The sequence below is a fragment of the Streptomyces sp. NPDC003379 genome (genome assembly GCF_053589195.1).
Genome location: NZ_JBSFRK010000030.1, coordinates 1 through 56365, shown reverse-complemented (window position 1 = coordinate 56365; position 56365 = coordinate 1). Strand labels below are relative to the sequence as shown.

The window sequence follows — 56365 nt, the reverse complement described above, 5'->3', positions numbered from 1 at the left end:
GGATCTGCGCAGGGTTCGTGGACGTAATGGGGACACCGCTGACTCCTCTGGGGGAGGTGGGGGATTGACGCGTCGATCAGCAACTGGCGTACCTGGGGCGGCACTTGCATGGCCGTCCGCTGCGCCATGTGATGCGTAACGTAGTAATGTGAAATTGCACTGACAACCCCTCAGGAGCGAGGAACCTCTGCGGCTTCCCCGGCCTCAGGGGCGGGCACGGCTCCCGCCCCTGGCTCACCCGGCGCACCCGGCTCACGCAAGGTGCGCAGAAGGAGCCAGCCGAGGGCGGGCAGCGCGATCAGCGGCGCGAGGGCGGTCCGCAGGGAGGCGGCGTCGGCGAGGGCGCCGATGAGAGGGCTCACGAGGCCGCCGACGCTCACCGTCAGGCCCAGCGTGACCCCGCTCGCGGTGCCCATGCGACGGGGCAGATAGTCCTGGCCGAGGGTGATGTGCAGGGAGAACGGCACGTACAGGCCGGCCGAGGTGAGAGCGACGAAGGCGAGGAGCGTCGGCGCGGGAGCGAGGACGACGCCCGCCACCGCGAGGACCGTCAGGGCGTACGACCACCGCACCACCGGGAGGCGCCCATGGCGGGCGGCGAGCCTCCCGCCCGCCAACGTGCCGACGGCGCCGCCGAGGTAGAGCACGAACAGGGCGATGGTCCCCGCGGCTTCTCCGCCGCCGGTGCGCTGACGCACGTACAACGCGATGAACGTGCTCAGTCCGGTGAAGACGATCGAGCGGCAGACGACAGCGCCGGACAGTTTCAGGAAGGAGGGCCAGTCGTCCTCGCCGGCGACGGGGCTCGGCGCCACGCTCCCGGACGCGGCTTCGGCGGCCTCGGAGGCTCTGATGCCCCGCAGCGCGGCCACGCACAGCGCCGCCCCGGCGAGGGCGGGAACCACGAGGAGCGGGGAGGCCCGCAGACCGCCCGTGGCGACGATGGCGGCGATCAGGAGGGGTGCGGTCGCGAAGCCGAGGTTGCCGCCGAGGGAGAACCAGCTCATGGCGGTGTGGCTGCCGCGGCTCGCCCGCCGTGCCACGCGCGCGGCCTCCGGATGGTACGCGGCGACGCCGATGCCGGACACGGCGACGACGAGAAGAGTCAGTACGTAGTTGCCGCTGACCCCGGCGAGGGCGACCCCCGCCCCGCCCACCAACGTGCTCACCGGCAGCAGCCACGGCATCGCCCACTTGTCGGTGAGCACCCCGAACAGCGGCTGCACCACGGAGGAGAGCAGGGACGCGGCGAGCACGATGCCGGACGCGGCGGCGTAGGTATAGGCACGCTCGGAGACGAAGAAGGGGACGAGCGCGGCGACGGCTCCCTGATAGACGTCGACGCAGGCGTGGCCGAGGGTCAGGAGAGTGAGGGGGCGATGACGGTAGCGGGGGGCGGGTTTTGACACCGCCCCATCGTCGCCACGCCCCCCGTTGGCGCGCTTCCGATAAAGTGCCAACCTATGCCGGACATCCGCCACACGCCCGAGGCGCCCACCCGCACCCAGGCCCTGGCTCCCGGCGAGCGCATCGACGCACACCGCCACGACGACCACCAGATCATCTACGCCGGTTCCGGCGTCGTGGCCGTCACCACCGAAGCCGGCACGTGGTTCGCCCCCGGCACCCGCGCCATCTGGGTCCCCGCCGGTTGCGTCCACGCCCACCGCGCCCACGGCCACTTGGCCCTGCACCTGCTCGGCCTGCCCGCCTGCACGAACCCGCTCGGACTCGACGCCCCGACCGTCCTCGCCGTAAGCCCGCTGCTGCGCGAACTGATCCTCGCCTGCACGCGGGCGCCGCACGAGGAGACACCTGAGCGGCGGCGCCTGCGCGCGGTGCTCCTCGACCAACTGCGCGCGTCACCGCAGCAGCCCGTCCAGTTGCCCACCCCCTCGGACCCCCGCCTCACCGCGGTCTGCGCCCTGCTGCACGGCGACCCGGCGGACCCTCGCGGCCTGGCCGAGCTCGCCGCCGTGGCCGGGGCGGGCGAGCGCACCCTCAGCCGCCTCTTCCGCCGCGAACTCGGCATGACCTTCCCCCAGTGGCGCACTCAGCTCCGCCTCTACCACGCCCTGCGCATGCTGGCCGACGGCACGCCGGTCACCACGGTCGCGCACCGCTGCGGATGGTCGTCCACCAGCGCCTTCATCGACGTGTTCCGCCGCGCCTTCGGCTACACCCCCGGCACGCACAACCGCCGCGACTGACCTTCCCTCTCCGTGAACAACTCCCGGCGTCCCGCGGCCCCTTGGCAGCACAAGTACCATGTGAAATATTACTGCCGTGCTCACGGGACACCCTTCCGGGCGACCGGAATTCTCGGATCTCATCGTCGTGGGAGCGGGAGTGGTCGGCGCGGCCTGCGCCTATTACGCCTCCCTCTCCGGCCTCCACGTCACCGTCATCGACCGCGGCCCCGTCGCGGGCGGCACCACAGGAGCGGGTGAGGGCAACCTCCTCGTCTCCGACAAGGAACCAGGGCCGGAGCTCGAACTCGCCCTCCTGTCCGCTGGGTTGTGGGCTGACCTGGCCGCCGAGCTTCCCTCGCGCATCGAGTACGAGAGGAAAGGCGGCCTGGTCGTCGCCTCCACGGAGTCCGGAATGACCGCCCTGCGTGGCTTCGCGGCGGGGCAGGGGCGCGCGGGCGTCGAGGCGATCGAAGTCCCGGCCGACCGCCTCACCGACCACGAACCCCACTTGGCCCCCGGCCTCGCGGGCGGCTTCTACTATCCGCAGGACGCGCAGGTGCAACCGGCGTTGGCGGCAGCGCATTTGCTGCGGGCTGCGGCGGGGACCGGCGGTGCCGGGGCTGGGGCTAGGGCTGGGGCTGGGGCTGGGGCTGGGGAGGGTGCCGGCGCTGGGGCTGGCTCCGGCGCCCATGGCGGGCGCCCCGGATGCCCCGGACGCCCCGGACGCCCCGGACGCCCCGGACGCCTGACGCTGCGGCTCGGCGAGGAAGTCACCGCGGTACTCACCGGCGCGAGGGGCGAGGTGAGTGGCGTGCGGACGCCCATGGGTGAGGTGCGCGCGCCGTACGTGGTCAACGCCGCCGGTACCTGGGGCGGCCGACTCGCCCGCCTCGCGGGCGTGGAGCTGCCGGTGCTCCCCCGGCGCGGCTTCGTCCTCGTCACCGAACCCCTGCCGCGCGTCGTGCGGCACAAGGTGTACTCCGCCGACTACGTCGCCGACGTCGCGAGCGGCTCCGCCGCCTTGCAGACCTCCGCCGTGGTGGAGGGCACCCCGGCGGGCCCGGTGCTCATCGGGGCGAGCCGGGAGCGCGTGGGCTTCGACCGCACCCTGTCCGTGGAGGTCCTGCGACGCCTCGCGGCCCAGGCCACCCACCTCTTCCCCGCCCTCGCCGACGTACGGGTGATCCGCGCCTACGCGGGCTTCCGCCCCTACCTCCCCGACCACCTCCCGGCGATCGGCCCCGACCCGCGCGTCCCCGGCCTGCTGCACGCGTGCGGCCACGAAGGCGCGGGCATCGGACTGGCCCCGGCGACGGGCCTGCTCATCGCCACGATGCTGACGGGACGTGAACCTCCGTTACCGCCGGGCCCGTTCGCTCCGGAACGCTTCACACGAGAGGCGCCCACGGTGTGAGGTCGCGTGCCGCAACGCCCCTACCCAAGAAGGCCCGTCACTCACCTAGGAGCCGGTTCCATGACGCATGATGACCGGACACCCCAGACACCCCGGACGCCCCGGACGCCCGCAGCCCTCGTAGGCGCCGCACCCGACACCGGCTTCACGATCACCCTCGACGGACGTGAACTGACCGCTCTGCCCGGCCAGTCCATCGCCGCCGCGCTCTGGTCCGCCGGGGTTCTCGCCTGGCGCAGCACCCGGGTCGGCGGACGGCCGCGCGGGGCGTTCTGCGGGATCGGCCAGTGCTACGACTGCCTCGCGACGGTCAACGGCCGCCCCAACCGGCGCGCCTGCCTGGTCACCGCCCGGCCCGGCGACGCGGTGACCACGCAGGAAGGAGACGGCCATGCCGGGCTCGGCGTCTGAGACGTACGACCTCGCGGTACTCGGAGCGGGCCCGGCAGGACTGGCCGGTGCGGTCACGGCGGGCGAACTCGGCCTCTCAGTGGTCCTATTGGATGCTGCGGGACAGCCTGGAGGCCAGTTCTACCGCCACCCCGCGCCGGCCACGGGCGCCACCCGCCCCGAAGCCCTGCACCACGACTGGCCCACCTTCGTCGGCCTGCGCGACCGTCTGGCGGCGACCGACGTCACCCAGCTCTTCGGCCACCACGTCTGGACGGTGACGCGCGAGGCAGCCGGGGAGTGGGTCATCCACGCCCTGACCGGCGAGGACGGCGCGGACCCTACGGACCCGCCCGTGCCACAGCAACCCGTGACCATCCACGCCCGTGCCCTCCTCCTCGCGACCGGCTCGTACGAACGTCACCTCCCGTTCCCGGGCTGGACCCTGCCCGGCGTCGTGGGCGCGGGCGGCGCCCAGGCCGTGCTCAAGTCGGGCCTCGCCCTGCCCGGCAGGCGCATCGTCGTGGCAGGGAGTGGCCCACTCCTCCTCGCCGTAGCCGCCTCGCTCGCCACGGCGGGGGCCCGGGTCCCGGAGGTGATCGAGGCGTCGGGCTACCTCGGTTACGCCCGCCACCCGAGCGCCCTCGCCACCAACCCGCACAAGCTCGCGGAGGCCGCGCTCCACGGCCGGGCTCTGCTGCGTCACCGGGTACGCCTGCGCACCCGCAGCGCGGTGACCGAGGCACACGGCACGGAGCGGGTGGAGGCGGTGACGGTCACCCGCCTGGACCGCGACTGGCGGCCGGTACCGGGCACGGCCCGCCGCATCGCCTGCGACGCGCTGGCGGTGGGCCACGGCCTGATCCCGCAGATCGACCTGGCGACCGCACTCGGCTGCGCCACCCGCCGCACCGCGGACGGCACGCACGCCCTCGACCTGAGCCCCCTCCAGGAGACCTCGCTCCCAGGCATGTGGGCGGCAGGCGAGACATCGGGCGTCGGCGGCGCGCAGCTGTCGCTGAAGGAAGGCGAGTTGGCGGCACTGGCGGTCGCCGCCAGGCTGACCGGCAGGCTGACCGGCAGGCTGACCGGCAGGCAGCCCTCACCGACCCCACGGCTGCGCGCCCTGCGCCGCCGCCGCGACCGTATGCGCGCCTTCGCCGAGGCCATGGCCGCCACGCACGCGCCAGGTCTCGGCTGGACGCGGTGGCTCTCCGACGACACGGACCTGTGCCGCTGCGAGGAGGTGACGGCAGGCCGCGTCCGCGAGGCCGTGGCCGACTACGGCGCCCATGACGCTCGTACCGTCAAGCTCCTCACCCGGGCGGGCATGGGCTGGTGCCAGGGCCGCATGTGCGGAACGGCCGTGACCTGCCTCACCGCGCCGTCCACCACCGCCCCCGCACCCCCGGACCGTCGCCCACTGGCCACGCCAGTCCCTCTAGGCACACTCGCCCAGCTGCCGACCACCGCCCCCGCCGTTGTTGCCGGCCCCGCCACTCCCACCGGCCCCAGCGCTCCGGGGACTCCCAGCACACGCGGCGCTCCTGCCGCCCCCGCCGAAGTCACCGCTCCAGGAGCTCCCGGCACACACGACGCTCCTACCTCCCCCGCTGCTCCGGCTGCTCCCGCCGACCCCAGCGCTCCGGCAACTTTCAGTACACGCGGCGCATCCGGAGCGCCCAGAGCATTCGCCGCACCCACCGAAGTCCCCGAAACCCACGAAGCCACCACACCAACTGAAGCCACCGAAGCCACGGCACCCGCCGAAGCCCCACCCCAGGCAGCCCCCACAGAAGACCCCGCAGAAGGGCACCCATCATGACCACCCCCACCTCCTCCACTGCCCCCTCCTCCACCGCCACCGCGCCCGCCGCCGCCACCGCCACCACGCCCACCCCAACCTGCACCTGGACGCCGGACCGCCCCTGGCGCGGCATCATGGTCGCCACCGCGCTCCCCCTGCGCGAAGACCTCTCCGTCGACTACGACTCCTACGCCGAGCACGTCCGCCACCTCATCGCGAACGGCTGCGACGGCGTGGTGCCCAACGGCTCCCTGGGCGAGTACCAGACGCTCACCGACGACGAACGCGCCCGCGTCGTACGCACCGCCGTCGACGCGGCGGGCGACGCGGCCCGCGTGATGCCCGGCGTCTCCGCCTACGGCAGCGCCGAGTCCCGCCGCTGGGCCGAGCAGGCGGCGCAGGCGGGCTGCGGCTCCGTGCTCCTCCTGCCGCCGAACACCTACCGCGCCGACGAGCGGTCCGTGCGCGCCCACTACGCCGAGGTCGCCAAAGCGGGCATCCCAGTGATCGCGTACAACAATCCCCTGGACACGAGGGTCGACCTGACGCCCGGCCTGCTCGCCCAACTCCACGCGGACGGCACCATCATGGCGGTGAAGGAGTTCAGTGGCGATGTGCGCAGGGCGTACGAGATCGCCGAACTCGCCCCGCACCTCGACCTGCTGATCGGCGCGGACGACGTCCTGGTGGAGCTGGCCCTCGCGGGTGCGGTCGGCTGGATCGCCGGATATCCGAACGCCTTCCCCGCCGCCTGCGCGGAGCTCTACCACGCCGCCTGTGCCCGGGACCTGGACACGGCGCTCCCCCTCTACAAGTCGCTGCACCCGCTCCTGCGCCAGGACTCGAAGACCGAGTTCGTGCAGTCCATCAAGCTGTCGATGGACCTCGTGGGCCGCCGCGGCGGTCCGGCCCGTCCGCCGCGCACCGCACTGTCCGGCGCCACGGAAGCACTGGTGCGGGCGGCCACGGAAAGGGCGCTGGCAGCCGGCCACCACTAACTCACCCCCCTTGCCCCGCCCCACCCGCTACCCCGTCCCGACGAGAGGAGCCCCATGCGCACCCGTCACGTGTTCCACGCGGTGGATTCGCACACCGAGGGCATGCCCACGCGCGTGATCACCGGCGGCGTGGGGGTGATCCCCGGCGCCACCATGGCCGAACGCAGACTTCACTTCATCGAGCACCTCGACCATCTCCGCACCCTCCTGATGTACGAACCGCGCGGCCACTCCGCGATGAGCGGCGCGATACTCCAGCCCCCGACCCACCCCGACGCCGACTACGGAGTCCTCTACATCGAGGTGTCCGGGCTGCTGCCGATGTGCGGCCACGGCACCATCGGCGTGGCCACCGTCCTGGTCGAGACGGGCATGGTGCAGGTCACCGAGCCGGTCACGACGGTCCGCCTGGACACCCCGGCGGGCCTGGTCTCCGTCGACGTACACGTGACCGACGGCGCGGCGACATCGGTCACACTCACCAACGTCCCCGCCTTCTGCGTCGCCCTGGACCGCGAGGCCGAGGTGCCGGGCCACGGCACGGTCACGTACGACCTGGCCTTCGGCGGGAACTTCTACGCGCTCGTCCAACTAGACGCTCTGGGACTACCGTTCGACCGCGCGCACAAGAACGACCTCCTCGCGGCGGGCCTCGCCATCATGGACGCGATCAACGCATCACCGGCCCGCCCCACGCACCCCGAGCAACCGGAGATCTCCGGGGTCAAGCACGTCTACCTGGCCGCGCCGGACTCGGACGCGCACCGCTCCCGGCACGCGATGGCGATCCACCCCGGCTGGTTCGACCGCTCCCCGTGCGGGACGGGCACGTCCGCACGGATGGCACAACTGCACGCCCGCGGCGAACTCCCCCTGAACCGCGACTTCGTCAACGAATCCTTCATCGGCACGGAGTTCACCGGCCGCCTCATCGCCCGCACGGAGGTGGCGGGCCTTCCAGCGGTCGTCCCCCGGATCACCGGGCGGGCCTGGATCACCGGCACGGCCCAGTACTTCCTGGACCCCGACGACCCTTTCCCGGCAGGCTTCACCCTCTGACCCCCGCCTCCGCTCCCGCTCCCCCCAACTGACAACGTGACATTGTACGTTGGTGATCCGCGCGGGCGCGGAACCCACCGGAGGGGAGCACCATGGGGCACCTGAAACAGAAGAACCTCATCACCACCAGGGAACGGCTGCGCGACCAGGTCGCCCACGCCTTGCGGGCCGCTCTGATCTCCGGCGAGCTGCGCCCCGGCGAGATCTACTCCGCACCCGGCCTCGCCGAGGACTTCGGCATCTCGGCGACGCCCGTACGCGAGGCGATGCTCGATCTGGCCCGCGAGGGCCTGGTGGAGCCCGTCCGCAACAAGGGCTTCCGCGTCACGGAGGTCAATGAACGCGACCTCGACCAGTACACGGAGATCCGCGCCCTCATCGAGGTCCCCATGATCGGCCGGATCACCCGCACCGCGGCCCGCGAGGACCTGGAGGCGCTGCGCCCGACCGCCGAGGAGATCGTGCGCGCCGCCCGCGGCCACGACCTCATCGCCTACCTGGAGGCCGACCGCCGCTTCCACCTCTCACTCCTCGCCCTCTCCGGCAACGACCGCCTGGTCGAAACGGTCGGCGACCTCCGCAAGCGCTCCCGCCTCTACGGCCTCACGGCCCTGGACGAACGCGACCAGCTGACCCCGTCCGCCGAGGAGCACATCGAACTCCTCGACCTGATGCTCGCCGGCGACCCCAAGGCCGCCGAGCGGTGCATGGCGCGGCACCTGGGGCATGTGCGATCACTGTGGGCGACATCCTGAAACGCAGAAGACCCCAACGCGGAAGACCCCAGCTCGATGAACTGGGGCCTTGCTGGTGCTGCTGGCCTACTGGTTACTGGTGTCCGAGGGGGGACTTGAACCCCCACGCCCGATAAAGGGCACTAGCACCTCAAGCTAGCGCGTCTGCCATTCCGCCACCCGGACTAGGTGTCTGCCGCCGTGCGGTGTGTTCCCCGCGGCGACATGGACAACAATACCAAGGTTTCGGAGTGCCTTTCACCTGCGTATCCGCCCACCGACCACCGGATGCACGGTGAGCCGCACCGCTCTCTCCACGTCATCACCAAGGGTAACGAGCCGCTTGCTTTCCGTGGCGCGGACCGGCAAGGCATCGGCCGAACCCGGCCGGTCCGGGACCTGCCCCGACTGGCCCGACTCGGCCCGACCTGCGCCGACACAAGTCCCGACCTGCACCGACCTGTGCCACGAGGCCGAGGCCATGAGGCGCACCATGAGGCCAGGACCTAGGCCATGAGGTGCTAACCAGGGAAGTTCCCCGGCGCCCGTTCCCCCGACGAGCCCTGCGTGACGGCGCGCACCAGCAGCTCTCCGCCGACGAACGCACCGCGCCATGACGCGCCGAAGCCGCGAAGAGCTCCTCGCGGTCACCGCGCGAGCGCGGCGTGCCCCGGCCGGCCTTGAAGGCGCGGATCTGGGGCGCGAGGCGTTCGTACGTCGCCGGGTCGTCGGTGGACAGCGTGGCGACGAGCGCGCCGTTCGACGCGTTCATGGCGGCGAGCAGCTCCGCCTCCCTGTCGACCACGACGATGGTGTCGACCGGACCGAACAGCTCCGCGTGGTGCAGTGGGGAGGATGACGGCGGGTTGAGCAGCGTGACCGGGTAGAGACAGGCGTCCGTTTCCTGGCCGGGCAGGAAGCGGCCCGGCGCTGCGGCGCCGCGGTACAGCGGGACGGCGCCCCGGCCGACGGCCTCAGTGACCTGGTCGGCCAGCTCCTTGGCCTTGGCCGCGTTGATCAGCGGCCCGAGGTCGAGCTCGGGAAAGGGATCCCCCGGGTGCCCGACTGCGAGCGGATGGCCCACGCGTACCGTGCTGACGGCCGGCAGGTATGCGGCGAGGAACTCGTCGAACAGGGCACGCTGCACGACGAAGCGAGGGTAGGCGGTGCAGCGCTGCTTGCCGTAGTCGAAGAGCTGGGGGACGACCGCGCTGAGCGCGTCCCAGTCGCGTAGTTCCAGATGCCCCAGGTGTTCAGTCCCTTCTGTTCGAGAATGTGCCGTTTGCCGAGGCCGGCGACTGCCGTGGCCACCGCGGCGCCCGTGTCGCGGCCGCCGACGAACGAGACGCAGCCGATCTCGGGCGCGCGCACGAGCGCTTCGGACAGCTCGCCTCCACTGCCGCTGACGAGGGTGACGGAAAGTCCCTCGCGGGCGGCGAGTGCGCAGGCGAGGGTGAGGGTGAGGGTGAGGCAGGCGACGCCGCCGTCGGTCGGGGTCTTGGCGATGACCGCGTTCCCTGCCAGTGCCTGTACCAGCATTGCGTGAACGAGCACGCTCATCGGGTAGTTCCAGCTCGCGATGTTGGAACGGGCCCGTTCAGCGGCGCCGCGGGGTCCTGCCCTCGACCATCACCTCGATGCCGTCGGCGTACCAGCGCACGCCGTCGATGGCCCGGTCCACGTCCGCCCGCGCGATCTGCCATGGCTTGCCGATCTCCCAGACGAGGAGCAGCGCGAGCAGCTCCCGGTGCTGGGTGAGGGCGAGGGCGTCGAGCGTGGCGGCGACGCGGGCGCGCCGCTCGGCGAGGGACGTGTGGCGCCAGGCGCGGTGCTGGTCGAGTGCGGCACGCACGGCGCGTCGGGCCGTGGTGGCGTCGACTCGCGGCGGGCCGACGATGGGCGTGCCGTTGACGGGGCTGGTGGCGGGGAGGGTGCGGCCGTCTGCGTGCCAGGTGCCGTTCCAGAGAGTCAGGACGCGGTCGTCGCGGAAGGCCTCGGGTGCAACGGCGAGGCAGCGTTGTTGCCAGGCGTCGGACCAGGCCGTGCCGGCTTTGAGGACGAGGACGACGGCGCTTGCGGGGGCGGGTGTGGGTTCGCCGCGGGATGGGTTTCGGGTTGCCATTCGGTCGTCTCCGCTCACGGTGCACGGGCGGGGTGGGGCGGGATGGGATGGGGCCGGGCTGGGCTGGCGCCGGTTCCCTCCCCGGGCGGGCGGGGCTGGAGCCCGGTATCTCGTCCGGCGGGCGGGGCGGCGGTACAGGCCGTCACCTCCCCAAGCGATCGAGCACGAGCCGCGCCGTCTCGGTCGGGGTGTCGCCCGCACGTACGCCGACGGCCTCCAGCGCCGCCTCCTTGGCCTCCGCGGTGCCCGACGAGCCGGAGACGATCGCGCCCGGTGGCCCATCGTCTTGCCCTCGGGGGCGGTGAAGCCGGCGATGTACGCCACGACGGGCTTGGTGACGGACTCCTCGATGTACGCCGCCGCGCGTTCCTCGGCGTCGCCACCGATCTCGCCGATGAGGACGAGAGGTCGGTGTCGGCGTCGTCCTCGAAGGCGGCCAGGCAGTCGATGTGGGTGGTGCCTCGCCGTCGAACTTCACGAAGTTGAACCCCTTGGCGGCGGCTTCCACCTCCAAACCACCCTGGCCGTACGCCGTCTGTTCGCCGCCCCACCGCTCCTGGCGGAAGCGGGCGTGTCGTCGAGCGTGACCTTGCCGTCCAGGGCGAGGGTCGCCCCTCGGGCGGTGCGCATGAGTGGGTGACCTCCACCAGGAGGGCGTCCTCACGGACCAGAACGCGCCAGAGTGCGACCAGCGTGTCGATGGTTTCGGCGGGGAGCCCCGCGGCGGCCGCGATCTCGGTGGCCTTGGCCTGTGTCACCCCTTCCGCCGGGTCGATCGCCAGCCGTGCCACCGCTTCGAGCCGGGTACGCCGACCTCATCGTCATCGTGGGGACGCACTTCGACTTCCGTATGGGCTACGGAAAGCGCCTTTCCCCGGACGCCACCGTCGTCCAGATCGACCTCGACTACCGCACCGTGGCAGAACAGGGACATCGACCTGGGCATCGTCGGAGATACCGGGCTCATCGACGAATTTCCGCTGGGTGCTGGTGTCCGTCGGTCTCTTCCTCGCGGCGATGGTCGCCGTGGCGGGCCACTTCTTCAAGGATCCGCCGAAGAGCTGGTGGCCGGCCGATGTGGACCCACTGCGTCCGCCGGACGAGCCACGCGCGCGGCGCGCACTGCGGACGAATCCGCCCGCCGTACGGCAGTACACCCCCAAGGAGGCATGGCAGGCCGGCCGGGTCACGCTGATGTGGTTCTGTCTGCTGTGCACCTCGGGCGTGAACATCGTCGGAATCGCGTTCCAGGTGGACATCGGGGAGGAGGCCGGGTTCGCCGACGGAATCGTCGCCACGGCCATGTCCTTGAAGGCCATCGTCAACGGCACCGGGCGGGGCGGATTCGGCGGCGGCGCCATCTTCCCCATGTTCGCCGCCATGACGGCGGACTACTTCGGCGAGAACAACAACGCCCCAACTACGGCCTGGTCTACAGCTCCAAGCTGGTCTCCGGACTTCTCGGCTCCGGCGTGGGAGCCGTGGTGGTGAGCAATTGGGGGCACGCGGGCGCGTTCACCCTGGCCGGGTCGATCTCGCTGTTCGCCGGATTCATCGCGCTGTTCCTGTCCCAGCCCAGCAGGCCCAAGCTCAAAAACATCGACCCGAATCCGCAACCCCTCGGTGAGGAGATGGCTTGACATGACGGCGGAGCCCAGCGCAGTCCACCCGGGCGCGCGCGTGAGGCTCTGGTCTGGCGTCCGGACACGGCACGGAGGGGCCCTCCTGATGGCGGAAGGGCCCCTCCGTGCCGCGTGCGGGGTCAGTCCCCGCAGCGGCCCGAGCGCAGGGAGTGCAGGTGCTCGCTGGACTTGCGGGCGAAGGCGTAGGACTCGACCGGGTTGTCGTGCTCGGTCTGCCAGTGGTGGTAGCGCCGGCCGTGGCGGGTGCGCGCGGTCACCTTCGACAGGAACTTCCTGTAGTCGATGTCGCCGTCCCCGACATCCGCCATGCGGTAGCCGTCCCGGGTCGTCTCGTCACGCACCCCGTCCTTGACGTGGAACAGCGGATAGCGGTGGGGCTGCCTGAGTACGTAGTCGACCGGCTCGAAGGGGGCGGGCCTGCCGTCGGGCCGCTTGCTGAACCGGAACTGGGCGCAGTAGGCCCAGTAGATGTCCATCTCCAGATACACGCAGTCGGGGTCGGTCTCGGCGAGCAGCACGTCGTAGAGGCGGACGTTCGGCTTGTCCGTGGCGAAGGAGAACTCCTCGGCGTGGTTGTGCTGGTAGAACTTCATGCCGCGCTTTCGGGCCGCCTCGCCGTACGTGTTGAAGTCCTCGGCCGCACGCTTCCAGGCGTCGACGGTCGAACCGTAGCGGAAGGGGCCCGACGCGGTCCCGATGTGCTTGAGGCCGAGGGCCTGGGCGTCGTCGAGGACCTTGGTGAGGTTCTGCGCGAACGTATACGCGTTCGGGTTGTTGTTGTCGTAATAGCCGACGTGGGACCCGATGGGATGCAGGCCGTGGTCGCGGGCCAGCGCTTTGAGTTGGGCGAGGGTGATCGCACCCGCCGAGCCCTGGCTGTATCCGGCGAACTCGATCTCGTCGTAGCCGTACTTCGCCAACTCGGCGAACACGGCGGCGAATCCGAGGGTGGAGACCTTGTCGCGGAGGCTGTAGAGCTGGATGCCGAGGCGGCCGGGTGGCAGCACGGGGCGGCCGCGGCCCTTGTCCGCCGCGACGGCAGGGGTGGTGGCGCCGACGAGGGCCGCGGCGGTGGCGCCCGCGGCGACGCCGAGCATGCCGCGTCGGCTGAGTCTGTGGGCGAGTGCGGGGTCGGCGGGTGTCGGCTTGCGGCTCATGCGGTTCTCCTCGGCTGGTTCAAGGGTCGGGTGAGGGACGGCTCGGGGATGAGTCAGGGATGGGTTCGAAATCCGTTTCAGGGATCACTGGGGGTCGGACCCTGATGGCAGGGTCCGAGCTGTCTGGTTCAGTGGAGATCAAGCAGATTCAGCGACGCGGGTAGGCAGAAATCATTGCAGGCCCGCGAGGTGGAGCAGGAGTGATTTCACATCGGTGGCCGCGATGCGGCCGCCGACGGCGCGGGGGGTGGAGCACAGGATGAGCGGACTTTCGTCCTCGCTGGTGGGCAGGCGGCCATGGCTGCCTCGAATAGGTGAGGGGTCCAGGGGCACGACCGCCATGCGGTAGCGCATGCCGAGCTTCTTGCGGGCCAGCGCGCCCGCGGCCTTGACGCGGACGTAGGGGTCCTCGGGGTCCATGAAGAGCTCGACGGGGTCGTAACCGGGTTTGCGGTGGATCTCGACGAGCTGCGCGAAGTCGGGCGCGCGGGCGTCGTCGAGCCAGTAGTAGTACGTGAACCAGGCGTCCGGCTCGGCGACGGCGACCAGCTCGCCCGAGCGCGGATGGTCCAGGTGGTGTGCCTTCTTGCCCTCGTCGTCCAGGAGTTGCTCGATACCGGGGACGTCCTGGAGGGCGGCGCGGGTGGCGTCGAGGTCTTCCGGGCGGCGCACGTAGACGTGGGCGATCTGGTGGTCGGCGACGGCGAAGGCGCGCGAGGCCATCGGGTCGAGGTACTCCATGCCGTCTTGCGTGTGCACCTCCAGCAGGCCCGCACGGCGCAGGACGCGGTTGATGTCGACCGGCCGATTGACGCGGGTGATGCCGTACTCGGAGAGCGCGACGACGGTGCGGCCTTCGGTTCGGGCGTCGTCGAGTAGCGGGGTGAGGGTCGCGTCCAGGTCGGCCGCCGCACGGTGGGAGCGGGGGTCGTCGGGGCCGAAGCGCTGCAGGTCGTAGTCGAGGTGAGGGAGGTAGCACAGGGCCAGGTCGGGGTGGCGGGTGTCGATGATGTGCCGGGTGGCGTCGACGATCCAGCGGCTGGAGACGATGTCGGCGCCGGGACCCCAGAAGTGGAAGAGGGGGAACGTGCCGAGCTTGTCGGTGAGTTCGTCGTGCAGGGCCGGCGGCCGGGTGTAGCAGTCGGGTTCCTTGCGGCCGTCGGCGTAGTAGACGGGGCGGGGGGTGACGGTGAAGTCGGTGTCGGCGCCCATGGCGTACCACCAGCAGATGTTGGCAACGGTGTAGCCGGGGTGCGCGCGACGGGCGGCGTCCCACAGCTTGTCGCCGGCGACGAGGCCGTTGTGCTGGCGCCACAGGAGTACGTCGCCGAGCTCACGGAAGTACCAGCCGTTGCCGACGATGCCGTGTTCGGCGGGGGTGGTGCCGGTGAGGAAGGTGGACTGGGCGGCGCAGGTCACGGCGGGCAGGACGGTGCCGAGCGGCGCCCTGGACCCGGACTGGCCGAGCGTCTTGAGGCGCGGCATGTGGTCGAGGAGGCGAGGGGTGAGGCCGACGACGTCGATGACGAGAAGAGGTGTGGGGCCGCTGTGCGGGGCGCTCGGGGGCTGGGTCATGGGAGTTCCTTCAGGCCGAGGTCCGTGAGGAGGTCGCGGGCGAGGGCGAGTTCGGCGGCGATGCCCTCGGCGAGTTGGTGTCGGCCGCGTGGGCGGAGTTCAGAGGGGAGGGCCTGCCAGGTGTAGGTCTCGACCTCAAGGTGGCGGGTGAGGGGAGCGGGTCCGCCGACGAGTCGGGCCAGGGCGTCCTGGAGCACGGGGAGCGTGGAGGTGAGGGGCGCGGCGGGGGCCGCGTGGAGTGGGACGTGGAAGTGGGCCCGCCAGGGGGCCGTGTCGGGCAGTGCGTTGCCGGTGAGGGCCTCGCCGAGGTCGTCGGTACCGCGCAGTCCGATGCCGGTCAGGGTGCGTGTCTGGTGGAGGAAGCGGGGCTCGTCGAAGGCGGCGAGGGCCTCGCGCACATCGGGGAGGTGGGGATGTTCGGCGTGCAGGGCGGCGGAGAGCTGGGTTTTGACGACGGGGATCCCGGCGACGGTGAGGGCGTCGAGGGCGGTCCTCGGGTCCTCGAAGGAGGTGGCGAGGTGGCAGGTGTCGACGCAGACACCGATGCGGTCGTGGCCGACTGCGGTGAGCGGGGCGATCGCGTCGGCGGTCGTCTCGATGGTGCAGCCCGGTTCTGGTTCGAGGCCGATGCGGATGGAGCGGCCGGTCAGCTCGTCCAGGGCGTCCAGCCGCTGGGCGAGCGCGGTGAGGGCGGTGCGGGCGGACTCGGCGCGCAGGGAGCCGAAGGGGGTGCGCCAGGCGAGGGGCAGGGTGGAGATGGTGCCTTCGGTGACGTCGTCGGGGAGCAGGGCTGCGAGGAGCCGGGCCAGGTCGGTGGTGTGGGCGAGGCGTTCCGGGTCCGTCCAGTCCGGCTTGTACACGCTGTACTTGACCTGTTCGGCGCCGAAGCCCTCGTAGGGGAAGCCGTTGAGGGTGACGACTTCGAGGCCGCGCCGGTCGAGTTCGGTGCGCAGGCCGCGCAGGGCCGCCGGGTCGGTGACGAGGGCGTGGGCGGCGTCCTTGGCGAGCCACAGGCCGATGCCGATGCGGTCCCTGCCGAGTCTCTTGCGCACGGGTTCGCAGTGGTCGCGGAGTTGGGCGAGGACGCCTTCAAGGGTCTCTGCGGGGTGGACGTTCGTACAGTAGGCCAGGTGGACGGTGGAGCCGTCGGGGTGCCTGAAGCGCATGGCTCACGCCCCGCCGCGCAGGATGGAGTTGCCTTCGTGGGTGGCGTCCGTGCCGACGACGTCCAGGGCGAGGCGGCCGCTGAGGCCATAGAAGGCGACGGGGTTGCGCCACAGCACCAGGTCGACGTCGTCCTCGTCGTATCCGGCCGCGAGCATGGCGTCGGCCACCTTGCGGGTCTTCAGGGGATCGCTCTTTCCCCAGTCCGCGGCGGAGTTGACCAGGACCCGCTCGGGCCCGAACTCCCGCAGAATCGCGATCATCCTCCCCTCGTCCATCTTGGTGTCGGGGTAGACGGAGAAGCCGAGCCAGCAGCCGCTGCCCTTGGCCTCCTTGACGGTGGTCTCGTTGAGGTGGTCGATCAGTACGCGGTCCAGGGGCATCGCCGACTCGCGGACGACATCGATCGTGCGGCGCAGGCCGGCGAGCTTGTCGCGGTGCGGGGTGTGCACGAGAGCGGGCAGTTCGTGGTCGGCGGCGAGCTGGAGCTGGGTGGCGAGCGCGGTGTCCTCCGCGGGCGTCATGGAGTCGTAGCCGATCTCTCCTACGGCGACGACGTTGTCCTTGACGAGATAGCGGGGCAGTTCGTCGAGGACGGGCGTGCAGCGGGGGTCGTTCGCCTCCTTGGGGTTGAGGGCGATCGTGCAGTGGTGGGCGATGCCGTACTGGGCGGCGCGGAAGGGTTCCCAGCCGAGGAGGGAGTCGAAGTAGTCGAAGAAGGAGGCGGGCGAGGTGCGGGGTTGGCCGAGCCAGAACGCCGGCTCCACGACAGCGCGGACACCCGCCGCGTACATCGCCTGGTAGTCGTCGGTGGTGCGGGAGGTCATGTGGATGTGGGGATCGAAGATGCGCATCGGGACTCCTACTCCTCGCCGGTCGAAGGGGCCGCGGGGCCCGGGGGAGCCTTGGGGGGCGAGATGGCCCCCGGGCCGGTCAGGGCCAGGACGCGATGCAGGTCGCCGGGGACGGCACGGCCCGCCGCGGTGCGTTCGCCGGCGTAGTCGCCGAGCATGCGGGCGAGTTCGCCGTCGCCTCGGGCGCGCCTCGGCAGATCGGCGACGGCGTCCATGGGAACGCCGGTGAACAGGCACTTGAGGACGGCGTGACGCCAGTCGTGCGGCGTGAGGTGCGCGGCGGCGTACGGGCCGACGGCCGCGGCGACGAGGCGGGTGTCGTTGGTGCGCAGGGCGTCTTCGACCAGCGTCAGCGCCTCCGGGCCCGGCACCAGGTGCGGCAAGGCGCGCAGGACCGCGCGGCGCTCGGGGGCGGTCCCGTGTGCGTAGACACGGCTGAGGGTGGCCGGGTCCGCGGCTGCCGCATGCAGGAGCAGGACGCGGGCGGCGTCGGCGTGATCGGGGCCGCAGCGGCGCCCCGCCTCCGCGATCCTCAACTCCCACATAGGGAGCGGCCCTTGCGTCCGCTGCTGCTCCCGTCGCTCGGCGTGGGCCGCGGCCTCGGCTGTGGCCTGGTCGAGCCAGGCGCGGGCGGCTCCGCCGAGCTCGGCTTCAAGACGGGCACGGAGGGCGGCGATTCCGGGGGTGTCGGTCACGGTGTTCCTCCTTCGGCGGCGGGGACGGGAGTGGGTCCCGTCGGGGTAAGGACCGCCTCGCCGGCTGCGGTGGATGCGGCGCACCCGGCGGCTACCGCGGCCTTGCGGAGGAAGTTGATCGATTGTGCGGCGAGTTGGGGGCCCGCGTGGGAGTGGCGGGGCAGTTCGACGACGGTCAGCCCTTGGTAGCCGGTGGCGGCCAGGGCTTCGAGGACGGGCGGGAAGTCGATCTCCCCGTCCCCGAAGGGCAGATGCTCGTGGACGCCGCGCCGCATGTCTTCGATCTGGACATGCCGCAGCCAGGGAGCGGCGACGCGCACGCAGTCGGCGGGAGGGAGCGGTTCGAGACACTGGCAGTGGCCGATGTCGAGGGTGAGGCCGAGGAGTGCGGGGGCGGGGTCGCCCAGCTCCCGGCGCAGACGGTGGAAGTCGGCGAGTGAGGAGAGGAGGTGGCCGGGTTCGGGTTCGACGGCGAGCGGAACGCCAGCACCTGACGCGGCGTCGAGGACGGGGCCAAGGGCATCGGCAAGCCGCTTCCAGGCGATGTCGCCGGAGGTGCCCGCCGGGAGGACACCGCTGAAGCAGTGCACAGCGTGGGCGCCGAGGTCGGCGGCGACGTCGACGGCGCGGACCAGCAGGCGGGAGCGGTCGGCCCGCCGGTGCGGATCGGGATCGAGGAGGGAGGGGCCGTGCTTACGGCGCGGGTCGAGGACATAGCGGGCGCCGGTCTCGACGGTGGCCGTCAGGCCGAGGCGGTCCAGCCTTCGGGCGACATGGCGGGTACGGGCGGCGAGATCGGGGGCGAGGGGGTCGAGGTGCATGTGATCGAGGGTCAGGCCGACACCGGAGTAGCCGAGGTCGGCGAGGAGACCGAGGGCGTCGTCGAGACGGAGGTCGGTGAGGCCGTTGGTGCCGTAGCCAAAGCAGAGGGTGTCGATCGGGTTTCCGGTGAGGTGTCCAGCCGGGTCTCCGGTGAGCCGTCCGGTCGGGTCTCCGGTGAGGTGCCCAGCCGGGCGTGGGGCCTCAGGGGTGGTGCCGCTCATGTGACGCTCACCTTCCGTGCGAACTTACGGGCGGCAGGGGCGAGGGCGACGGTCAACAGAGCGGTTCCCGCCGCGCCCGCCCGGGCGGCGAGCGCTGCCTGCAGCGGGATCATGGCGCGGATACCGCCGCCGACGGCGCGTTGGGTGAGAGGAGGTGAGGGATTGAGAGCGGCGTGGAGAAGGGGCTTGGCGGCGGTCCCGACGTAGGCGAGAGCGAGGGCGCCGCGCAGGGCCTGGCGGGCGGTAGCGGCGGAGGGCAGGACCCGGGTCCCGGACCCCGTCGCGCCCGATCGCCATCCGGACCTGGCCACCGCAGCAGGTTCACCGCCGCCCCCACCATCGGTCCCACTACCCGCACCGGCGCCCCCACTACTCACATCAACCCCGCTACCCCCAGGCACCCCACCCACCCCAGCAGCCGCACCATCCGCAATACCTGCACCACCCGGACCACCCGCACCACCTGCACCACCTGCACTACCCTGACCATTCGCACCACGGGCGCCCGCTCCCCCGCCCAAATACCTTGCCAGCAGCGTCACCCCCGCGAGCGCCGCCAAGGGGGTCGCCGAGGAGCCGCCCTGCGCTTCGTGGCGGGAGACTGCGGTGACGGCCAGGGTGTGGGCGGCGAGGGTGGTGGCGGAGGGCAGGGCGTGTTTGGCGAGAGGGGTGGCGCCCGGGCCCGCCGTGGCGGTCGCGCCGAGGAGCAGATCGAGGCCTCGTGCCGCGGCCATGGCCGCGGGGCCCGCGGGGGTGTGCTTCAGGCCCAGGTCGTAGGCCCACACCGTGCCTGCCAGGGTGGCTGCCACCGCCAGGGCGGGACGGCCGGCGCGGGAGGCGAGGGTCAGGCCCGTCGCGGTGAGGGCGGCCGCTGCCGCGAGGGCCGCGGGTGGGGTGATGCGGCCCGAGGGCAGCGGGCGCTCGGGGCGTTCGACGGCGTCCTCGGCTCGGTCGGCCCAGTCGTTGAGGGCCATGCCCGCTTCGTACAGGCAGAGGGAGGAGGTGATCGCGAGGAGGGTGCGACGGTTGGGGCGCAGGCCGGTCGAGGCCGCCCCGGCGAGCGCGTCGCCGGGGACGGTGAACAGGGCGGGGACGCGAAGGAGTTCGGCCCAGTCGCGTGCCGCGCTCACCGCGGGTCCCGCAGCCGGTCGGCGAGGCCGAGCAGGGCTCGGTACTGGTCCCCCAGTGCGGCGGCGGCGCCGTCGTCCGGGTCTTTGAAGTAGAAGGCGAGTTCCGGCAGGGGGCCGGAGAGGCCGCGTGCGTGGGCTCGGGAGGTGAGGCGTGCCAGGTCGAGGATCAACGGGGCAGCGAGGGAGGAGTCGCAGCCCTGCCAGGTGGTCTGCAGGACCATGCGGGTGCCGAGGAAGCCGTCGAAGGCGATGTGGTCCCAGGCCGTCTTCCAGTCGCCGAGGCAGGGGACGTCGTCGATGTGGACCTCGCCCTCGGGGGCGGCGCCGAGGGTGTCGGCGAGGACGCGTTCCTTGCCGGCGTTCTTGGCCGCCGCGGCGGCGGGGTCGGCGAGGGCCGCGCCATCGCCGCCGCCCAGGAGGTTCGTGCCGGACCAGGCCCGTACGGCGAGCGCCCGCTGGGCGAACATCGGGCCGAGCACCGAGCGCAGGAGGGTCTGGCCGGTCTTGCCGTCCCGGCCCGCGTAGGGGAGCCCGGAGGTGAGCGCCGCCTCGGCGAGGTGGGGGTGGTGCAGGCCCGTCGAGGGAGTGAAGTTCACGTAGGGGCACCCGGCCCGCAGCGCCGCCGCGGCGTAGAGGGAACTGGCGGGCATCCGAGCGGGGTCCCCCGAAGCGACGCCGCCCCGCGCCACAACGGGCGGCCCCGCCGAAGCCACACCAGGCCCCGCCCAGCCCCCCGAAGCAGCCCCCACCGAAGCAGCCCCCACGGACGCCGCCCCCACCGACGCCGCCCGCTCACCAGCCGAAGCCCTGTCGCCACCCGGGGCGTCCCAGTCCGCCACCCCACCACTCCCCCGAACCGGCTCCGTCGAGGCAACGTTCACCACTACCGCGCCGGTGAGGCCCCGGCGGCGTACGAAGTCGCGTAGGTCGGCGGTGAAGGCGTCGATGAGTTGGTCGTCGGTGCGGGTGTCGCCCGGTAGGGGGCCGCCCGGGCGGATCTCGGCGTCCGCCGCGGCGAGTTCGGCGTGGACCGCCGAGGGGAGGCCGTGGGGGAGGACGCCCCCGGCGGCGAGTTCCTCGGCCCGTTTGGGCAGGGGGCAGTTCGCGGTGTCGTGGCCGCCGAAGACCAGCGACGACAACGTTGGCAGGCCGCAGTCGGTGAAGGGGGGCGTCTCGGTGACCATGCCGGTGGGCGGTCGCAGTCCGGCCGCCACGGCCGCGCACCCCGCGACGGCGGTGGTCGCGACGGAACCTCGCGCGCCGATCAGCCAGACCCCGACGGAGGAATTGGAGAGCTCGGATGTGGAAAGCGGCGATGTGGAATGCGCGGATGTGGACACGGCTGCCTCCTGCGTGACTCAAGAAATCAAGGCTCAAGAAGTCAAAGCCCAAGAAGTCAAGGCCCAAGAAGACAGGGCCCAAGAAGTCAAGGCTCAAGAAACGTGAGTCGGTGCGAGACGGCGGGCGGAGGTCCGGCGTCCTCCGCCCGCCGCCGTCTAACGGCCCCCGCCCGGACGAGATGTCACGGACGAGGCAGAGCCCCCTCCGGGCAAGTCACCCACCCCAGGCAGATCCCTCACCCGGATGTCCCGGAAGGAGACCTCATCGGCGTCGCCGTGGTTCTGGATGCCGATGTGCCCTTGGCGCAGGCTCCGCGCCGGGTCGGTGTTGGTGAAATCGTTGATCTTCACGCCGTTGAGGTAGACGCGAAGGCGTTCGCCCTCGACGCGGATCTCGTACGTGTTCCACTCCCCCGGCGGGTTCAGCGCCTTGTCGCGCTTCTTCAGGTCGGCGGACTTGAAGCCGTAGACGGAGCCCGTGGTCTTCTCGGGGACGTCCGAGGCGTCGATCTGGATCTCGTAACCCTTGTTCACGGCCGACCAGGGGTCGTCGGAGGCCGGGAAGCCCACGAAGATGCCGGAGTTGTCGTCGCCGCGCATCCGCCAGTCGAGCTTGAGTGAGTATGAGCGCAGTTCGCGCCGCTCGTACCAGAGCATGCCCATCCCGCCGACGGTCGTGAGCGTCCCGTCGTCCTCCTTGAGGGAGAAGGAGCCCGGACCTGCCTGTTTCCAGTCCGCGAGCGAGGCCGCCTTGCCGTCGAAGACCGACGTGTAACCCTTCTCGGGGCGGCAGTCGGCCTGGACCGCGCCGACGGCCCAGCGGATACCGCCCAGCAGATGGTGCCGGAAGGCCGGTTCGGCGTACGACTCCTCGGTGTGGCCGCCGCCGGTGTAGAAGGACCGGCCGCCCTGGTAGTCGCTCTGGCACCAGGCGATGGGGTGGTCGCCCGACATCGTGCCGCCCGTGTACGACGACTCGTCGAGCGAGGCCAGGACACGCGCCCGCTCGCGCGGGTTGGAGCGGTAGTTGTACCACTCGTCGGAGCGCTCCCAGGCCCCGGCGCCCAGGTGGGACGTCGCCGGGTGCGCGTGGTCCTCCACATGGACCCGCGCCCGCTGGATCGCGGGGTGCGACTGGAAGTACGCGCCCGCGAGCCCGCCGTAGAAGGGCCAGTCGTACTCGGTGTCGGCGGCGGCGTGGACGCCGACATAGGCGCCGCCGCCCCGGATGTAGTCCTCGAAGGCCCGCTGCTGAACGGCGTTCAGGACGTCGCCGGTGGTCGAGAGCCAGACGACGGCGTCGTACCGGCGCAGGCTCTTGGCCGTGAAGGCCCCCGCGTCCTCGGTCGCGTCGACGGTGAAGCCGGCGTCGGCTCCGAGTTCCTTGACGGTCGCCACCCCGGTGGGGATCGAGTCGTGCCGGAAGCCCGCCGTCTTGGAGAAGACCAGGACGCGCCCGGCATCCTCGCGCGGCACCGGCACCGGCACCGGCACCCGCTCCGGGCCAGGCTCCGAGGCCGCCGGACCCGACACGCATCCGATGAGCAGAGCGGCCGCCGCCGTGGCGGTCAGGAGCCGCGCTCGACTGCGCATTGCGGTCACATCCCCTCCCTCACCGGTGTGAGGCCGACGTCGTGAACGTGAAGTCGTCCACGTCGTAGAGCGCTCCCGCGCCCTTGCCCTTGAAGACCAGATACAGCGTCGTGGTCTTCGACGGCGCCCGCGTGATGGCCGTGCTGACGTCCTTGTACGTCTCCCACGAACCGGTCGGTTCCACCTTCGCCGTGCCGAGCAGCCTGCCGCCGGCCGATCCGCTGCGGACCTCCAGGGTGCCGCCGGATCCGGCGGAGGCGACCCGCGCGGTCAGCTTGGTGGCGTTGGCGAGGATGTACGGCTTGAAGGAGATCCAGTCGCCGTTGTGGATGTCGCCGACGGTCTTGCCGCCGTGCGCCGGGGTGTGGTTGATCACGGACACGCCCTTGGAGTCGCCGTAGTGCTCGCCCTGGCGGTGCTTGGGCTGGACGACGTTCTGGTCGTGGGTGGTCAGCGCGGGCTGGCCGTTCGCGCCCTTGTCGGTGTACTCGGCGTCGAAGACCCCGAAGATGTTGGCGTTCGGGTCGTGCTCGCCGTCCGCCGACGTCTGGATGGTGCCGGAGCAGCCGTTGGCCGAGGTGACCGGGTGGCCGTGGCTGTCGTGGCCGAGGATGTGGGTGACCTTGACCTTGGTGCAGTCGATCGGACCGGTGGCGCCGTCTTCCGGGTCGGTCACCGTCACCTTGAAGGGCACCTTGTCGCCGAAGGTGAACAGCTGCCCGTCACCGGGGAGCTCCAGGGTGACCTTGGGCGCGGTGTTGCCGACGGTGATGTGCGCGCTGGCGGAACCGGTGCGGCCGGTGGAGTCCTTGACGGTCACGGTCGCCGTGTAGACGCCGTTCTTCTTGTACGTGTAGGTGGGGTTCTGCTGAGTGGACTTGCCGCCGTCGCCGAAGTCCCAGGCGTAGGTGAGCGTTCCGCCGTCGGCGTCCGTGGCCTTCGCGGTGAACCTGGTGCGCAGCGGGGCCTGGCCGCTGGTCACCGACGCGCTCGCCTCGGCGACCGGGGAGTGCCCTGTCGTGGCGTTCTCGATGCGGAAGAGGCCGGAGTTCTCGTCGCCGCCGAACCATGCGGTGCCGTAGTCCAGGACGTAGAGCGCGCCGTCGGGGCCGAACTCCATGTCCATCACCTGGGTGCCCGTCCAGGGAAAGGGGTTGATGGACTGCACGGCGCCGTCCGCGCCGTGCTCGATGCGCTTGATCCAGCGTCGGCCGAACTCGCCCGCGAAGAAGTCACCGTCGTACGCCTCGGGGAACTTCACCGGGGAGGTGTTCGCCGCGTCGTAGCGGTAGACGGGCCCCGCCATCGGGGACTCGGAGCCGGAGCCGAACTCGGGGACGGAGCCGCCGTCGTACGGAATCCACGCCTCCTGAGCGGGCGGCAGGTCGGTCAGTCCGGTGTTGTACGGCGAGTCGTTCTTCGGCGCCGCGCAGTCGAAGGCCGCGCCCGAGGCGCCGGTGGCGAAGTCGTAGTCGATGTAGGCGTCGTTCTTGCCGGTGCAGTAGGGCCAGCCGAAGTTGCCCGGCTTGGTCACGCGGGCGAACTCGACCTGTCCCGCGGGGCCGCGCTTGGGGTCGGCGGCGCCCGCGTCGGGTCCGTAGTCACCGACGTAGACGGTGCCGGTCGGTTTGTCGACGCTCATCCGGAAGGGGTTGCGGAAGCCCATCGCGTAGATCTCGGGGCGGGTCTTCTCGGTGCCCTTGGCGAAGAGGTTGCCGTCCGGGACGGTGTACGAGCCGTCGTCGGCGACCTTGACGCGCAGGATCTTGCCGCGCAGGTCGTTGGTGTTGCCCGCGCCGCGCCGGGCGTCGTAGGCGGGGTTGCGGCCCGCGCGCTCGTCGATGGGCGTGAAGCCGTCGGAGGCAAAGGGGTTGGAGTCGTCGCCCGTCGAGAGGTAGAGGTTGCCGTCCTTGTCGAAGTCGATGTCGCCGCCGACGTGGCAGCAGATGCCGCGGCTCGCGGGGACGTCGAGGACCTTCTTCTCGCTCGCGGTGTCCAGGGTGCCGTCGGCCTTGAGGACGAAGCGGGAGAGCCGGTTGACGCCGTCGAACTTCTTGATGTCCTCGGCCGTGCCGTTCTCCGGGGCGTCGCCCGCGGGGGTGTCGAGCGGAGGCGCGTAGTAGAGGAAGATCGCGCGGTTCTCGCTGAACTTGGGGTCGATGGCGACGCCTTGGAGGCCCTCTTCGTCGTGCGTGTAGACGGGGATCTTGCCCACGATCCTGGTGTTGCCCGCGGAGTCCGTCAGCCGCAGCGTGCCGTCGCGGGAGGTGTGCAGGACCGAGCGGTCGGGGAGCACGGAGAGCGTCATGGGCTCGCCCACCTCCGGCTCGCCCTTGGCGAGGGTGACCTGCTGGAAGTCCTCGGCGGCGGGGGCGGCCGTCGAGGGCGGGTCGGCGGGAGCGGCCCCGGCCTGCGGTATGGCGAGGGCGAGCGAGGCACCGGTGAGCAGCGTGCCGGTGAGCAGGGCGAGGGCTTTGTTTCGCAGTCTGGGGCGTTTCCTGTGCACGGGGTTCCTCCGGAGGGGACGGTCGTACGCGGGTGTGTGCGCCGTGCGCCGGGGTGCGCCGTCACCCCGGACCTTCATGTCCTGTACACATCAGGGACGGTAGCCACGTTTGTCCCGGGCGGATAGCCCTTACGCGGCACCGAAGTTCAGCTTTCTCCCGTCACTGGACAAACATGGTGGGCGCGGCTAATCCGAGCCACCGAACGCGGCGTCGAACGAGGCGGTCGGCGCCTCGAAGTCGTACGCCTTCAAACGCGCGAGGGCCTCCGGGGCGCCCTGGAGCCGGTCCATGCCGGCGTCCTCCCACTCCACCGAGATCGGACCCTCGTACGCGATGGAGCCGAGCATGCGGAAGACGTCCTCCCAGGGGACGTCCCCGTGGCCCGCCGAGACGAAGTCCCAGCCGCGCCGCGGGTCGCCCCACGGCAGGTGCGAGCCGAGCCGGCCGTTGCGGCCGTCCAGGCGGCGCCGGGCCTCCTTGCAGTCGACGTGGTAGACGCGGTCCCGGAAGTCGTAGAGGAAACCGACCGGATCGAGGTCCTGCCACACGAAGTGCGAGGGGTCGAAGTTCAGGCCGAAGGCGGGGCGGTGGCCGACGGCTTCGAGCGCCTTGTGCGTGGTCCAGTAGTCGTACGCGATCTCGGACGGATGCACCTCGTGGGCGAAGCGCACGCCCTGCTCGTCGAAGACGTCGAGGATCGGGTTCCAGCGCTCGGCGAAGTCCTCGTAGCCGCGCTCGATCATGGATGCGGGGACCGGTGGGAACATCGCGACCAGGTGCCAGATCGCCGAGCCGGTGAAGCCGACGACGGTGTCGACGCCGAAGGCGGCGGCGGCCCGCGCGGTGTCCTTGATCTCGGCGGCGGCCCGCTGCCGCACGCCCTCCGCCTCGCCGTCGCCCCAGATGCGGGCGGGCAGGATCGCCCGGTGCCGCTCGTCGATGATCGCGTCGCAGACGGCCTGGCCGACGAGGTGGTTGGAGATCGCCCAGCATGTGAGGCCGTACTTGTCGAGCAGGGCGCGCCGCCCGTCCAGGTAGGCGGGGTCGGCGAGCGCCTTGTCGACCTCGAAGTGGTCGCCCCAGCAAGCGAGTTCGAGGCCGTCGTAGCCGAAGTCGCGGGCGAGCCGGCAGACCTCTTCGAGTGGCAGGTCGGCCCACTGGCCGGTGAAGAGCGTGAACCTACGGGGCATGAAGGGCCTCCTCAGGCAGGGACCGGCGTGTAGACGGAGTTCTTCGCGGCGCTCTCCTCCACGGCGGCGAGCACCCGCTGGACGCTGAGGCCGTCGTTGAAGGACGGCTCGGGGGGCGTCCCGGTGGCGATGGCGTGCAGCAGGTCGCGGGCCTGGTGTACGAACGTGTGCTCGTAGCCGAGGCCGTGGCCCGGCGGCCACCAGGCGTCCAGGTACGGGTGCTCGGGTTCGGTCACCAGGATGCGGCGGAAGCCGGACGACGCGGCGGGCTCGGTGTGGTCGTGGAAGGAGAGTTCGTTCAGACGCTCCAGGTCGAAGGCCAACGAGCCTTCCGAGCCGTTGAGTTCGACCCGCAGAGCGTTCTTGCGGCCCGCGGCGAAGCGGGTCGCCTCGAAGGAGGCCAGCGCGCCGGAGGGGAAGCGGCCGGTGAAGACGGCCGCGTCGTCCACCGTGACCGTGCCGCGCCGCGCGCCGCCCGCCGCGGTGAGCCCGCTGGAGGCGCCCTCCAGAAGCGGCCGTTCGCGGACGAAGGTCTCGGTGAGCGCCGACACCCCGGCCACCTGTTCCCCCGTCAGGTAGTGCGCGAGGTCGACGATGTGCGCGCCGAGGTCACCGAGCGCACCGGAGCCCGCGCGCTCCTTGAGGAGGCGCCAGGTCAGCGGGAAGTCGGCGCTCACCAGCCAATCCTGAAGGTACGTCAGACGCACGTGCCGCAGCGCTCCGAGCCGTCCCTCGGCGACCATCCGCCGGGCCAGGGCGAGGGCGGGCACCCGCCGGTAGTTGAAGCCGACCATGGCCACCTGGCCCCGGGCGCGGGCCTGTTCGGCGGCCTCGGCCATGGCCTCGGCCTCCTCGACGGTGTTGGCGAGGGGTTTCTCGCACAGGACGTGCTTGCCCGCCTCCAGGGCGGCGAGGGCGATCTCCGCGTGGCTGTCGCCGGGGGTGCAGATGTCGACGAGGTCGACGTCGTCCCGGGCGATCAGGGCGCGCCAGTCGGTCTCGGCGGCGGCCCAGCCGAGCCGGTCGGCGGCGGCGCGCACGGCACCGCCGTCGCGGCCGCAGACGGCCGAGAGCACCGGCCGCACGGGCAGGTCGAAGACCCGCCCCACGGTGCGCCAGCCCTGGGAGTGGGCGGCGCCCATGAAGGCGTAGCCGACCATGCCCACCCCCAGCGGCCGCTTCCCGGCCGCTCCGGAGTCGGACGGTTCCGTCTCACGCATGCGGTGCTCCTCGTCGTCGACGCTCGGTGGGGGGTGCGGACGCGCGCATCACTTGAAGCCGGTGGACATGTACTGGCCGACGTTGTCCTTGTCGACCACGGCCGAGTAGCAGGTGACGAAGGACGGGATCTCGAACTCCGCCATGCCGCTGACGCCCTTGCCCTGTCCGAGGGCGCGCGCCAGGTCGATCGCGGACGCGGCCATGGTGGGCGGGTAGAGGACGGTGGCCTTCAGGACGCTGTCGTCCGCGTCGATGGCCTGGAAGGCGGAGAGCGCGCCCGCGCCGCCGACCATCAGGAAGTCGTCGCGGCCCGCCTGCTTGATGGCGCGCAGGGCGCCCACGCCCTGGTCGTCGTCGTGGTTCCACAGGGCGTCGAAGTTCTTCTGCGCCTGGAGGAGCTGGGACATCTTCGACTGCCCCGACTCGACGGTGAACTCGGCGGCCTGGCGGGCGACCTTCTTGATGTCCGGGTAGTTCTTGAGGGCGTCGTCGAAGCCCTTCGAGCGCTGCTTGGTGAGTTCAAGGTTGTCGAGCCCGGCCAGTTCGACCACGCGCGCGTTCTTCTTGTCCTTGAGCTTCTCGCCGATGTAGTGGCCGGCGCTCAGGCCCATGCCGTAGTTGTCGCCGCCGATCCAGCAGCGGTAGGCCTGCGGGGAGGCGAAGACGCGGTCGAGATTGACGACGGGGATGCCCGCCTTCATCGCCTTCAGGCCGACCTGGGTGAGCGCCTTGCCGTCGGCCGGCAGGATCACCAGGACGTCGACCTTCTTGTTGATGAGCGTCTCGACCTGGCCGATCTGGGCGGCGGTGTCGTTGGAGCCCTCGGTGGACTCCAAGGTGACGTCGGAGTACTTCTCCGCCCGCTTCTTGGCGTTGTCGTTGATGGCGTTGAGCCAGCCGTGGTCGGCCTGGGGGCCCGCGAAGCCTATGGTGACCTTCTTGCCCGGCTTGTCGTCGGCGACCTGCTGCTCCTTCCCCTCGGCCCCCTCTTCCTCGGGCTCGTTGCTGGTGCAGCCCGTGAGCAGCGCTCCGGACGACAGGGCGGCGGCTCCGAAGAGGAGTCCTCTGCGACTCGTGTTGGTTGGCATGGTGAACCCCTCGACTCAGGATGTGTGGGCCGTACGTCGTTGGACGAGCACCGCGGCGACGATGATCGCGCCCTTGGCGATCTGCTGGGTCGCGGTCTCCAGGTTGTTGAGCGCGAAGATGTTCTGGATCGTGGTGAAGATCAGCACGCCGAGCACCGAGCCGATGATGGTGCCCCGGCCGCCGCTGAGCAGCGTGCCGCCGATGATCGCCGCGGCGATGGCGTCGAGTTCGTACAGATTGCCGTTGGTGTTCTGTCCCGAACCGGCGAGGACGATCAGCAGGAACGCCGCGATGCCGCAGCACAGCCCGGAGAGCAGATACAGGTACAGCCGCTGCCTTCGTACGTCGATGCCCGCGAGGCGCGCCGCTTCCGCGTTGCCGCCGACCGCGACGGAGCGGCGGCCGAAGGTGGTGCGGTTCAGCAGCAGCCAGCCGACGACGGTGACGGCGGCGAAGACCAGGACGAGCGGCGGGATGCCGAATACGTAGGAGTCTCGCAAGCCGAGTTCCAGCACTCCGTCGACGGTGACCATTTGGGTCTTGCCGTCGGTGATCTGGAGGGCGAGGCCGCGGCCCGACGCCAGCATGGCGAGGGTGGCGATGAACGGCACTATCCCGCCGTACGCGATGAGCAGCCCGTTGACCAGGCCGCACCCCATGCCGACGATCACGGCGGTGAAGAGGATGCCCGCGAAGCCGTACTCCTGGGTGGCGACCGTCGTCGCCCACACCGAGGCGAGCGCGACGATCGCTCCGACGGACAGGTCGATGCCGCCGGAGATGATCACGAACGTCATACCGACGGTGACGACGCCGATGACGGAGGCCTGGGTGAGGATCAGCTGGACGTTGTCGGTGTCCAGGAACGAGTCGGGCTGGGTGATGCCGCCGATGACGACCAGCGCGGCCAGCACGCCGAGCAGCGAGAGCGTGCGCACGTCGGCGCGCGCCAGCTTGGTGCGCCACGGGCTGCCGTCGTCGGCCGGGCCGGTCTTGCGGGTGGCGGCCTCGGCCGCCGGGGCGGGCTGGGTCATGACGCCGGGCTCCCTTCGAGGACGAGGTCGAGTACGCGGTGTTCGTCGAGGTCACGGGCGGGGGCGGTGTGCACGACGCGGCCCTCGCGGAGCACCAGGACGCGGTCGGCGAGTCCGAGCACCTCGGGCACCTCGCTGGAGACGAGGAGTACGGCGAGGCCTTCGTCGGCGAGGCGGCGGATCACCGCGTACAGCTCGGCGCGGGCGCCGACGTCGACGCCGCGGGTCGGCTCGTCGAGCAGCAGGACGCGGCAGCCGCGCAGGAGCCAGCGGGCCAGGACGGCCTTCTGCTGGTTGCCTCCGGAGAGGGTGCGGACGGGGGCGGAGGGCTCGTCGGGGCGCAGCGACAGTTCGCGGGTGGCGGCTCGCGCGGCCGCCCGCTCGGCGCCCCGGTCGAGCCATCCGCCGCGCGAGAAGCGGGACATGGAGGAGACCGACACATTGCGGGTGACGGACTCCAGCATGAGCAGTGCCTGCGCCTTGCGTTCCTCGGGCGCGAGGCCGAGGCCCGCGCGGACGGCGGCGCGGACACTTCCGGGACGCAACGCCCGTCCGCCGATGCTCACTTCGCCGGCGCTCGGCTTACGGGCACCGTAGATCGTCTCCAGGATCTCGGAGCGCCCCGATCCGACGAGTCCGGCGAGGCCGACGATCTCACCGGGGCGCACGTCGAGGTCGAGGGGTTCGAACTCGCCGTGCCGGGTGAGACCCCTGACAGTCAGCACCGGTTGCGCCGGAGCCTGTTCGGCGGGCCGCTCCGGAAAGACGTACTCGACGTTGCGGCCGGTCATCAGGGCCACCACGTCCTTGGTCGGCGTCGACTTGGCGGGCAGTCCGCCCGCGACGGCGCGCCCGTCCTTGAGGACGGTGACGCGGTCGCCGATGCGGCGGATCTCTTCGAGGCGGTGCGAGATGTAGACGACGGCGACGCCGTCCGCGGTGAGGTCGCCGACGATGCGGAAGAGGTTGTCGACCTCGTCCGGGTCGAGGGCCGCGGACGGTTCGTCCATGACGATGAGGCGCACCTCGTGGGAGAGCGCGCGGGCCATCGAAACGATCTGCTGCTGGGCGGCGGAGAGGTCACCGACGAGCCGTCCGGGATCGATCTCTCCGTGCCCAAGCCGTTTGAGCAGAGCTGCCGCTGTAGCCCTCGCGTCCCGTCCGCGTACGACGAATCCGGCGGTGGTCGGCTCGTGCCCGAGGTGGACGTTCTCGGCGACGGAGAGGTGCTCCACCAGGTCGAGCTCCTGGTAGATGGTGGCGATGCCGAGCCGCATGGCCGCGATGGGCGAGCGGAGCGTGGTGCGCTCTCCGCGCCAGACGATCTCGCCGTCGTCGGGCTGGTGGGCCCCCGCGAGGACCTTGATGAGCGTGGACTTCCCGGCGCCGTTCTGGCCGAGGAGGCAGTGCACTTCCCCGGCCTGGACCTGGAGGTCGACGCCGTCGAGGGCACGGACGCCGGGGAACGACTTGGTGATGCCGGACATGGTGAGCAGCGGTGGTTCTGGTGCCATGACGGTTCCCCTAGGGGGGTGCGTACGTGCCGGTCTCGGGGCAGGGCAGGGCAGGGCAGAGCAGTGCGCTGTGCAAGTGTGGTGATCGGGGAGCGGTGTTACGCCGGTGAGAACAGGTGGTCGCTTATGAGCCGGGCGCCGCCTATGACTCCGGCGGTGGGGCCCAGTTCGCCGAGCACTATGGGGAGGTTGCCGGTGGCCAGCGGCAGGGACTGGCGGTAGACCTGGGTGCGGATCGCGGCGAGCAGGGTGTGGCCGAGTCCGGTCACACCGCCGCCTATCACCACCAGGCCGGGGTTGAAGAAGCTGACGAGGGCCGCGATGACCTGGCCGGTGCGGTTGCCGCCCTCGCGGATGAGGTCGAGCGCGGTGGCGTCGCCCGCCGCGGCGGCCGCCGCGACGTCGACGGCGCTGAGCCGCCCCGCCTCGTCGAGCCGCGTGGCGAGCTCCGCCGATCGCCCCTGGGTGGCCGCCTCCTCGGCGTCGCGGGCGAGCGCCGCGCCGCTGAAGTAGGCCTCCAGGCAGCCCCGGTTGCCGCAGGCGCAGGGTCGCCCGTCCGGTTCCGCCTGGATGTGGCCGATGTCGCCGGCGCTGCCCGTCGTACCGCGGTAGACCTCGCCGCCGACGACGATGCCGCACCCTATGCCGGTGCCGATCTTGACGCAGAGGAAGTCGCCCACGGAGCGTGCGACGCCCGCGTGCTGCTCCCCCATCGCCATGAGGTTCACGTCGTTGTCGACCATGACGGGGCAGCCAAGCTCCTGGCTGAGGGCCTCCCTGACGGGGAAGCCGTCCCATCCCGGCATGATCGGCGGGGCGACCGGCACGCCCTCGGGGAAGCGGACGGGCCCGGGGACGCCTATACCGGCGCCGTCGAACCCTTCCGCGAGCCCGGACGCACGCAACTTGGCCGCCATGGCGAGGACTTGCTCGAAGACCGCGACCGGGCCCTCACGCACGTCCATGGGCTGGTTGATGTGGCCGAGGACCTCCAGTTCGGCGTTGGTCACCGCGACGTCGACCGAGGTCGCGCCGATGTCCACGCCGAGGAAGCGCAGCGCCGGGGCGAGCCGGATGTTGTGGGAGCGGCGGCCGCCGCGCGAGGCGGCGAGTCCGTCGGCGACCACGAGTCCGGTCTCCAGGAGCCGGTCGACCTCGACGGCCAGCTTGGACCGCGAGAGGTCGACCTGGTCGCCCAGCTGCGCACGGGAGTTGGGCCCGCCGTCACGCAACAGCCGTAGCAGCCGCGCCTGGTGTGCGTTGGCGGGTCGAGCCGTCATACGTCTCACGCGCCCCTCCCGCCTCATCGGGCTGTCCATTGCCGCGTTGCCCTCGGCGCCGACGTACGTGCCTCTGGGCTTCCTTCAGGCTTTCGAGGGGAACGTAGCAGCGCGTGCCGGGAGTGGGAAGAAGTTGCGCGGGAATTACCCATGACTTTCTCCAGTCACAGGACAAAGACCTGGAGGGCGCTGAAAGGTCACCACCGCCGTCGGCTTACCTGTGAGGTAATCGACGCCTCCAGGGGCCGTGCCGCACGATGGTGGTCCGCCACGGCCCCCCAGTGGAAGGTCACCCCATGTCGGACACCCTGCCCGAGAACGATCTGCGCGCCCAACTGCTCGCCGCCGTGCCCTTCGCCGGGCATCTCGGCATCGCCTTCGAAGAGACGGGACCCGACCGGGTGGAGGGCACCCTGCCGTGGTCGCCGGAGCTGTGCACGGCGGGCGGCGTGCTGCACGGCGGAGCGGTGATGGCCCTCGCGGACACGGTCGGCGCGGTCTGCGCGTACCTCAACCTGCCGGACGGCGCGGCCACGTCGACGATCGAGTCCAAGACCAACTTCCTGCGGGCCGTGCGCTCAGGAACGGCCCGCGCCGTGGCCCGCCCGCTGCACATCGGCGGCTCCTTCATCGTCGTACAGACCGAGGTGTACGACGATCAGGGGCGGCTGACGGGACAGACCACGCAGACGCAGGCGGTGCTCGGCGCGAGGAGCGAGCGGTGATCAGGCCCGCTCGCGCCGGTGGTACGTCTGCCGCGTGTGCTCGGTGTGGGCCCGCATGATCTCCGTGGCGCGCCGCTCGTCGCGCCCGGCGATGGCGGCGATCAGCTCGCGGTGCTCCAGCCAGGACTGACTGCCGCGCTGACGGGCCACCGGTGTGTAGTACCAGCGGACCCTGCGGTCCACCTGCCCGGCCAGCTCGGCGAGGACCACATTGCCCGCGAGCTCCATCACCTTGGCGTGGAAGGCGGCGTTGAGCGCGACCACCTGGTCGATGTCGCCGTCCTCAACGGCCTGTTCGCCCCGGGTGCAGAGCTCGTCGAGGGCGGTGATGCCGGCGGTGCCGGTGTTCGCGGCGGCGAGGCGGGCGGCCTCGGCCTCCAACAGGGTGCGGACCGTGAGCAGTTGGTCCGCCTCCTCCTCGGTCGGCTCGTGCACGAACGCGCCCTGGGCCGGCCGCAGGTCGACCCAGCCCTCGGTGTTGAGCCGCTGCAGCGCCTCGCGCACCGGCTGCCGCGAGACCCCGAGGTGTCCGGCCAGTTCACTCTCGACCAGGTGCTGGCCGGGCCGCAGCGAACGGGTCGTGATGAGTTCGAGCAGCGCCTCGTAGACCCGCTCTCTGAGCGGCCCGGGGCGTTCGAGCCTGGGCACCGCCCCCTGCGGCAGTCCTGTGGACAACATCGCGATCCCCTCCTCGACGATTGCCTTTTGTCTACAGTCTACGAGCTGCCGAGGCGGGCAACAGGGCGAGTTGAGCCGATCACACTGCGACGCGAGGCCCGTTCACGGGTTCACGGGCAGCGCACGACCTGCCCCGCGTACGACAGGTTCCCGCCGAAGCCGAACAGCAGGACCGGGTCGCCGGAGCACAGCTCTCCGCGCTCCACCAGCTTGGACAGGGCCATCGGGATGCTCCCCGCCGAGGTGTTCCCCGAGTCGACGACATCGCGCGCGACGACGGCGTTCACCGCGCCGATGCGCTCCGCGAGCGGCTCGATGATGCGGAGGTTGGCCTGGTGCAGGACGAGCCCGGCGAGGTCGGCCGGGGTGAGCCCGGCGCGCTCGCAGGCCGCGCGGGCCAGCGGCGGCAGCTGGGTGGTCGCCCAGCGGTAGACGCTCTGCCCCTCCTGGGCGAAGCGCGGCGGGGTGCCCTCGATACGGACGGCGTTGCCCATCTCGGGCACCGAGCCCCACAGCACCGGGCCGATGCCGGGCTCCTCGCCGGGTGCGCACGCCTCGACGACGGCGGCGCCCGCGCCGTCGCCGGTCAGCACGCAGGTGGTGCGGTCCGTCCAGTCGGTGACCTCGGACATCTTGTCGGCGCCGATGACCAGGGCGCGGGTGGCGGCCCCGGCCCGTACGGTGTGGTCGGCGGTGGCGAGCGCGTGCGTGAAGCCCGCGCACACGACGTTGATGTCCATCGCGGACGGCGAGGGGATGCCGAGCCGGGCCGCCACCCGGGCGGCCATGTTCGGCGACCGGTCGATGGCCGTGGAGGTGGCGACCAGGACCAGGTCGATCGCGTCGGGGGTCAGGCCCGCCGCCGCCAGAGCCTTGCCGCCGGCGTGCGCGGCCAGCTCGTCGACCGGCTCCTCGGGCCCCGCGATGTGCCGGGTGCGGATGCCCGCTCGGGACCGGATCCACTCGTCGCTGGTGTCGACCATCTCCGCCAGAGCCTCATTGGTGAGGATCTTGGCGGGCTGATAGTGACCGACAGCGGCGATGCGCGAGCCGTGCATGTACGGGTCCCCCTTGTTGCGGAAGATGCGGGACCCTCCAGTCTGGTCAGCGACTCACCGGTAACAGGACACGTAAAGCGACAGGAAAGGCGCGTCTGCTTTGGATGCTTCTCATGATCCGGTCACCCTCTGAAGAGCTGTGTGACCTTGTGTACGAGTTCATACACTCCGTAACCGAGTGGTAGCCCCACCCAGAGCCAGGCGAACACGGTGAGTGCGCGTCGGTGACCCGGCACGCGGCGGTCACTTGGCGGTGTGCTCGGCGGGCTGGTCATCGCCGGCCTCCCTCGGGACGGGGATGTGGTGGCGGGGGTGGACCGGGCGCACCAGCTCGTTGGCGACGAAGCCGAGGAGCAGCAACCCGATCATGATCGCGAAGGAGAGGCCGTAGAGCCCTGATCCGTGCCTGCCCGCCTCCTCCTGGTGGTCGGCCACCCGGTTCACGATGAGCGGGCCGAGGACGCCCGCCGTGGACCAGGCGGTGAGCAGCCTGCCGTGGATGGCGCCGACCTGGTAGGTGCCGAAGAGGTCCTTGAGATAGGCGGGGACGGTCGCGAAGCCGCCTCCGTAGAAGGAGAGGATCACCAGGGCGCAGACGATGAACAGCGGCTTCGAGGTGTCCCCGAAGCGGGCGATGAGCAGATACATGAGCGCGCCCGCGCCGAGATAGACGCGGTAGACGTTCTTGCGGCCGATCAGGTCGGAGGCCGAGGACCAGCCGATGCGCCCGGCCATGTTGGCGGCCGAGAGCAGGGCGACGAAACCGGCCGCGGCGGAGACCGAGACGGGTGTCGCGGTGTCGGCGAAGAAGTCCGTGATCATCGGGGCGGCCTTCTCCAGGATGCCGATGCCCGCGGTCACGTTCATGCACAGGACGACCCACAGGCACCAGAACTGCGGGGTGCGGACGGCCTGCCGCGCCGACACCTGCGGCCCGTCGAGCGTGCCGGGCGCGCCGGGCCTGTGGGCGCCCTCCGTACGGGGTACGCGGATCAGAAGCACGCCGAGCGTCATGAAGACCGCGTACGTGAGGCCGTGCACGAGGAAGGCGAGCGCGATGCCGTCCGAGTCCGCGCCGAAGGAGTCCAGCATCCGCGCGGACCACGGCGAGGCGATGAGCGCGCCGCCGCCGAAGCCCATGATCGCGATGCCGGTGGCCATGCCCGGACGGTCGGGGAACCATTTGATGAGGGTGGAGACGGGCGAGATGTAGCCGATGCCGAGGCCGATCCCGCCGACGAAGCCGTAGCCGAACACGATCAGCCAGTACTGGCGGGTCGCGGCGCCGAGCGCGGCGAGCAGGAAGCCCGAGGAGAAGCAGGCCAGGGCCACGGTCATCGCCCAGCGCGGGCCGTTGCGCTCGACGAGCGTGCCGCCGAAGGCGGCGGACAGGCCGAGCATGACGATGCCGAGCTGGAAGGGGAGCGCGCTCTGGGTGCCGCTGAGGTGCAGGGCGGATTCGAGGGGCGGCTTGAAGACGCTCCAGGCGTACGCCTGGCCGATGGACAGGTGCACCGACAGGGCTGCGGGCGGCACGAGCCAGCGGCTCCAGCCGGGGGGCGCGACGGGGGGCCTCATGATCCGGAACGCTAGGAAGCGGGCGGCGACTTGGGAAGGGGGCGCACGGTGCCGGCCGATGTCTGGTTCTCGTCCGCACGCACCCTTGCCCGTCGTGGCCCGTGGACCGCATCTGGCGGCCATGAGGCAGCACGGCGTACGTGTGCTGAGTCCGCGCGGCGACTTCACCGCCCGGGCGCACGCCACCGACGACCCGGCCGAGATCGGCCCGGTCGCCTTCGTCTTCCTCGGCCTGAAGGCCAACTCGTACGCGGCGTGCGGGCCGTCGATCGAACCGTTGCTGCACGGGAGTACCGCGGTGGTCGCCGCGCAGAACGGCATCCCCTGGTGGTACTTCCACCGGCACGGCGGCCCGCACGACGGCCACCGCCTGGAGAGCGTGGACCCGGGCGGCGCGGTCAGCGCGGTGCTCGCGCCCAAGCGGGCCGTCGGCTGCGTGGTCTACGTGGCCACCGAGCTCGAAGGGCCCGGCGTCGTACGCCACTTGGAGGGCGCCCGCTTCTCCATCGGCGAGCCGGACCGGTCCCGCTCGGCGCGCTGCGCCGCGTTCAGCGAGGCCATGGTGGCGGGCGGCCTGAAGTGCCCGGTCGAACGGGAGCTGCGCGGTGACATCTGGATCAAGCTGCTCGGCAACATCTCCTTCAACCCGATCAGCGCGCCGGTCCGGGCCACGATGCGCGACATGCGCCGGCACGGCGGCACCCGGCGCGTCATCGGGATCATGATGAAGGAGACGCTCGCCGTGGCCGCCGCCCTCGGCTGCGAGCCGGACATCTCCGTGGAGCGGCGTCTCGCGGGCGCCGAGCGGGTGGGTGACCACCGCACCTCCACCCTCCAGGATCTGGAGCGCGGCAGACCGCTGGAGCTGGACGTCCTGCTCGCGGCCGTCGAGTTGGCGGACATCACCGATGTCCCCGTGCCCACGCTCCGTACCGTCCACGCCATCTCGGACCTGCTCGCATTGAGGACCGCCGCATGAGCCGACGCGACCGAGTCCCCAAGACCTACACCCGCCTCACGCGCCCCATGGTCCGGGACTCCCGGGACGAGCCGTTCCGTCCGGCCACCTGGGACGAGGCGCTGGCCCGCACCGCGGATGGCGCAGAAGTTCCCGCGTGTCGTGATGGGCACGAACAACGTCGACTCCTGCAACCGCACCTGCCACGCGCCGAGCGTCGCGGGCCTGTCGGCCGCGTTCGGTTCGGGCGCGCGGCGGGACATCGGCGTACGAACGAATGACCGCCATCCCTCTCCAATTCCCGCGTCGGCTCGTGGAGTTCACCCTGGACGGGAGGGCGACACGCTCACCCCGAAGAACGCCTGCCGGGTGTGCCTGGTGGAGGTGGAGGGCGCCCGCACGGACACCGAGCGCACCCGCCACAGCCGAAGGCTCGTCCTCGAACTCCTCGCCTCAAGTATCGACTTGTCGACGACCCCGAAGGTCGCGGACTGGCTCAAGGAGTACGAGGCCTAGCCCGACCGCCTAGGCCCCGACGTGGCCCGGCTGAACGAGGAGCCCCGGGTCGACAACGACCTGTACGTGCGCGACAGCCGTCGCCGGGCGCGGTTTCGACGCCCGTATCGCCGTGGAGCACGACGCCCCGCTGACCGACTCGGCGTGCGTGTACTGCGGCGTCGGCTGCGACCTCACGCTGCACGTGCAGGACAATGAGATCGTGAAGGTCACCTCGCCGCACGACAACCGGGTGACCCACCGCAACCTCTGCATCAAGGGCCGCTTCGGCTACCAGCACGTACAGAACCGGGACTGATCAAGACATGGGACGAGTCACGGAGCGACGCAAGGTCATCCGGATCCGGGACGGGCACGTCTCCGAGCGGCCGGACACGTTGGTCGCCGAGGAACCCCTGGAGATCCGGCTGAACGGCAGGCCGCTCGCCATCACCATGCGCACGCCGGGCGACGACTTCGCGCTCGCGGCGGGTTTCCTGGTGAGCGAGGGGGTCTTCGGGAGCGCTGACGAGCTGTTGAACATCGTGTACTGCGCGGGGGCCACCGAGGACGGCTCGAACACATACAACGTGGTGGACGTGCGGACGGCGCCCGACGTCGTCCTGCCCGACATCACGCTGGAGCGGAACGTCTACACCACGTCGTCGTGCGGCCTGTGCGGCAAGGCGAGCCTCGACGCCGTGCGCACCACCGCGCGGTGGCCGATCGCCGACACTCCCCCGGTCCGCGTCGGGACCGAGCTGCTCGCGAGCCTCCCCGACCGGCTGCGCGAGTCGCAGCGCGTCTTCGACCGGACCGGAGGGCTGCACGCGGCGGCCCTGTTCGACGAGGAGGGCCGACTGCTCGACATACGGGAGGACGTGGGGCGGCACAACGCCGTCGACAAGCTCATCGGCCGGGCCCTTCAGGAAGGGCGGCTTCCGCTGTCGCGCGTGATCCTGCTCGTCTCGGGCCGCGCGTCGTTCGAGCTGGCGCAGAAGGCGGTGATGGCGGGCATTCCGGTACTCGCCGCGGTCTCCGCGCCGTCCTCGCTCGCGGTCGACCTGGCCGCCGAGACCGGTCTGACGCTGGTCGGCTTCCTGCGCGGCTCCTCCATGAACGTGTACGCGGGCGAGCACCGCGTCGCCCTGCGGACCGCGGCCACCCAGGGCTGACCCGGAACTCCCCGCCGCACGGCGGCACGGCCCCGGCCTGCGGGGAGCGCCCCCTGCGCCGGTAGGGCCGACTGCCTCAGTTCACCCCGGAGATCCGCGTGAGCATCTCCAGGAACCGCTCGCGCTCGGCTGCCGAAAGCGGCGCCAGGAGTTCGTCGTTGGCCCGCTCGGCCGCCTCGGCGCAGCGCGCCACGAGCCGCTTCCCCTTGGGGGTGATCGTGATCGCGTTCTTGCGGCGGTCGGCGGGGTCCGGGGCGCGGTCGACGAAACCCTCGGCCTGGAGGTCGTTGATCACGCCGACCATGTCCTTGGGGTCGAGCAGGACGCTGCGGCCCAGCTCCGCCTGAGCGACCGGTCCGAGGTCCGCTACGGCGGAGAGCACCACGTGGTGCCACATCTTCAGGCCCTCCTGGGCCAGCGCGTCGGCGACCAGGCCGCGGCCGCGGGCGGCCGCGCGGCCGAGCAGCCAGCTGGGGAGGGTGCGGATGGTGCTGGGAGCGGGCGGCGTCGTGGGCATGGGGGAAGCCTAGCGAAGAATCATTGGACTTCCCAACGGTAATGCGCTTACCGTTGGGCCTCCCAACGATTCCTGTCCCACTCTGGAGGTGGTGCGGATGCGTCGCGTCCGCTACGAGCGCCCCGGCGGCCCCGAGGTGCTGTTCCTGGAGGAGGCGCCCGTCCCCGAGCCGGGGCCCGGCGAACTGCTCGTGCGCGTCGAGGCGGCCGGTGTGACGCTGCCCGTCGTCCGCAAGGTCCGCGAACCCCGCGACCCGATCGCCCTGGGCGGCGAGGTCGCCGGGGAGGTCGTCGCGCTCGGCGAGGGCGTCACCGGCCACGCGCCGGGCGACCGCGTCACGGGCCTGGTCTTCGGGCACGGCTACGCCGACTACGCCCTGCTCCACACCGCGATGGCCTCCCCCGTGCCGGAGGGCGCGAGCGCGGTCGACGCGGTCGCGCTGGTCCGCTCCGGGCTCGTCGCATGGGGCGCGCTGGACGCCGCGCGGCCCGAGCCGGGTGAGGCCGCGCTCGTCACGGCCGCGGCGAGCGGCGTCGGCCACCTCGCCGTGCAGCTCGCGCGGGCGAGGGGGGCCGCGCGCGTCGTGGGTGCCGTCTCCGACCCCCGCAAGGCCGCCTTCGTGCGCGGTCTCGGCGCCGAAGACGTCATCACGTACGACCGTCAGGACTGGGGCGAGCCCGTCGACTACGCCCTCGACGCGGTCGGCGGCGACCTGCTCGCACCCGCGGTCGGATCCCTCGCCCCGCACGGCCGACTGGTGGCGTACAGCTCGGGCGGCGGCACTGTGGCGGCGTACGACCTGCTCGTCGGCGCGAAGTCGGTCATCGGCTTCCAGATGGCGCTGATCGCGCGCGGGAAGCCGGAGCTGTACGAGTCGTGGCGGCGCGAGCTGTGGCGGCTGTACGCGGCGGGCGAGCTGCGGCCCGCCGTGCACGCGTGCTTCTCGCTGGAGGACGCGGCGCTCGCCCATGCGGCGATCGAGGGGCGGAGCAACCTGGGGAAGGTGGTCCTTGTGCCGTAACGCTTGGCGTGAGCGGCGCGCGGTTCCTCCGGCGCACGGTTCTTGTGGGGTTCGGTGGCCCTCAGTACCGTCTGTGGCGCGGACGTAGGACGTGGGATGTCTGGATGTACGTCCGGGCGCCCAGTCGCCGCTGTCGCCGTCGCCGTCACCGTCGCCATCGCCAGGAAAGGCGGGCCGCACCATGTCGTCGAGTTCGAGCCTCCCCGTACGTCTCAGATACCTCAGATCCGTCGCCGCTGCCGTGGCCGCGGTCGCCGTCGGTGCCCTGCTGCCCGCGCCCTCCGCGCAGGCCGCGCCCTCCGCGCAAGCCGCGTCCGAGCGGACGCCGTCGTTCGAGCAACAGGTGCTGTTCAAGGCCTCCCAGGACCCGGGGTACGCCTGCTTCCGCATCCCGGCCGTCGTGCGGACGGTGCGGGGCACCCTGCTCGCCTTCGCCGAGGGGCGGGTCAACGACTGCAGCGACGCGGGCGACATAGACCTGGTGCTGAAGCGGTCCCACGACGGCGGACGCACCTGGGGCCCGCTCCAGGTCATCAACGAGGGCGCCGGTGACACGCACGGCAATCCGGCGCCGGTCGTGGACCGCGAGAGCGGCCGCGTCCTGCTTGCGGAGACGTACAACACCGGCCGCACGGACGGCAAGAACTGCGACATACCGTGCGACCGCACGCCCCACCTCCAGTACAGCGACGACGACGGCCACAGCTGGTCGCGGCCGCGCGACCTGAGCGACGAGATCCTGCCCGAGGAGTGGAACTCCTGGTATGCCACCGGTCCCGTACACGGCGTCCAGCTGTCCCGCGGCCGGCACGCGGGGCGGCTCGTCCTCGCCGTCAACGCCGAGACGTGGGACGGCAGCCGGATAAGCACCAACCACGCCGCGCTGGTCGTCAGCGACGACGGCGGTGACCACTGGAAGGTCGGCGCCACCGACTCGTATCCGACGAACTCGGACGGCACGTTCCGCCAGAAGCCGTCGGAGATGACCGTCACCGAACGGCCCGACGGCGCGCTCTACGTCAGCGGCCGTGAACAGGACGGCACCGACCTCGGGCACCGCACGCACACGGTGAGCCACGACGGCGGCGACACCTTCACCACGCCCTTCCGGGCGATCCCCGACCTCTACGCGCCCCAAGTGCAGTGCTCCACCCTCCAGTTCGGCAAGCGGATGCTGCTCGGCTGCCCCGGCGACCCCGACCGGCGCCGCACGATGGAGATCCGCTCCTCCTACGACGGCGGCCGCACCTGGGACAGCGTCGACCGGGGCACGACGGTGACCACGGACTGGTCCGGCTACTCCGACCTGGTGCGGGCCGACGGCGCGCACGTCGGCCTGATGTACGAGGGCGGCCCGGTCGACGCGCGCGACGAGATCCGCTTCGCCCGCTTCACCGAGGACTGGCTGAAGCCGCGCCGCGGCCCCGACCCGACGACCCGCGACCACGCCCCGGGGGCCCGTGCCGCCGCCGTGCTCGGCGGGGCGCGCGAGACAGAGGGGCGCTTCGGCGGCGCGCTCGCCTTCGACGGCACGGACGACGCCGTACGCCTCCCCTTCCGCCGCCGGCTACCCCTTCACACGGAGGACTTCACGGCCTCGTTGTGGTTCCGCTACTCGGCTACGACCGGTGAGCAGCCGCTGCTCTGGATGGGCGGCATCGGCACCAACCAGCCGCAGGTATGGCTGCGCGGCGAGCCCGCGAGCGACCGCGTCACCGGGCTGATCACCACGCGGGACGGCGCCACGCCCCCGAAGTCCGCTTCCGTGCGCACCACGAGGGCGTACAACGACGGCGAGTGGCACCATGTCGCGCTGCGCCGCGGCGACGGACGCCTGACGCTCTTCCTCGACGGCACGCACGTCACCACCGCCGACGTACCGGGCTCGGTCAGCCGCAACTCTCCCTTCGGTGTGCACATCGGGCAACGCATGGACAGCCGCGCCCACTTCACCGGGGCGATCGACGAGGTGCGGGTGTACGACAGGGCGCTGAACGACGCCGAGCTGGACACCCTGCGCACCAAGAACACCTCTGTGACACGGGACACCGTCGCCCGGCTCCCCATGGACCGCGTGCGCGGCAGCAACTAACGTCCCGGGCGTGTCAGCCCAAGAGCGTCGCGGCGGGGCGGGCGGCAGGATCTGGCTGGTCCTGCTGCTCGCCCTCGCCTGCGCGGCCGTCCTGCTCATCGCCCTCCCCGACGACGACCGGGAGGGCGACGACACGGACACGGCGTGCCGGCCCCGCACCGTGGCGTCCTGGTCCGCCGACCCCAAGACCACCGGCGAGTTCGCGCGCTACGGCGACGACGGGGCGCGGACCGACGACTGGACCGGCGGCGACGGCACCCACTCGGTGCGGCTGCCGGACGGGCGCGTGCTGTGGCTGTTCTCCGACACCTTCCTCGGCCAGGTCCACGCCCCGCCCAATCCGGCGGGCCAGCCCCACACCTGGCGTGACACGAACGCTCCCATGGTCCGCAACTCCGCCGTCGTCATGTCCCGCTCGGGCACCCTCCAGCGCACCCTGCCCGCCCCCCTCTTCGCCGACCCTGCGTCCCAGCAGTGGCGCTGGCCGGTGGCGGCCCGGGTCGAGCCCCGCTCGCCGGACTCGAACGAACAGGTCGTACGCGTCCTGCTGTGGAACCGCATGGCCAGCCAGGGCCCGTGGATCTACGGCGTCCCCCTGGCCACGGAGGTCGCCACGCTCTCCCTGCCGGACCTGCGCGTCGAGGGCATCGTGAAGGTGTCCGACCAGCAGCGGGTCGCGGACCCGGAGAAGCGGGTCCTGTACGGCGCGACGACGGTCGACGACGACGACTGGACGTACGTCTTCGGCGGCACGGACGCCCAGGCCACCTCGCGCCCCTCCTCGCACGCCCATGTCGCGCGCGTCCCGCACGGCAGGCTCGCCGAGCCCGCCGCCTGGGAGTACTGGGACGGCGACGAGTGGGGCCGCGAAGGCACGTCACGGCCGGTGCTCGGCGACGGCAGGCGCAAGGGGGTGGGCAGCGCGTTCACCGTGGTGCGGGAGGAGGGGACGTATGTGCTGTTCACCATGGCCGCGGGCACCGAGGGCCTGACCACCGTCACGTCGTACTGGGCCTGCTCCCCCACCGGGCCCTGGCACGGCCCCGCCAAGGCCTTCGAGGCGCCCCTGCCGCAGGACGCCGCGGCGCGCCAGGACACGGCCGCCTACAACCCGCAGGCCCATCCGGCGCTCGGCGGGGACGGGCGGGTGGTGCTCAGTTACGACGTGAACTGGCTGGACCCGGTGCCCGCGAGCGCGCAGGCGAACGTCAGCCGGAACGTGTCGCTGTACCGGCCGCGGTTCGTGTCGCTCCGGCTCGCGGCGCCGCGCTGACGGGCTCACCGGTGTCGAACTCCTCCAGGTCGCGCGAGCGGCGCTTGGCGATGACCGCGCAGACCATCAGCTGCATCTGGTGGAAGAGCATCAGCGGCAGGACGGCGAGGGAGGCGTGCGCCCCGAACAGGACGCTCGCCATGGGGAGCCCCGAGGCCAGGGACTTCTTCGACCCGGCGAACTGGATCGCGACGCGGTCGCCGCGGGCGAAGCCGAGCCGCTTGGCGCCGTACCAGGTCAGCGCCAGCATCACGGTGAGCAGCACCGCCTCGACGCCGAGCAGCGCGAGCAGCCGCAGCGGGGTCACCTGGTGCCAGATGCCCTGGACCATGCCCTGGCTGAAGGCGGTGTAGACGACGAGCAGGATCGACACGCGGTCCACGTATCCGAGAACTTTCTTGTGCCGGGCGAGGAAGCCGCCGACCCAGCGGCGCAGCAGCTGCCCGGCGACGAACGGCACAAGCAGTTGCAGCACGATCTTGAGGACGGAGTCCGCCGAGAAGCCGCCGCCCCTGCTGCCGAGCAGCGCCGCCGCGAGCAGGGGGGTCAGCAGGATTCCCGCGAGCGAGGAGAAGGAGCCCGCGCAGATCGCCGCGGGGACGTTGCCGCGGGCCATGGAGGTGAAGGCGATGGACGACTGGATCGTCGAAGGCACCAGTGTGAGGAAGAGGAACCCGCTGTAGAGGGCGGGGGTCAGGACGTGGGGGACGAGCCCCTTCGCCGCGAGCCCCAGCAGCGGGAAGGCGACGAACGTACAGGCGAGGACGGTGACGTGGAGCCGCCAGTGCTTGAGTCCGTCGAGCGCCTCCCGGGTGGAAAGACGTGCCCCGTAGAGGAAGAAGAGGAACGAGACGGCGGCGGTGGAGGCACCGGACGCGATCTCGGCGGCGGCGCCGCGGGCCGGTATGAGGGCCGCGATGCCCACGGTCGCGAGCAACGCCACGATGTACGGGTCGACCGGCATCCAGGACGGCCACTTCAGGCGTTTCACGGTGCTCCATGCTTTCGGTGGCTCGAAGACGAGTGGCCAGTGCGGGACGGACACGGAATACGCCCTCCCCCCCATGATCCTCCCGCCCGGCACGATCGGGAATCCCGCACACCGCTCTGACTGCCATCACGGAACGCGATGACCGCCACTAGGCTGGAGCACGTGTACGACCCTTCGCAGCTCCGCACCTTCCTCGCGGTCGCCCAGACACTGAGCTTCACGCGGGCCGCCCGCCGTCTCGGCCTGCGCCAGTCGACGGTGAGCCAGCATGTGCGCCGCCTGGAGGAGGCCATCGGACGGCAGCTGTTCAACCGCGACACGCACAGCGTCGAGCTGACCGAGGACGGCGAGGCGATGCTCGGCTTCGCCCGCCGCATCCTGGCGGTGCACGAGCAGGCGGCAGCGTTCTTCACACGGACGCGGCTCGGCGGGCGGCTGCGGTTCGGGGCGTCGGAGGACTTCGTCCTGACCCGGCTCACCGACATCCTGGAGTCCTTCCGGCACGACCACCCGGACGTCGACCTGGAGCTGACCGTCGAACTCTCCGGCACGCTGCACGAGCGGCTCGACGCGGGCAAGCTCGACCTGGTCCTCGCCAAGCGGCGGCCGGAGGACCCGCGCGGCGAGCTGGTCCGCCACGACGAGCTGGTCTGGATCGGCTCCGAGCGGCTGCGCCTCGACCCGGAACGGCCCGTGCCGCTGATCGTCTATCCCCCGCCGGGCATCACCCGCGCCCTCGCCTTCGAGGCGCTGGAGCGGCGCGGCCGCGCCTGGCGTGTGGCCTGCACAAGCGGCAGCCTCAACGGCCTGGTGGCCGCGGCCCGCGCGGGCCTGGGCGTGATGGCGCACTCGCGCGGCCTGATCCCGCCGGGCCTGGTCCGCGTCCCCGACCGGGCGGGCCTGCCGGAGCTCGGCCCGGTCGACTTCGTCCTGCTGCACGGCGAGCGGCGCGCGTCCGACCAGGGCGCCGCCGACGCGCTCGCGGCGGCGATCCTCGCGGGCGGGGACCGGCTGCGGCGCGACGCCGGCGCGGGGGGCGCGGGTAGGTGAGTTCCTTGAAGCGGCGCAGGAGGGGCGTCGACTCGATGTACCGCACGCCGTCGAGCGAGGTCGCGGAGACGTGGGCGACCTCGGGTTGCCCGGCCATCGCCCGCCCGACCTCGTCGAGGGCTCCGGGGCGGCAGTGATCCAGAGCAACGCGGCGGTGCTGAAGCCGAAGCACGCGGCGTCGTACTCGGTGTCGAGAGAGCGCGCCGGAGCCGAGCAGCGCGGCGACGCGGCGCTTGACGGAGGACTCGGAGCGGCCCGTGAGCCGCTGGAGTTCGGGGTAGGTGACGCGTCCGTCGCCCTTCAGAGCTACCACCAGGGGCTCGTCGTCGGGGGTGATGCGGGCGGGGCCGGGCGCAGGGCGGCGGCCTGTCCGTCGGTGAGCGGGCGGTGCTTGCCGATCCAGCCGGTGCGGCCGCCGAAGAAGCGGTGCAGGAGCTGGTACGGGTCCTGCCGAGCCGCGCGCTGTCGCGGCCGAGCACTCCGTGCGGGCGGCCTTCGCGGCGGGCCTGAACGGGGCGTCGCCGGCGGCGGGCGTCACCGGGATTGCCGCCGGGGTGCTGGTGCTCGTCATGGTGCGTACGTCGCGTCAGCGGCCGGGAGCCATGGGCGCGTCGGCCTCGGGTACACCGGGCGGCGTGCTCCGGGACGATCCGGAACACACCGCCCGGCGTTGGCCCGTAGGCGTCAGCTCGTGGGCGGGGTGATCTCCCGGGTGCACAGACGACGGTCCGTGGGTCCGGTGATCGCCTCGCCCGTCTCCAGAGAGAAGCTGGAGTGGTGCAGGGGGCAGGTGATGCGCAGCCGTGCGGCGTTCACATAGCCGTGGGCGAGGAAGCCCTTGCGGTGCGGGCAGGCCGCGTCCACCTCGAACTCCCGGCCGCCGACCCGCACACGGAGCTTGTCCTCACCCACCTGCTCGATGGTGGCGTCGTTCACTCAGGCCGCCTTGAGCGCGGAGGCGACCGCCGCCTCGGTGGCGCCGCCGATGACCTCACTGGCCATCTTGAACCCCGCCCACACCTTGACCGGCCGGAGATCGGCCTCGGCGTCGAACTCCCGTATCGCCACCTGGAGTTCCTTGGCGTGGAAGTGGTCGATGTGCAGGTGCTCGGTGTAGTAGCGGGCGCCCTTGAGGCCGAGCCGCTGCGCCGCGGTGGCGAAGCACTTGAAGGCGTAGAGGATGCTGGACTCCAGGTAGCACAGCGTGCCGAGGAAGTACTCGGGGCGCGGCGCCCGGGCGGCCGCCCAGAAGAACGTGTTGACGTACGCGTACGTCTCCTCGTTCGTACGGTCGAGATAGTCCTCGACCTCCAGGGACATGCCCAGCTCGGTCATCAGGTCGCGGTAGATGTTGAAGTGCGCCTGGTCGAGGTTTCCGCAGCCGAACTCGTCGATGAGCACCCGGAACACGGCCATCTTGGCCTTCTTCGGGAGCCGCCACACGATCGGCAGGAAGGACTCGGACTCGGTCAGGCCGTCCACCGCGAACTGCGCGACGACCTCCTTGAACTGCTCCAGGTCCAGGTCCTCCGCCATGACCCGCTCGAACTCCGGCGGGTCGGCCTCCTCGGCCTTGAGCAGTTCCTTCATCTGCCGGCCGAGCGCCGCGCGGTCCGGCAGGTCCGGCGCCGCGGCCTCGATCTCGCGGACCCGGGAGGCGATCAGCCGCTCTTCGAGTCCGTGCAGTTCACGCAGTTCTTCGGGGCTGGGGATGGTGCGGTTGAGGACGAACAGGCGGCTGCCCGCGGTGCGTTCCGCGGTGGTGCTCGCTGTCATGGGGCGCTCCTTCGCAAGGAGAGGTGAAGAGGGGGGTGAAAGGTGTCCGGCGTCCGGTGCCGCCGGCCGGTCAGCCGACGGCCAGCGCCGTGCTGATGACTCCGCGCCGGGCCAGCTCGGTCTTGACGTGCAGGTACCAGTCGTCCGCCAGCAGGCCGTACCGCTCGGACAGCTCGTCGATCCGCTCCTGGGAGACGCGGGAGAAGGACGTCACGGCCTCGTCGCAGGTGTCGGGTTCGAGGTTGGCCAGCGGGCCGACGAATCCCTGGACGCCGGGGACGTCGGCGATCTGGTGCTCCCAGCCCTGGAAGACAGGTACCGGCACGTCACCGGCGAGCAGTTCCTTGGTGAACTGGGCGTCGCCGCTGGACTCCTTGACGCCGATGACACCCGGCAGCGCGCACACCTCGCGCAGCGCGGTCACGTCCAGGTCCATCTTGGAGACCGCGTTCTCGTGGTAGACGAAGACGGGCAGCGGGCTCTTGTCGACGATCTCGCGGAAGTGCTCGACGAGCGTGGGACGCGGCGTGTCGGCGGCCGGGAAGGGCGGCGGCACCACGATCGCGTCGGCGCCCAGGGCCTCGGCGAGCGCGGCCCTCGCCAGTATTCCGGCGGGCCGCCCGACCTCGACCCCGGCGAGCACGGGGGCGCCGTCGGCGTGCTCGACGGTGAGGTGCACGATGTCGATCCACTGCTTGAGGGAGAGTTTCCAGCCCTCTCCGGTGCTGAGCGCCGGCATGTACCCCGCGACCCTCCCCCGCAGGCTGTCCATCAGCCGGGCGACGCTCTGCTCGCACACCTTGTGCCGTGCGTCGACGGGCGTCACCAACGGCACGACCGTGCCGCGCAGCTGCTTCAGCCGCTCCACGGCTGCGAACCGGTCGGCGGGGGCTTCAGACGGCGGCATGGTCGACCTCCAAGGTCAGGGACGTGCGGTACAGGGCGTCGAGTACGTCGTCGGCGTCGTCGAAGCGGACGGCGCCGCTCGCCCGCTCCGGGGCGCGCACCGGCAGCCCCTCGGCGGCGAGCGCGGTGAGCCGGGGGTTCACCGTGACCAGTTCACCCCCGGCGGCCAGCACGGACGCCAGCAGCATCCGCTCACGCAGCGCCAACAGATCGGTGGAAGCGGGCAGTTGGGCCAGCGCCTCCCAGTCGGCGGCGGTGTAGGAGCGTCGCCGGATCGGCATGAGGGAGTGCAGCACGTCCATGAAGGGGTAGTAGACGTCCTGCTCGTGGCGCGAGTAGCTCCACACCAGGTCGTCGCAGCGCCCGACCTCCTCGTACGTCATCACGACCGGCCGGCGCAGATGTTCGGCGAAGAAGGCGGCGCAGGCGGCGCGCACGGCCGCGTCGCGGCTGTGCATCCCCATGAACAGGGACGCGTCCACGTAGACGTCACGCGGCATAGCTGTCCACCGCCTCGCGCAGACGGGTGAGGGACGCCGCGAACTCCTGGGGGTCGCGGGCGAGCGCGATACGGACGTACCGCTCGCCGCGCTCCGGCTCGTTCCAGTAGAAGTACGTGCCGGGCAGTACGTAGACCTCGTACTGGATGAGGTGCGCCTGGAGCTCGGTCGCCTTGATCGTGTCGTCCGTGATCCGGAACCAGGCGACGCTGACGTTGACCGCAGGCTCCAGGTGTTCGAGGAGGCTGCCTTCCAGGGTCTTCAGGGCGGTCTCGCGGTTGCGGGTGATGACGTCGCGCACCGAGCCCATGCCGTCCTCGATGGAGTCCTCGACGTAGCGGGCGAGGAAGTTGAGGACGAACGGCGAGACGTCGAGCAGGACGCTGGTGTGGATGTTGTAGACGTCCTCGTACAGGTCCCGGCTGCAGGTCAGCAGGGCGCACTTGGCGTCCTGCAGCGGCCAGGTCTTGCCGGTGTCCTCCAGGGCTATGTAGCGCACCCCTGAGGTGTCGAGGAGTTCGTAGAGGTCGAACCGGCCGAAGCGCGGGTCGGCGAGGGCGAAGGCCGCGAAGCACAGGTCGACGACGAAGAGCTTGTCGTGGTCGACGCAGTAGCGGACGACTTCCTCGAAGCCCTTGCGGCCGTGGCTGAGCAGCGAGAAGCCGGTGGGGTTGTTGGGGTCCACGAGGAAGAGCGCGTCGGTGGTGACGGCCTCGGTGAGGCGGTCGTAGATGCGGTCGGCGTCGTGCAGGGCGTCCTCGGGGATCGGCACCGGGTGGACGCCGACGTTGCGCAGGACGTCGGGCAGATTGTCGAAGCAGGGTTCCACGAGGCTGACGCTGATCTCGTTGCGCCGCAGGTACATGCCCGCGACCAGGGTGGAGATGGAGGCCGCGTACGAGAGCATCGTGGACTCCGCGCGCACGCTGTTCTGGCCGTGCAACCGGAAGAAGACCTCCTTGAAGCGGTCCTCCAGGTCCGCCTGGCGGGTCTCCTCGGCTTCGTACCAGAGGGCGGGCAGGGCCTCGACGATTTCACGCTGGCCCGGGGACTGCTGCTGGTGCGTGTGGGCGTCGGCGAGGTTGAACCGGGTCTTCAGTGCCTGGATCTCGTGCTGAGTGAGGTCGAGAAGCTGCTCGGTCACAGGGTTCCTTGAGGGAAGAGGGCGACGCGCAACGCGCACGGGCCGACGGCGTGCCCGCACGGCACGGCGGCAGGGCCCGTTCGAGGACGTCGGTATCGGCATCGACGTAGGCGTCGGTATCGGCATCGACGTAGGCGCCGGTATCGGAAGAGTGGTCGAGATCTGCTCGGAAACGCGCGTCATCCACGCGGGGCGAAGCCGGGCCCGCACCCGGCTGGGCCGCAACAGGGTTTGCCTCTAAGGGTTTTGAACCTGGCGCGGCGCGACCACCGTGACGTACGTTAGACGATGATCGATCATCGCTCAACCCTCTGCCGACCCCATGTCAGTTCCGACCGGAGTTCCCATGTCAGGTGAGAGAGTCATCGAGTTCCCGGCGCCCGGCGCCTCGCTGAAACGCGTCCCTCTGAGCGAACAGGTGCGGCGCACCCTTCTCGACGGGTTGCTCAACGGCCGCTGGCGCCCCGGCGACCGCATCATCGAGCGGCACATCGCCCAGGAGCTCGACGTCAGCCACGGCCCCGTGCGCGAAGCGCTGCGCGACCTCCAGGCCATGCAGCTCGTGGACATGATCCCCAACAAGGGTGTACGAGTAAGGGAGTTGACCCCGGACTATCTGACCTCGGTCTATCCGGTACGCGCGGCCCTGGAGCGCCTCGCCGGCCAGCTGGCCGTACGCCGGCTCGCCGGGGACGTGTCGGAGCTGGAGCCGCACCTGGAGCTGCTGCACCAAGCGGCGCGGGACGGGGACGCCGACCTCCAGATCCACTGCGCCGTCGAGTTCCACCGGGAGATCGTCCGCTCCGCCGGGAACGAAGTGCTGCTGCGCAACTGGGAGTCCCTGGCCATCGAGCTGTGGACCCGCCTCTCCCTGAAGTGGCTGCGCACGGAACTGCACGAGAACGCCGAGGACCACGTCGCCATCGTGGACGCCTTTCGACGCCAGGACCCCTACGTGGGCCGGATGCTCGAACTGCACGTCCTGGACTACGCACACGACCGATAGGAACGACGCCATGACCACCACCCCGCACCCGCGTGAGCGGGTCGCGCCCGGCACCATCACCGTGTTCTCCGACATCTGGTGCTCGTTCGCCCACGTGGGCCTGCATCGGCTGCACACCACGCGGGCCAGGCTCGGCCTTGAGGAGCGGGTCCGCTTCGACCACCGGGCATTCCCCCTGGAGCTTTTCAACAACGGGCCGAGCCCCCGGCCGGGCACGGACTCCGAGGTCGGCGGGGTGGCGCACATCGAGCCCGACGCGGGCTGGCAGCTGTGGCGGGCGCCGGACTGGAAGTTCCCCTCCTCGTCGCTGCCGGCGCTGGAAGCCGTCCAACTGGCCAAGGCGCAGGGCCTGGCGGCCTCCGAGCGGCTCGATCTCGCGCTGCGCCGGGCCTTCTGGGCCGAGAGCCGGTCCATCGGTGCCCGCGCGGTGGTGGTGGACGTGGCGGAGCAGACGCCGGGCGTCGACGCGGCCGCGATCGCCGAGGGTCTTGACGACGGGCGGGCGCGCCGCGTCATCATGGAGGACTTCGAGTGCGCACGGGAGCATCAGGTGCAGTGCAGTCCGCACCTGTATCTGCCGGACGGCTCCGACTGCGCCAATCCCGGCGTGACGGCCCGCTGGCACGGCAAGTACGGCACGGGATTCCCTGAAGTGACGGGCAACGACCCGAAGGTCTATGAGGAGTTGCTGCTGCGGGCCGCCGGGTGATCTGCCCCCAGGGCCCCGCCGGTCTCGCATGGTGAGAAATGATCGATCATCGCTCATTACTGACCAGTAGGTGTTGACTGCATCTACCAGCGACTTCTACGTTCTGCATTACGGAAACGCGCTTCCGCATGACGAAATATGTGGGAGCGGCGTCATCGCGGTGCACGTCACCGCCCTCGTACACCGGCCGGACCACCCGCATATCCGGCCCCCACTCCTCACCCAGGAACGCGAAAGGGGATCATCCGTGTCCCAGCTCGACCAGCTTCCCGACAAGGACCCGTCCGAGGTCGCCGAGTGGCGTGAATCCCTCGACGCCGCCGCCGGATTCGGAGGCCCGCGACGGGCCGCGCAGCTGCTGCAGCGCGTCAACGAACACGCGCGGCGCACCGGAATCGACGTCCCGCCGTTCCTGGAGACGCCGTACATCAACACCATCCCCACCGCCGCCGAACCGACCTACCCCGGCGACGAGGAGCTGGAACGGAAAATCACCGCGTGGAACCGCTGGAACGCGGCCGCGATGGTCACGCGCGGCAACCAGCGCGGCGGCCTCGGCGGGCACATGGCCACCTTCGCCTCGGCGGCCTGGCTCTATGAGGTGGGCTTCCAGCACTTCTTCCGCGGCAAGGAGGCGGACGGCTCCGGTGACCAGCTCTACGTCCAGGGGCACGCCTCCCCTGGTGTCTACGCCCGCGCGTTCCTCGAAGGGCGCCTGAGCGAGGGCCAGTTGGACCGCTTCCGCCAGGAGGCGGGCGGTGACGGACTGCCCTCCTACCCGCATCCGCGCCGCCTGCCCTGGTTGTGGGAGTTCCCGACCGTCTCCATGGGCCTCGGCCCGCTGTCGGCCATCTACCAGGCACGGTTCAACCGCTACCTGACCAACCGCGGCATCAAGGACACGTCCGGTTCGCACGTGTGGGCGTTCCTCGGTGACGGCGAGATGGACGAGCCGGAGTCCACGGCGGCCCTCGCGCTCGCCTCGCGCGAAGGCCTGGACAACCTCACCTTCGTCATCAACTGCAACCTCCAGCGCCTCGACGGTCCCGTCCGCGGCAACTTCAAGATCGTGCAGGAGCTGGAGCGGCAGTTCCGCGCGGCCGGCTGGAACGTCGTCAAGTCCCTGTGGGGCCAGGCCTGGGACGGCCTGCTCGCCGAGGACACCGACGGCGCTCTGGCCCATCGGCTCGGGAGCGTCCCCGACGGTCAGTTCCAGACCTTCGCGGCGCGCGACGGCGCGTACATCCGCGAGCGGTTCCTCGGCGCGGACCCCGCGCTCGCCCCGCTCGGCGACCGGCTGAGCGACGCGCGGCTCGAAGAGATCGTCGGGACGTCGCGGGCCGGCCACGAGCCGCGCAAGGTGTACGCCGCCTACCGCGCCGCCCTGGAACACAAGGGCGCGCCCACCGTCGTCCTGGTCCAGACGGTCAAGGGCTGGACGCTCGGCCCCGGCTTCGAGTCGCGCAACGCCAACCACCAGATGAAGAAGCTCTCGGGCAAGGAGTTCCGCGCCATGCGGGACCTGCTCGAACTGCCCATCCCCGACCGGGCCTTGGACGACACCCTGGTGCCCTACTGGCACCCCGGAGCCGACTCCCCGGAGGCCAGGTACCTCCAGGAGCGCCGCGCCGCCCTCGGCGGCCCCGCCCCGGCCCGCAAGATCACCCCCAAGCCACTGCCGCTGCCGTCCGCCAAGCCCTTCGACGCGCTGAAGAAGGGCTCGGGCAGCCAGGAGATCGCCACGACGATGGCGTTCGTCCGGCTGGTGAAGGAGCTGATGCGGGACAAGGAGACCGGCAAGCGCTGGGTGCCCGTCGTCCCCGACGAGGCCCGCACCTTCGGCATGGAGTCACTCTTCCCCTCGGCCGGGATCTACTCGCCGGTCGGCCAGACCTACGACCCGGTCGACCGCGACCAGCTCCTCTACTACAAGGAGTCCAAGGACGGCCAGATTCTCAACGAGGGGATAACGGAGGCGGGTTCACTGGCCTCGCTGACGGCCGCGGCGACGTCGTACGCGACGCACGCCGAGCCGATGATCCCCTTCTACATCTTCTACTCGATGTTCGGCTGGCAGCGGACGGCTGATCAGTTCTGGGCGCTGGGGGACCAGTTGGGCCGGGGCTTCGTCATCGGGGCGACGGCGGGGCGCACCACGATGACCGGTGAGGGCCTCCAGCACGCCGACGGGCACTCGCATCTGATCGCCTCCACCAACCCGGCCGCGATCAGCTACGACCCGGCCTTCGCGTACGAAGTCGCCGTCATCGTCCGTGAGGGGCTGCGCCGTATGTACGGCCCGGACGCCGAGGACGTCTTCTACTACCTCACCGTCTACAACGAGACGAAGGTCCAGCCACCCATGCCGTCCGGCGAGGGCGTGGAGGAGGGCATCCTGCGCGGCCTCTACCGTTACCAGGAGGCCACGGACGTGGCCGCCGACGCACCGCGCCTCCAGCTCCTGGCCTCCGGCACCGCGATCCACTGGGTCCTGGAGGCCCAGCGGCTCCTGCGCGAGGAGTGGGGCGTCGCGGCCGACGTGTGGTCCGCCCCGTCCTGGACGGAGCTGCGGCGCGAGGCACTCGACGCGGAGGCGGAGAACCTCCGCGCGGCCACCGCGGGCGAGGGCGCCGGGGGCCGCGTCCCCTACGTCACGCGTGCGCTGGCCGGTGCCCCCGGGCCGGTCGTCGCCGTCAGCGACTGGATGCGGGCGGTGCCCGATCAGATCAGCCCCTGGGTGGAACAGGACTGGACGTCCATCGGCACGGACGGCTACGGCCTCTCCGACAGCCGGGAGAACGTCCGCCGCCACTTCGGCGTGGACGCCCCCTCGATCGTCGTCGCCGCCCTCGCCACGCTGGCCCGGCGCGGCGAGGTCAAGCAGGAGACGGTACGTCAGGCCGCCGCGCGCTACGGAGTGGAGGCGTGACCATGCCCGACGAGGTCATCACCCTGCCCGCCCTCGGCGAATCCGTCACTGAGGGCACGGTCACCCGCTGGCTCAAGGAGGTCGGCGAGGAGGTCGCGGCCGACGAGCCCCTCCTTGAGGTCTCGACGGACAAGGTCGACACGGAGATTCCCTCGCCGGTGGCGGGGGTGCTTCTCGAAATCGTGGTGGGCGAGGACGAGACGGCAGCGGTGGGCGCGAAGCTGGCGGTCGTGGGGGCGGCGGCGGCTTCGGTGACTGCCCCTCCGGTTACGTCGACCGCTGGAACCTCGGCTCCGGCTGCCCATGCCGAGCAGGAGGCCCCGGCTCAGGCCGGTGCCCTGACGGCGTCCGCCACTCCGGCTGCCGCTCCGGCTCCGGCCAAGGACGAGGCCCCGGCCCGGCCCGCCGCCCCGGCCACACCCGCGGCTCCCGCAGCTCCAGCCAGCGGCCTGGCCAAGCAGGAGCCCCCGGCACAGACTGGCGCCCCGGCGGCCTCCACCACTCCGGCTGCCGCTGTGGCTTCGGCTTCGGCTTCGGCTTCGGCCAAGCAGGAGCCCCCGGCACAAGCCGCCGCCCCGGCGGGCCCCACTGCTCCGGCTCAGCCCGCGGCTCCGGCCCAGGCCGCCGCAGCCGCCCCCGTCGACAACGGCACCTACGTAACCCCCCTCGTCCGCAAGCTCGCCTCCGAGAACGGCGTGAGTCTCTCCGAAGTCAAGGGCACCGGCGTCGGTGGCCGCATCCGTAAGCAGGACGTCGTCGCCGCCGCCCAGGTCAAGAGGGAAACCGCCCCGGCACGGGACAGCGGCTCAAGCACGGTCTCCCCCCTGCGCGGTCAGACCGTGAAGATGACCCGCATGCGCAAGGTCATCGGCGACAACATGATGAAGGCCCTGCACTCGCAGGCCCAGCTGACCTCGGTCGTCGAGGTCGACATCACCAAGCTGATGAAGCTGCGCGCCAAGGCCAAGGACTCCTTCGCCGCCCGCGAGGGCGTCAAGCTCTCGCCGATGCCGTTCTTCGTCAAGGCCGCCGCCCAGGC

48 protein-coding genes, 1 tRNA gene and 6 pseudogenes (1 of these 55 cut by a window edge) are annotated in these 56365 nt (G+C 71.4%); 22 read left to right on the top strand and 33 right to left on the bottom strand.

What is annotated here, in order from left to right; translation table 11 throughout:
- A protein-coding gene (locus tag ACWDVB_RS26800) for a collagenase (protein WP_451517234.1) crosses the window boundary here: on the bottom strand, positions 1–36 show its 5' portion. The gene continues 2322 nt to the left of window position 1, outside the view; 36 of the gene's 2358 nt are visible here — the first part of the coding sequence; its start codon is at positions 34–36; the stop codon falls past the left edge of the window.
- Between the two features lie 134 nt (positions 37–170).
- Positions 171–1409, bottom strand: a complete 1239-nt coding sequence (locus ACWDVB_RS26795) for an MFS transporter (RefSeq protein ID WP_451517235.1) — start codon at positions 1407–1409, stop codon at positions 171–173.
- A 54-nt stretch (positions 1410–1463) separates the two neighbouring features.
- Here ACWDVB_RS26795 and ACWDVB_RS26790 point away from each other — a divergent pair, with 54 nt between their 5' ends.
- From ACWDVB_RS26790 to ACWDVB_RS26760, 7 genes are all read left to right on the top strand, one after another.
- Positions 1464–2210, top strand: a complete 747-nt coding sequence (locus tag ACWDVB_RS26790; protein ID WP_451517236.1) for an AraC family transcriptional regulator — start codon at positions 1464–1466, stop codon at positions 2208–2210.
- 121 nt (positions 2211–2331) lie between these two features.
- The gene (locus tag ACWDVB_RS26785; protein ID WP_451517277.1) at positions 2332–3606 is read left to right on the top strand and encodes an NAD(P)/FAD-dependent oxidoreductase; all 1275 of its coding nucleotides are present in this window, start codon (positions 2332–2334) and stop codon (positions 3604–3606) included.
- Between the two features lie 60 nt (positions 3607–3666).
- Positions 3667–4017 carry a (2Fe-2S)-binding protein gene (locus ACWDVB_RS26780; protein ID WP_451517237.1) on the top strand — a complete coding sequence of 117 codons (351 nt, stop codon included), beginning with the start codon at positions 3667–3669 and terminating at the stop codon, positions 4015–4017.
- Positions 3998–5821 (top strand): FAD-dependent oxidoreductase, encoded by a 1824-nt coding sequence (locus ACWDVB_RS26775; RefSeq protein WP_451517238.1) that lies wholly within the window; start codon positions 3998–4000, stop codon positions 5819–5821. The genes ACWDVB_RS26780 and ACWDVB_RS26775 overlap by 20 nt, the downstream gene beginning before the upstream one ends.
- Before the next feature lie 116 nt (positions 5822–5937).
- Positions 5938–6801 (top strand): dihydrodipicolinate synthase family protein, encoded by an 864-nt coding sequence (locus ACWDVB_RS26770; RefSeq protein ID WP_451517278.1) that lies wholly within the window; start codon positions 5938–5940, stop codon positions 6799–6801.
- 54 nt (positions 6802–6855) lie between these two features.
- On the top strand, positions 6856–7860 hold the full coding sequence (locus ACWDVB_RS26765; protein ID WP_451517239.1) for a proline racemase family protein: 1005 nt from the start codon (positions 6856–6858) through the stop codon (positions 7858–7860).
- A 92-nt stretch (positions 7861–7952) separates the two neighbouring features.
- Positions 7953–8615, top strand: a complete 663-nt coding sequence (locus ACWDVB_RS26760; protein WP_451517240.1) for a GntR family transcriptional regulator — start codon at positions 7953–7955, stop codon at positions 8613–8615.
- A gap of 77 nt (positions 8616–8692) precedes the next feature.
- Here ACWDVB_RS26760 and ACWDVB_RS26755 read toward each other — a convergent pair.
- From ACWDVB_RS26755 to ACWDVB_RS26740, 4 genes and pseudogenes are all read right to left on the bottom strand, one after another.
- Positions 8693–8780, bottom strand: a tRNA-Leu gene (locus tag ACWDVB_RS26755).
- A 335-nt stretch (positions 8781–9115) separates the two neighbouring features.
- Positions 9116–10716 (bottom strand): annotated as a pseudogene (locus ACWDVB_RS26750) (aldehyde dehydrogenase family protein).
- A gap of 142 nt (positions 10717–10858) precedes the next feature.
- Positions 10859–11177: pseudogene (locus ACWDVB_RS26745) on the bottom strand (succinate--CoA ligase subunit alpha); the annotation flags it as partial.
- Positions 11177–11522: pseudogene (locus ACWDVB_RS26740) on the bottom strand (ATP-grasp domain-containing protein); the annotation flags it as partial. The pseudogenes ACWDVB_RS26740 and ACWDVB_RS26745, both read right to left, overlap by 1 nt.
- 163 nt (positions 11523–11685) lie before the next feature.
- Here ACWDVB_RS26740 and ACWDVB_RS26735 point away from each other — a divergent pair.
- Positions 11686–12356: pseudogene (locus tag ACWDVB_RS26735) on the top strand (MFS transporter); the annotation flags it as partial.
- A 122-nt stretch (positions 12357–12478) separates the two neighbouring features.
- On the opposite strand, the gene ACWDVB_RS26730 reads toward ACWDVB_RS26735, so the two are convergent.
- The 8 genes from ACWDVB_RS26730 to ACWDVB_RS26695 all read right to left on the bottom strand — a co-directional run bounded on the left by ACWDVB_RS26730 (position 12479) and on the right by ACWDVB_RS26695 (position 21245).
- On the bottom strand, positions 12479–13516 hold the full coding sequence (locus tag ACWDVB_RS26730) for a sugar phosphate isomerase/epimerase family protein (RefSeq protein ID WP_451517241.1): 1038 nt from the start codon (positions 13514–13516) through the stop codon (positions 12479–12481).
- Positions 13517–13687: 171 nt separating this feature from the next.
- On the bottom strand, positions 13688–15091 hold the full coding sequence (locus tag ACWDVB_RS26725; RefSeq protein WP_451517242.1) for an alkaline phosphatase family protein: 1404 nt from the start codon (positions 15089–15091) through the stop codon (positions 13688–13690).
- Positions 15088–16257, bottom strand: coding sequence for a metabolite traffic protein EboE (eboE, locus tag ACWDVB_RS26720; RefSeq protein ID WP_451517243.1), 1170 nt, complete (start codon positions 16255–16257; stop codon positions 15088–15090). The genes ACWDVB_RS26725 and eboE overlap by 4 nt, the downstream gene beginning before the upstream one ends.
- Positions 16258–16260: 3 nt before the next feature.
- The gene (locus tag ACWDVB_RS26715) at positions 16261–17109 is read right to left on the bottom strand and encodes a TatD family hydrolase (RefSeq protein WP_451517244.1); all 849 of its coding nucleotides are present in this window, start codon (positions 17107–17109) and stop codon (positions 16261–16263) included.
- Between the two features lie 8 nt (positions 17110–17117).
- On the bottom strand, positions 17118–17804 hold the full coding sequence (locus ACWDVB_RS26710) for an EboA domain-containing protein (protein WP_451517245.1): 687 nt from the start codon (positions 17802–17804) through the stop codon (positions 17118–17120).
- Positions 17801–18847: a sugar phosphate isomerase/epimerase family protein gene (locus ACWDVB_RS26705; RefSeq protein WP_451517246.1), complete on the bottom strand. Its 1047-nt coding sequence runs from the start codon at positions 18845–18847 to the stop codon at positions 17801–17803. The genes ACWDVB_RS26710 and ACWDVB_RS26705 overlap by 4 nt, the downstream gene beginning before the upstream one ends.
- Positions 18844–19977 (bottom strand): SCO3242 family prenyltransferase, encoded by a 1134-nt coding sequence (locus tag ACWDVB_RS26700; RefSeq protein ID WP_451517247.1) that lies wholly within the window; start codon positions 19975–19977, stop codon positions 18844–18846. Before ACWDVB_RS26700 ends, ACWDVB_RS26705 begins: the two co-directional genes overlap by 4 nt.
- Positions 19974–21245, bottom strand: coding sequence for an inositol-3-phosphate synthase (locus tag ACWDVB_RS26695; protein ID WP_451517279.1), 1272 nt, complete (start codon positions 21243–21245; stop codon positions 19974–19976). Before ACWDVB_RS26695 ends, ACWDVB_RS26700 begins: the two co-directional genes overlap by 4 nt.
- Between ACWDVB_RS26695 and ACWDVB_RS26690 the strand changes: the two genes are divergently transcribed.
- Positions 21154–21423: a hypothetical protein gene (locus tag ACWDVB_RS26690; RefSeq protein WP_451517282.1), complete on the top strand. Its 270-nt coding sequence runs from the start codon at positions 21154–21156 to the stop codon at positions 21421–21423. The genes ACWDVB_RS26695 and ACWDVB_RS26690 overlap by 92 nt on opposite strands.
- Before the next feature lie 50 nt (positions 21424–21473).
- On the opposite strand, the gene ACWDVB_RS26685 is transcribed toward ACWDVB_RS26690, so the two are convergent.
- From ACWDVB_RS26685 to ACWDVB_RS26650, 8 genes are all read right to left on the bottom strand, one after another.
- A complete protein-coding gene (locus tag ACWDVB_RS26685; RefSeq protein ID WP_451517248.1) occupies positions 21474–22910 on the bottom strand; it encodes a ThuA domain-containing protein in 1437 nt (478 codons plus the stop codon).
- A 19-nt stretch (positions 22911–22929) separates the two neighbouring features.
- The gene (locus ACWDVB_RS26680) at positions 22930–25416 is read right to left on the bottom strand and encodes a PQQ-dependent sugar dehydrogenase (protein ID WP_451517249.1); all 2487 of its coding nucleotides are present in this window, start codon (positions 25414–25416) and stop codon (positions 22930–22932) included.
- Between the two features lie 186 nt (positions 25417–25602).
- Positions 25603–26607, bottom strand: coding sequence for a sugar phosphate isomerase/epimerase family protein (locus ACWDVB_RS26675; RefSeq protein ID WP_451517250.1), 1005 nt, complete (start codon positions 26605–26607; stop codon positions 25603–25605).
- 11 nt (positions 26608–26618) lie between these two features.
- A complete protein-coding gene (locus ACWDVB_RS26670; protein WP_451517251.1) occupies positions 26619–27827 on the bottom strand; it encodes a Gfo/Idh/MocA family protein in 1209 nt (402 codons plus the stop codon).
- Between the two features lie 48 nt (positions 27828–27875).
- On the bottom strand, positions 27876–28916 hold the full coding sequence (locus ACWDVB_RS26665) for a substrate-binding domain-containing protein (RefSeq protein WP_451517252.1): 1041 nt from the start codon (positions 28914–28916) through the stop codon (positions 27876–27878).
- 15 nt (positions 28917–28931) lie between these two features.
- Complete coding sequence (locus ACWDVB_RS26660) at positions 28932–29951, bottom strand: ABC transporter permease (protein ID WP_451517253.1); 1020 nt, start codon at positions 29949–29951, stop codon at positions 28932–28934.
- Positions 29948–31465 (bottom strand): sugar ABC transporter ATP-binding protein, encoded by a 1518-nt coding sequence (locus ACWDVB_RS26655; protein ID WP_451517254.1) that lies wholly within the window; start codon positions 31463–31465, stop codon positions 29948–29950. Before ACWDVB_RS26655 ends, ACWDVB_RS26660 begins: the two co-directional genes overlap by 4 nt.
- A 98-nt stretch (positions 31466–31563) precedes the next feature.
- A complete protein-coding gene (locus tag ACWDVB_RS26650; RefSeq protein ID WP_451517255.1) occupies positions 31564–32745 on the bottom strand; it encodes an ROK family protein in 1182 nt (393 codons plus the stop codon).
- Between the two features lie 296 nt (positions 32746–33041).
- On the opposite strand from ACWDVB_RS26650, the gene ACWDVB_RS26645 reads away from it, so the two are divergent.
- Positions 33042–33470: a PaaI family thioesterase gene (locus ACWDVB_RS26645; protein ID WP_451517256.1), complete on the top strand. Its 429-nt coding sequence runs from the start codon at positions 33042–33044 to the stop codon at positions 33468–33470.
- On the opposite strand, the gene ACWDVB_RS26640 is transcribed toward ACWDVB_RS26645, so the two are convergent.
- The 4 genes from ACWDVB_RS26640 to ACWDVB_RS26625 form a co-directional block, all read right to left on the bottom strand.
- Positions 33471–34148 (bottom strand): GntR family transcriptional regulator, encoded by a 678-nt coding sequence (locus ACWDVB_RS26640; protein WP_451517257.1) that lies wholly within the window; start codon positions 34146–34148, stop codon positions 33471–33473.
- Positions 34149–34258: 110 nt separating this feature from the next.
- Entirely contained in the window at positions 34259–35206 is a 948-nt protein-coding gene (locus ACWDVB_RS26635; protein WP_451517258.1) for a beta-ketoacyl-ACP synthase III, read from the bottom strand.
- A 122-nt stretch (positions 35207–35328) separates the two neighbouring features.
- Entirely contained in the window at positions 35329–35481 is a 153-nt protein-coding gene (locus ACWDVB_RS26630; protein WP_451517259.1) for an MFS transporter small subunit, read from the bottom strand.
- Entirely contained in the window at positions 35450–36784 is a 1335-nt protein-coding gene (locus ACWDVB_RS26625; RefSeq protein WP_451517260.1) for an OFA family MFS transporter, read from the bottom strand. The genes ACWDVB_RS26630 and ACWDVB_RS26625 overlap by 32 nt, the downstream gene beginning before the upstream one ends.
- A 58-nt stretch (positions 36785–36842) precedes the next feature.
- On the opposite strand from ACWDVB_RS26625, the gene ACWDVB_RS26620 reads away from it, so the two are divergent.
- From ACWDVB_RS26620 to fdhD, 4 genes and pseudogenes are all read left to right on the top strand, one after another.
- Positions 36843–37763: a 2-dehydropantoate 2-reductase gene (locus ACWDVB_RS26620; protein ID WP_451517261.1), complete on the top strand. Its 921-nt coding sequence runs from the start codon at positions 36843–36845 to the stop codon at positions 37761–37763.
- Positions 37760–37991, top strand: a pseudogene (locus tag ACWDVB_RS26615) (formate dehydrogenase); the annotation flags it as partial. The gene ACWDVB_RS26620 and the pseudogene ACWDVB_RS26615, both read left to right, overlap by 4 nt.
- Positions 37992–38019: 28 nt before the next feature.
- Positions 38020–38556 (top strand): annotated as a pseudogene (locus ACWDVB_RS26610) (hypothetical protein).
- Positions 38557–38563: 7 nt separating this feature from the next.
- A complete protein-coding gene (fdhD, locus tag ACWDVB_RS26605; protein ID WP_451517262.1) occupies positions 38564–39412 on the top strand; it encodes a formate dehydrogenase accessory sulfurtransferase FdhD in 849 nt (282 codons plus the stop codon).
- Positions 39413–39488: 76 nt separating this feature from the next.
- On the opposite strand, the gene ACWDVB_RS26600 is transcribed toward fdhD, so the two are convergent.
- Positions 39489–39929, bottom strand: coding sequence for a MarR family winged helix-turn-helix transcriptional regulator (locus tag ACWDVB_RS26600; RefSeq protein WP_451517263.1), 441 nt, complete (start codon positions 39927–39929; stop codon positions 39489–39491).
- Between the two features lie 97 nt (positions 39930–40026).
- Between ACWDVB_RS26600 and ACWDVB_RS26595 the strand changes: the two genes are divergently transcribed.
- The 3 genes from ACWDVB_RS26595 (at position 40027) to ACWDVB_RS26585 (ending at position 44315) form a co-directional block, all read left to right on the top strand.
- Positions 40027–40950, top strand: coding sequence for a quinone oxidoreductase family protein (locus tag ACWDVB_RS26595; RefSeq protein WP_451517264.1), 924 nt, complete (start codon positions 40027–40029; stop codon positions 40948–40950).
- A gap of 181 nt (positions 40951–41131) precedes the next feature.
- Positions 41132–43042, top strand: a complete 1911-nt coding sequence (locus tag ACWDVB_RS26590) for an exo-alpha-sialidase (protein WP_451517265.1) — start codon at positions 41132–41134, stop codon at positions 43040–43042.
- A gap of 10 nt (positions 43043–43052) precedes the next feature.
- The gene (locus ACWDVB_RS26585; protein WP_451517266.1) at positions 43053–44315 is read left to right on the top strand and encodes a DUF4185 domain-containing protein; all 1263 of its coding nucleotides are present in this window, start codon (positions 43053–43055) and stop codon (positions 44313–44315) included.
- On the opposite strand, the gene ACWDVB_RS26580 is transcribed toward ACWDVB_RS26585, so the two are convergent.
- A complete protein-coding gene (locus ACWDVB_RS26580; protein ID WP_451517267.1) occupies positions 44251–45306 on the bottom strand; it encodes a bile acid:sodium symporter family protein in 1056 nt (351 codons plus the stop codon). The two genes, ACWDVB_RS26585 and ACWDVB_RS26580, sit on opposite strands and share 65 nt — an antisense overlap.
- A gap of 162 nt (positions 45307–45468) precedes the next feature.
- On the opposite strand from ACWDVB_RS26580, the gene ACWDVB_RS26575 reads away from it, so the two are divergent.
- Positions 45469–46356 carry a LysR substrate-binding domain-containing protein gene (locus ACWDVB_RS26575; protein ID WP_451517280.1) on the top strand — a complete coding sequence of 296 codons (888 nt, stop codon included), beginning with the start codon at positions 45469–45471 and terminating at the stop codon, positions 46354–46356.
- Positions 46357–47040: 684 nt separating this feature from the next.
- Here the strand turns inward: ACWDVB_RS26575 and ACWDVB_RS26570 are convergent.
- The 5 genes from ACWDVB_RS26570 to ACWDVB_RS26550 all read right to left on the bottom strand — a co-directional run bounded on the left by ACWDVB_RS26570 (position 47041) and on the right by ACWDVB_RS26550 (position 50682).
- Positions 47041–47292 carry a Rieske (2Fe-2S) protein gene (locus ACWDVB_RS26570; protein ID WP_451517268.1) on the bottom strand — a complete coding sequence of 84 codons (252 nt, stop codon included), beginning with the start codon at positions 47290–47292 and terminating at the stop codon, positions 47041–47043.
- On the bottom strand, positions 47293–48132 hold the full coding sequence (locus tag ACWDVB_RS26565) for an iron-containing redox enzyme family protein (protein ID WP_451517269.1): 840 nt from the start codon (positions 48130–48132) through the stop codon (positions 47293–47295).
- A gap of 70 nt (positions 48133–48202) precedes the next feature.
- Positions 48203–49039, bottom strand: coding sequence for a dihydrodipicolinate synthase family protein (locus ACWDVB_RS26560; RefSeq protein ID WP_451517270.1), 837 nt, complete (start codon positions 49037–49039; stop codon positions 48203–48205).
- On the bottom strand, positions 49026–49538 hold the full coding sequence (locus ACWDVB_RS26555) for a DUF6190 family protein (RefSeq protein WP_451517271.1): 513 nt from the start codon (positions 49536–49538) through the stop codon (positions 49026–49028). The genes ACWDVB_RS26560 and ACWDVB_RS26555 overlap by 14 nt, the downstream gene beginning before the upstream one ends.
- Positions 49528–50682: an aminotransferase class I/II-fold pyridoxal phosphate-dependent enzyme gene (locus tag ACWDVB_RS26550; RefSeq protein ID WP_451517272.1), complete on the bottom strand. Its 1155-nt coding sequence runs from the start codon at positions 50680–50682 to the stop codon at positions 49528–49530. Before ACWDVB_RS26550 ends, ACWDVB_RS26555 begins: the two co-directional genes overlap by 11 nt.
- Before the next feature lie 346 nt (positions 50683–51028).
- Between ACWDVB_RS26550 and ACWDVB_RS26545 the strand changes: the two genes are divergently transcribed.
- The 4 genes from ACWDVB_RS26545 to ACWDVB_RS26530 form a co-directional block, all read left to right on the top strand.
- Positions 51029–51688: a GntR family transcriptional regulator gene (locus ACWDVB_RS26545; protein WP_451517273.1), complete on the top strand. Its 660-nt coding sequence runs from the start codon at positions 51029–51031 to the stop codon at positions 51686–51688.
- A 10-nt stretch (positions 51689–51698) separates the two neighbouring features.
- Positions 51699–52397: a DsbA family oxidoreductase gene (locus ACWDVB_RS26540; RefSeq protein WP_451517274.1), complete on the top strand. Its 699-nt coding sequence runs from the start codon at positions 51699–51701 to the stop codon at positions 52395–52397.
- Positions 52398–52644: 247 nt separating this feature from the next.
- Positions 52645–55326, top strand: coding sequence for a pyruvate dehydrogenase (acetyl-transferring), homodimeric type (gene aceE / locus ACWDVB_RS26535; protein WP_451517275.1), 2682 nt, complete (start codon positions 52645–52647; stop codon positions 55324–55326).
- Between the two features lie 2 nt (positions 55327–55328).
- A partial coding sequence (locus tag ACWDVB_RS26530; RefSeq protein WP_451611998.1) for a biotin/lipoyl-containing protein occupies positions 55329–56365 on the top strand: 1037 nt, incomplete at its 3' end.

Bases quoted from the DNA above. Each gene is read 5' to 3' on its own strand.
- ACWDVB_RS26790 (WP_451517236.1), top strand. From the start codon at position 1,464: ATGCCGGACATCCGCCACACGCCCGAGGCGCCCACCCGCACCCAGGCC.
- ACWDVB_RS26780 (WP_451517237.1), top strand. From the start codon at position 3,667: ATGACGCATGATGACCGGACACCCCAGACACCCCGGACGCCCCGGACG.
- ACWDVB_RS26775 (WP_451517238.1), top strand. From the start codon at position 3,998: ATGCCGGGCTCGGCGTCTGAGACGTACGACCTCGCGGTACTCGGAGCG.
- ACWDVB_RS26770 (WP_451517278.1), top strand. From the start codon at position 5,938: ATGGTCGCCACCGCGCTCCCCCTGCGCGAAGACCTCTCCGTCGACTAC.
- ACWDVB_RS26765 (WP_451517239.1), top strand. From the start codon at position 6,856: ATGCGCACCCGTCACGTGTTCCACGCGGTGGATTCGCACACCGAGGGC.
- ACWDVB_RS26760 (WP_451517240.1), top strand. From the start codon at position 7,953: ATGGGGCACCTGAAACAGAAGAACCTCATCACCACCAGGGAACGGCTG.
- ACWDVB_RS26730 (WP_451517241.1), bottom strand. From the start codon at position 13,516: ATGAGCCGCAAGCCGACACCCGCCGACCCCGCACTCGCCCACAGACTC.
- ACWDVB_RS26725 (WP_451517242.1), bottom strand. From the start codon at position 15,091: ATGACCCAGCCCCCGAGCGCCCCGCACAGCGGCCCCACACCTCTTCTC.
- eboE (WP_451517243.1), bottom strand. From the start codon at position 16,257: ATGCGCTTCAGGCACCCCGACGGCTCCACCGTCCACCTGGCCTACTGT.
- ACWDVB_RS26715 (WP_451517244.1), bottom strand. From the start codon at position 17,109: ATGCGCATCTTCGATCCCCACATCCACATGACCTCCCGCACCACCGAC.
- ACWDVB_RS26705 (WP_451517246.1), bottom strand. From the start codon at position 18,847: ATGAGCGGCACCACCCCTGAGGCCCCACGCCCGGCTGGGCACCTCACC.
- ACWDVB_RS26685 (WP_451517248.1), bottom strand. From the start codon at position 22,910: ATGCGCAGTCGAGCGCGGCTCCTGACCGCCACGGCGGCGGCCGCTCTG.
- ACWDVB_RS26675 (WP_451517250.1), bottom strand. From the start codon at position 26,607: ATGCCCCGTAGGTTCACGCTCTTCACCGGCCAGTGGGCCGACCTGCCA.
- ACWDVB_RS26670 (WP_451517251.1), bottom strand. From the start codon at position 27,827: ATGCGTGAGACGGAACCGTCCGACTCCGGAGCGGCCGGGAAGCGGCCG.
- ACWDVB_RS26665 (WP_451517252.1), bottom strand. From the start codon at position 28,916: ATGCCAACCAACACGAGTCGCAGAGGACTCCTCTTCGGAGCCGCCGCC.
- ACWDVB_RS26660 (WP_451517253.1), bottom strand. From the start codon at position 29,951: ATGACCCAGCCCGCCCCGGCGGCCGAGGCCGCCACCCGCAAGACCGGC.
- ACWDVB_RS26655 (WP_451517254.1), bottom strand. From the start codon at position 31,465: ATGGCACCAGAACCACCGCTGCTCACCATGTCCGGCATCACCAAGTCG.
- ACWDVB_RS26650 (WP_451517255.1), bottom strand. From the start codon at position 32,745: ATGACGGCTCGACCCGCCAACGCACACCAGGCGCGGCTGCTACGGCTG.
- ACWDVB_RS26645 (WP_451517256.1), top strand. From the start codon at position 33,042: ATGTCGGACACCCTGCCCGAGAACGATCTGCGCGCCCAACTGCTCGCC.
- ACWDVB_RS26640 (WP_451517257.1), bottom strand. From the start codon at position 34,148: ATGTTGTCCACAGGACTGCCGCAGGGGGCGGTGCCCAGGCTCGAACGC.
- ACWDVB_RS26635 (WP_451517258.1), bottom strand. From the start codon at position 35,206: ATGCACGGCTCGCGCATCGCCGCTGTCGGTCACTATCAGCCCGCCAAG.
- ACWDVB_RS26630 (WP_451517259.1), bottom strand. From the start codon at position 35,481: ATGACCAGCCCGCCGAGCACACCGCCAAGTGACCGCCGCGTGCCGGGT.
- ACWDVB_RS26625 (WP_451517260.1), bottom strand. From the start codon at position 36,784: ATGAGGCCCCCCGTCGCGCCCCCCGGCTGGAGCCGCTGGCTCGTGCCG.
- ACWDVB_RS26620 (WP_451517261.1), top strand. From the start codon at position 36,843: ATGTCTGGTTCTCGTCCGCACGCACCCTTGCCCGTCGTGGCCCGTGGA.
- fdhD (WP_451517262.1), top strand. From the start codon at position 38,564: ATGGGACGAGTCACGGAGCGACGCAAGGTCATCCGGATCCGGGACGGG.
- ACWDVB_RS26600 (WP_451517263.1), bottom strand. From the start codon at position 39,929: ATGCCCACGACGCCGCCCGCTCCCAGCACCATCCGCACCCTCCCCAGC.
- ACWDVB_RS26595 (WP_451517264.1), top strand. From the start codon at position 40,027: ATGCGTCGCGTCCGCTACGAGCGCCCCGGCGGCCCCGAGGTGCTGTTC.
- ACWDVB_RS26590 (WP_451517265.1), top strand. From the start codon at position 41,132: ATGTCGTCGAGTTCGAGCCTCCCCGTACGTCTCAGATACCTCAGATCC.
- ACWDVB_RS26565 (WP_451517269.1), bottom strand. From the start codon at position 48,132: ATGACAGCGAGCACCACCGCGGAACGCACCGCGGGCAGCCGCCTGTTC.
- ACWDVB_RS26560 (WP_451517270.1), bottom strand. From the start codon at position 49,039: ATGCCGCCGTCTGAAGCCCCCGCCGACCGGTTCGCAGCCGTGGAGCGG.
- ACWDVB_RS26555 (WP_451517271.1), bottom strand. From the start codon at position 49,538: ATGCCGCGTGACGTCTACGTGGACGCGTCCCTGTTCATGGGGATGCAC.
- ACWDVB_RS26545 (WP_451517273.1), top strand. From the start codon at position 51,029: ATGTCAGGTGAGAGAGTCATCGAGTTCCCGGCGCCCGGCGCCTCGCTG.
- ACWDVB_RS26540 (WP_451517274.1), top strand. From the start codon at position 51,699: ATGACCACCACCCCGCACCCGCGTGAGCGGGTCGCGCCCGGCACCATC.